Source organism: Paenibacillus sp. FSL P4-0338 (assembly GCF_038002365.1).
Taxonomy (GTDB): domain Bacteria; phylum Bacillota; class Bacilli; order Paenibacillales; family Paenibacillaceae; genus Paenibacillus_AQ.
This window is the reverse complement of record NZ_JBBOCG010000002.1, coordinates 2,071,614-2,129,284: the sequence shown is the minus strand read 5'-3', so window position 1 is coordinate 2,129,284 and position 57,671 is coordinate 2,071,614. Positions and strand designations below refer to the sequence as shown.

Annotated in this window: 45 protein-coding genes, 1 pseudogene and 1 riboswitch; of the genes and pseudogenes, 7 read left to right on the top strand and 39 right to left on the bottom strand. The window is 52.7% G+C overall.

All coding sequences use genetic code 11. From position 1 onward, the window contains the following. Positions 1 to 48 precede the first annotated feature (48 nt). Positions 49 to 822, top strand: coding sequence for a hypothetical protein (locus MKZ07_RS33220; RefSeq protein WP_051494017.1), 774 nt, complete (start codon positions 49 to 51; stop codon positions 820 to 822). A gap of 126 nt (positions 823 to 948) precedes the next feature. Here MKZ07_RS33220 and MKZ07_RS33215 read toward each other — a convergent pair whose 3' ends face one another. Further along, on the bottom strand, positions 949 to 2,844 hold the full coding sequence (locus MKZ07_RS33215; RefSeq protein ID WP_036700576.1) for a PrkA family serine protein kinase: 1,896 nt from the start codon (positions 2,842 to 2,844) through the stop codon (positions 949 to 951). Between the two features lie 170 nt (positions 2,845 to 3,014). On the opposite strand from MKZ07_RS33215, the pseudogene MKZ07_RS33210 reads away from it, so the two are divergent. Continuing rightward, positions 3,015 to 3,566: pseudogene (locus MKZ07_RS33210) on the top strand (DUF2161 family putative PD-(D/E)XK-type phosphodiesterase); the annotation flags it as partial. A gap of 44 nt (positions 3,567 to 3,610) precedes the next feature. After that, on the top strand, positions 3,611 to 3,904 hold the full coding sequence (locus tag MKZ07_RS33205) for a DUF2161 family putative PD-(D/E)XK-type phosphodiesterase (RefSeq protein WP_341029843.1): 294 nt from the start codon (positions 3,611 to 3,613) through the stop codon (positions 3,902 to 3,904). Positions 3,905 to 4,577: 673 nt separating this feature from the next. Here MKZ07_RS33205 and MKZ07_RS33200 read toward each other — a convergent pair. The 7 genes from MKZ07_RS33200 to MKZ07_RS33170 form a co-directional block, all read right to left on the bottom strand. Next, positions 4,578 to 6,479, bottom strand: a complete 1,902-nt coding sequence (locus MKZ07_RS33200; RefSeq protein WP_341029749.1) for a beta-glucoside-specific PTS transporter subunit IIABC — start codon at positions 6,477 to 6,479, stop codon at positions 4,578 to 4,580. A gap of 140 nt (positions 6,480 to 6,619) precedes the next feature. Further along, positions 6,620 to 7,471, bottom strand: a complete 852-nt coding sequence (gene licT, locus MKZ07_RS33195; protein WP_341029747.1) for a BglG family transcription antiterminator LicT — start codon at positions 7,469 to 7,471, stop codon at positions 6,620 to 6,622. A 247-nt stretch (positions 7,472 to 7,718) separates the two neighbouring features. Then, positions 7,719 to 9,176 carry a glycoside hydrolase family 1 protein gene (locus tag MKZ07_RS33190; RefSeq protein WP_341029745.1) on the bottom strand — a complete coding sequence of 486 codons (1,458 nt, stop codon included), beginning with the start codon at positions 9,174 to 9,176 and terminating at the stop codon, positions 7,719 to 7,721. Between the two features lie 225 nt (positions 9,177 to 9,401). Further along, positions 9,402 to 10,175 carry a hypothetical protein gene (locus MKZ07_RS33185; protein ID WP_341029741.1) on the bottom strand — a complete coding sequence of 258 codons (774 nt, stop codon included), beginning with the start codon at positions 10,173 to 10,175 and terminating at the stop codon, positions 9,402 to 9,404. A 31-nt stretch (positions 10,176 to 10,206) separates the two neighbouring features. Next, the gene (locus MKZ07_RS33180; protein WP_200869238.1) at positions 10,207 to 10,908 is read right to left on the bottom strand and encodes an ABC transporter ATP-binding protein; all 702 of its coding nucleotides are present in this window, start codon (positions 10,906 to 10,908) and stop codon (positions 10,207 to 10,209) included. Between the two features lie 242 nt (positions 10,909 to 11,150). Beyond that, the gene (locus MKZ07_RS33175) at positions 11,151 to 12,368 is read right to left on the bottom strand and encodes an aminotransferase-like domain-containing protein (protein WP_036697740.1); all 1,218 of its coding nucleotides are present in this window, start codon (positions 12,366 to 12,368) and stop codon (positions 11,151 to 11,153) included. 67 nt (positions 12,369 to 12,435) lie between these two features. Continuing rightward, entirely contained in the window at positions 12,436 to 13,092 is a 657-nt protein-coding gene (locus tag MKZ07_RS33170) for a response regulator transcription factor (RefSeq protein ID WP_036697743.1), read from the bottom strand. A gap of 283 nt (positions 13,093 to 13,375) precedes the next feature. Between MKZ07_RS33170 and MKZ07_RS33165 the strand changes: the two genes are divergently transcribed. Beyond that, complete coding sequence (locus MKZ07_RS33165) at positions 13,376 to 13,783, top strand: hypothetical protein (RefSeq protein WP_036697746.1); 408 nt, start codon at positions 13,376 to 13,378, stop codon at positions 13,781 to 13,783. Further along, positions 13,780 to 14,847, top strand: coding sequence for a phosphodiester glycosidase family protein (locus tag MKZ07_RS33160; protein WP_036697748.1), 1,068 nt, complete (start codon positions 13,780 to 13,782; stop codon positions 14,845 to 14,847). Before MKZ07_RS33165 ends, MKZ07_RS33160 begins: the two co-directional genes overlap by 4 nt. Positions 14,848 to 15,232: 385 nt before the next feature. Here MKZ07_RS33160 and MKZ07_RS33155 read toward each other — a convergent pair whose 3' ends face one another. From MKZ07_RS33155 to MKZ07_RS33050, 22 genes are all read right to left on the bottom strand, one after another. Next, entirely contained in the window at positions 15,233 to 15,487 is a 255-nt protein-coding gene (locus MKZ07_RS33155) for an AbrB/MazE/SpoVT family DNA-binding domain-containing protein (protein ID WP_036697751.1), read from the bottom strand. 158 nt (positions 15,488 to 15,645) lie between these two features. Then, on the bottom strand, positions 15,646 to 16,110 hold the full coding sequence (trmL, locus tag MKZ07_RS33150; RefSeq protein ID WP_036697752.1) for a tRNA (uridine(34)/cytosine(34)/5-carboxymethylaminomethyluridine(34)-2'-O)-methyltransferase TrmL: 465 nt from the start codon (positions 16,108 to 16,110) through the stop codon (positions 15,646 to 15,648). A 249-nt stretch (positions 16,111 to 16,359) separates the two neighbouring features. Further along, positions 16,360 to 17,451: a 3-phosphoserine/phosphohydroxythreonine transaminase gene (serC, locus tag MKZ07_RS33145; protein WP_036697795.1), complete on the bottom strand. Its 1,092-nt coding sequence runs from the start codon at positions 17,449 to 17,451 to the stop codon at positions 16,360 to 16,362. A gap of 106 nt (positions 17,452 to 17,557) precedes the next feature. Next, positions 17,558 to 18,442 (bottom strand): hypothetical protein, encoded by an 885-nt coding sequence (locus MKZ07_RS33140; RefSeq protein ID WP_036697754.1) that lies wholly within the window; start codon positions 18,440 to 18,442, stop codon positions 17,558 to 17,560. Positions 18,443 to 18,586: 144 nt separating this feature from the next. Beyond that, positions 18,587 to 21,334 carry a GH36-type glycosyl hydrolase domain-containing protein gene (locus tag MKZ07_RS33135; RefSeq protein WP_036697756.1) on the bottom strand — a complete coding sequence of 916 codons (2,748 nt, stop codon included), beginning with the start codon at positions 21,332 to 21,334 and terminating at the stop codon, positions 18,587 to 18,589. 607 nt (positions 21,335 to 21,941) lie between these two features. After that, positions 21,942 to 22,136 (bottom strand): hypothetical protein, encoded by a 195-nt coding sequence (locus tag MKZ07_RS33130; protein ID WP_036697757.1) that lies wholly within the window; start codon positions 22,134 to 22,136, stop codon positions 21,942 to 21,944. Between the two features lie 198 nt (positions 22,137 to 22,334). After that, entirely contained in the window at positions 22,335 to 23,759 is a 1,425-nt protein-coding gene (gene glnA / locus MKZ07_RS33125) for a type I glutamate--ammonia ligase (protein ID WP_036697759.1), read from the bottom strand. Next, a complete protein-coding gene (locus MKZ07_RS33120; protein ID WP_036697762.1) occupies positions 23,749 to 23,952 on the bottom strand; it encodes a hypothetical protein in 204 nt (67 codons plus the stop codon). Before MKZ07_RS33120 ends, glnA begins: the two co-directional genes overlap by 11 nt. A gap of 89 nt (positions 23,953 to 24,041) precedes the next feature. Continuing rightward, a complete protein-coding gene (gene aroF / locus MKZ07_RS33115; protein WP_036697765.1) occupies positions 24,042 to 25,088 on the bottom strand; it encodes a 3-deoxy-7-phosphoheptulonate synthase in 1,047 nt (348 codons plus the stop codon). 364 nt (positions 25,089 to 25,452) lie between these two features. Beyond that, positions 25,453 to 26,409 (bottom strand): 4-hydroxy-3-methylbut-2-enyl diphosphate reductase, encoded by a 957-nt coding sequence (locus MKZ07_RS33110; RefSeq protein WP_036697796.1) that lies wholly within the window; start codon positions 26,407 to 26,409, stop codon positions 25,453 to 25,455. 57 nt (positions 26,410 to 26,466) lie between these two features. After that, positions 26,467 to 27,915 (bottom strand): sensor histidine kinase, encoded by a 1,449-nt coding sequence (locus MKZ07_RS33105; protein ID WP_036697768.1) that lies wholly within the window; start codon positions 27,913 to 27,915, stop codon positions 26,467 to 26,469. A 1-nt stretch (position 27,916) separates the two neighbouring features. Then, on the bottom strand, positions 27,917 to 28,603 hold the full coding sequence (locus MKZ07_RS33100; protein ID WP_036697771.1) for a response regulator transcription factor: 687 nt from the start codon (positions 28,601 to 28,603) through the stop codon (positions 27,917 to 27,919). Positions 28,604 to 28,733: 130 nt separating this feature from the next. Next, positions 28,734 to 30,383, bottom strand: coding sequence for a S1C family serine protease (locus tag MKZ07_RS33095; protein WP_036697774.1), 1,650 nt, complete (start codon positions 30,381 to 30,383; stop codon positions 28,734 to 28,736). Between the two features lie 264 nt (positions 30,384 to 30,647). Further along, on the bottom strand, positions 30,648 to 31,859 hold the full coding sequence (locus MKZ07_RS33090) for an MFS transporter (protein WP_036697777.1): 1,212 nt from the start codon (positions 31,857 to 31,859) through the stop codon (positions 30,648 to 30,650). A gap of 151 nt (positions 31,860 to 32,010) precedes the next feature. Further along, positions 32,011 to 33,006, bottom strand: a complete 996-nt coding sequence (locus MKZ07_RS33085; protein ID WP_084649017.1) for an ROK family protein — start codon at positions 33,004 to 33,006, stop codon at positions 32,011 to 32,013. A 54-nt stretch (positions 33,007 to 33,060) separates the two neighbouring features. After that, positions 33,061 to 33,714 (bottom strand): response regulator, encoded by a 654-nt coding sequence (locus MKZ07_RS33080; protein WP_036697781.1) that lies wholly within the window; start codon positions 33,712 to 33,714, stop codon positions 33,061 to 33,063. Between the two features lie 63 nt (positions 33,715 to 33,777). Continuing rightward, positions 33,778 to 34,845: a sensor histidine kinase gene (locus tag MKZ07_RS33075; protein WP_036697784.1), complete on the bottom strand. Its 1,068-nt coding sequence runs from the start codon at positions 34,843 to 34,845 to the stop codon at positions 33,778 to 33,780. After that, positions 34,846 to 35,925: a cell wall-active antibiotics response protein LiaF gene (gene liaF / locus MKZ07_RS33070; RefSeq protein ID WP_036697787.1), complete on the bottom strand. Its 1,080-nt coding sequence runs from the start codon at positions 35,923 to 35,925 to the stop codon at positions 34,846 to 34,848. 318 nt (positions 35,926 to 36,243) lie between these two features. Continuing rightward, complete coding sequence (locus MKZ07_RS33065) at positions 36,244 to 36,390, bottom strand: hypothetical protein (protein ID WP_156949683.1); 147 nt, start codon at positions 36,388 to 36,390, stop codon at positions 36,244 to 36,246. A 133-nt stretch (positions 36,391 to 36,523) separates the two neighbouring features. Continuing rightward, a complete protein-coding gene (locus MKZ07_RS33060; protein ID WP_305954390.1) occupies positions 36,524 to 37,285 on the bottom strand; it encodes a 3D domain-containing protein in 762 nt (253 codons plus the stop codon). 116 nt (positions 37,286 to 37,401) lie between these two features. Continuing rightward, positions 37,402 to 39,339 carry a threonine--tRNA ligase gene (thrS, locus tag MKZ07_RS33055; protein ID WP_341029731.1) on the bottom strand — a complete coding sequence of 646 codons (1,938 nt, stop codon included), beginning with the start codon at positions 39,337 to 39,339 and terminating at the stop codon, positions 37,402 to 37,404. A 665-nt stretch (positions 39,340 to 40,004) separates the two neighbouring features. After that, a complete protein-coding gene (locus MKZ07_RS33050; RefSeq protein WP_341029728.1) occupies positions 40,005 to 44,375 on the bottom strand; it encodes a bifunctional 2',3'-cyclic-nucleotide 2'-phosphodiesterase/3'-nucleotidase in 4,371 nt (1,456 codons plus the stop codon). Positions 44,376 to 44,695: 320 nt separating this feature from the next. Between MKZ07_RS33050 and MKZ07_RS33045 the strand changes: the two genes are divergently transcribed. Beyond that, complete coding sequence (locus MKZ07_RS33045) at positions 44,696 to 45,397, top strand: HAD family hydrolase (protein ID WP_341029725.1); 702 nt, start codon at positions 44,696 to 44,698, stop codon at positions 45,395 to 45,397. 95 nt (positions 45,398 to 45,492) lie between these two features. Here the strand turns inward: MKZ07_RS33045 and mqnC are convergent, their stop codons facing one another. The 3 genes from mqnC to metA form a co-directional block, all read right to left on the bottom strand. Further along, positions 45,493 to 46,629, bottom strand: a complete 1,137-nt coding sequence (gene mqnC / locus MKZ07_RS33040) for a cyclic dehypoxanthinyl futalosine synthase (protein ID WP_036696795.1) — start codon at positions 46,627 to 46,629, stop codon at positions 45,493 to 45,495. Between the two features lie 230 nt (positions 46,630 to 46,859). Next, positions 46,860 to 48,026: an aminotransferase class I/II-fold pyridoxal phosphate-dependent enzyme gene (locus tag MKZ07_RS33035; RefSeq protein WP_036696793.1), complete on the bottom strand. Its 1,167-nt coding sequence runs from the start codon at positions 48,024 to 48,026 to the stop codon at positions 46,860 to 46,862. Between the two features lie 48 nt (positions 48,027 to 48,074). Further along, a complete protein-coding gene (gene metA / locus MKZ07_RS33030; RefSeq protein ID WP_036696791.1) occupies positions 48,075 to 48,992 on the bottom strand; it encodes a homoserine O-acetyltransferase MetA in 918 nt (305 codons plus the stop codon). 116 nt (positions 48,993 to 49,108) lie between these two features. Then, positions 49,109 to 49,240: riboswitch (SAM riboswitch) on the bottom strand. Positions 49,241 to 49,667: 427 nt separating this feature from the next. Between metA and corA the strand changes: the two genes are divergently transcribed. Beyond that, entirely contained in the window at positions 49,668 to 50,603 is a 936-nt protein-coding gene (gene corA, locus MKZ07_RS33025) for a magnesium/cobalt transporter CorA (protein WP_341029719.1), read from the top strand. Between the two features lie 171 nt (positions 50,604 to 50,774). On the opposite strand, the gene MKZ07_RS33020 is transcribed toward corA, so the two are convergent. The 6 genes from MKZ07_RS33020 to cobI form a co-directional block, all read right to left on the bottom strand. Further along, entirely contained in the window at positions 50,775 to 51,791 is a 1,017-nt protein-coding gene (locus tag MKZ07_RS33020) for an HRDC domain-containing protein (RefSeq protein WP_341029716.1), read from the bottom strand. Positions 51,792 to 52,056: 265 nt separating this feature from the next. Next, positions 52,057 to 52,938 (bottom strand): ROK family protein, encoded by an 882-nt coding sequence (locus MKZ07_RS33015; protein ID WP_051493736.1) that lies wholly within the window; start codon positions 52,936 to 52,938, stop codon positions 52,057 to 52,059. A 396-nt stretch (positions 52,939 to 53,334) separates the two neighbouring features. Then, complete coding sequence (locus MKZ07_RS33010) at positions 53,335 to 54,816, bottom strand: cobyrinate a,c-diamide synthase (RefSeq protein WP_372238083.1); 1,482 nt, start codon at positions 54,814 to 54,816, stop codon at positions 53,335 to 53,337. 46 nt (positions 54,817 to 54,862) lie between these two features. After that, the gene (locus MKZ07_RS33005; RefSeq protein WP_036696784.1) at positions 54,863 to 56,002 is read right to left on the bottom strand and encodes a cobalt-precorrin 5A hydrolase; all 1,140 of its coding nucleotides are present in this window, start codon (positions 56,000 to 56,002) and stop codon (positions 54,863 to 54,865) included. Continuing rightward, a complete protein-coding gene (gene cobM, locus MKZ07_RS33000; RefSeq protein WP_341029713.1) occupies positions 55,995 to 56,792 on the bottom strand; it encodes a precorrin-4 C(11)-methyltransferase in 798 nt (265 codons plus the stop codon). Before cobM ends, MKZ07_RS33005 begins: the two co-directional genes overlap by 8 nt. Continuing rightward, positions 56,789 to 57,664, bottom strand: coding sequence for a precorrin-2 C(20)-methyltransferase (cobI, locus tag MKZ07_RS32995; protein WP_341029711.1), 876 nt, complete (start codon positions 57,662 to 57,664; stop codon positions 56,789 to 56,791). The genes cobM and cobI overlap by 4 nt, the downstream gene beginning before the upstream one ends. Between the last annotated feature and the right edge of the window lie 7 nt (positions 57,665 to 57,671).

Here is a 57,671-nt window from a genome sequence, read left to right as displayed (position 1 = left end):
TTCGGTGAATAGGCTATTGTAATGAATTCAAGAATGGAGGTATCCCGCATGAATTACAAGAACGAAGATTCGACCCCTTCAGCTCATCCGTCAGGCTATCGGCATCTGCCGCAGCCCTATCCTTATTCGCATTACCACTACCTGGTACGTTCGGGGTCCGCTGAGGAGCCCGTTCCGAGAATTGCTAAGAACGCTGCAACTGCCGGGAATACGCAGACTGTCCGGACCTCCGAACCTCCGGCTGCTGCGAACAATCCGGTGGACGGCCATCCCGGGGCAAGTCAGACCGGCGGAAAGGGAATTCATGTCGATGCAGGAGGCGAGTTAGGGGGTAAACACGGCATCGGTATGAATGCCGGAGGACAACTGGCTTACAGCGGCGCAAGTATGCAGGCAGGCGGCCATATCGGCGGCCCCTCCTATGGCATTGAAGCGCAAGGCGATTCCTATGTCGGTAACGGGCAAGGCATCGGCGTGAATGCTGAAGCCCAGGCCTTCGGCAAATACGGGGTGGCCGCACAGGGCAAGGCCCAGCTTGGCGGCGGGCAGGGCGCAGATGTCCAGATGGGCGCGCAGGCCGGGGGCGAACACGGGCTTAATGCAGATGCAGGTGCTCATCTGGGCCTTAGTCAAGGCGCCGGTTTTGACTCCCATGTTCAGCTAGGCGGCAATAAGGGCATCGGAGCTGAGGCCAATGCTCAGTTCGGCGGCGGCGAAGGCGCAGGCATCGGCGTGGGCGGACAGCTCGGCAAATATAACGGCCAGTTAAGCTTCAAGATTGGCGGCAAGCAGCAGGAGCCTAAGGATTCTCAGGAGGAGTAGAGGCTTCCAAGCGAATAAGGAATCCTCTGATAGCTAGACAACATAAAGGGAATATCCTTAAGCCATCACGATGGCCTGGGATATTCCCTTTTTTTTGCAGAACCCGTATGTCAAAGTGGCGCTGTGTCAGCGGTTCAGCAGGCTTCCGACATATTTCAGCAGCTCATTGGCACAGATTGGGCAGTAGTTGTGCTCGTCGATCAGGCGGCGGCTGACCTCGTTGATCCGTTTAAGCTGGCTTTCATCCGGTGTTTTGGAGGAAGTGGTGATTTTGACAATATCCTTGAGATCCGTGAACAGCTTCTTCTCGATGGCTTCCCGCAGCCGGTCATGATTGTTGTACTCGAACTTCTTGCCCTTGCGGGAATAGGACGAGATGCGGATCAGAATCTCCTCGCGGAAGGCCTTCTTCGCATTCTCCGAAATGCCGATCTGCTCTTCAATGGAGCGCATCAGCCGCTCATCCGGCTCCATCTCTTCATCGGTAAGCGGGTCGCGGATTTTGGACCAGTTGCAGAAGGCTTCAATATTGTCGAGATAATTCTCGAACAGCGTTTTGGCGGATTCTTCAAAAGAGTAGACGAAGGCCTTTTGCACTTCGCTTTTGGCGAGAATATCATATTCCTTACGGGCAATGGAAATAAAATTCAGATAACGCTCGCGCTCCTCCTTCGTAATCGAAGGATGCTGATCCAGACCGTCCTTGATCGCCCGCAGCACATCCAGCGCGTTCATGCACTGCAAATCGCCTTTGATCAGGGCGCTGGAGATACGGTTGATGACATACCGCGGGTCGATGCCGGACATGCCCTCATCCAGGTATTCGGTCTGCATTTCCTTCAGATCTGCTTCCTTGTAGCCCTCGACCTCTTCGCCGTCGTACATCCGCAGCTTCTTGATCAGATCCATCCCCTGCTTCTTGCTCTCCTTAAGCCGCGTCAGGATCGAGAAAATCGCCGCCGCACGCAGCGCGTGAGGGGCAATATGCACATGCTTCATATCGCTCTGGCCGATTAGCTTGGCGTAGATCTTTTCCTCTTCAGAGACGCGCAGATTATAGGGAACCGGCATGACGATCATACGGGACTGGAGCGCTTCGTTCTTTTTATTAGAGATGAAGGATTTATATTCGGTCTCATTCGTGTGGGCAATAATCATCTCATCCGCCGAGATTAACGCGAAGCGCCCAGCCTTGAAATTCCCCTCCTGGGTCAGGGACAGCAGATTCCACAGGAACTTCTCATCGCATTTCAGCATCTCCTGGAACTCCATCAGGCCACGGTTGGCCTTGTTTAGCTCCCCGTCGAAGCGGTAGGCCCGCGGATCGGATTCCGAGCCGAATTCGGTAATGGTCGAGAAGTCGATACTGCCGGTCAGATCCGCGATATCCTGCGACTTCGGATCCGAAGGGCTGAATGTGCCAATCCCCACCCGCTCCTCTTCTGACAACAGCACCCGGGTAACTGCCACCTGTTCGATATCCCCGTGATACTCATTCTTCAGCCGCATCTGGCAGGACGGGCACAGATTGCCTTCAACCCGTACACCAAGCTCCCGCTCAATCTCCGGACGCAGCTCCAGCGGAATCAGGTGCAGCGGGTCCTCATGCATCGGGCAGCCCTCAATCGCATACACCGCACCCGCATCCGTACGCGAATATTGTTCCAGGCCGCGCTTCAGCAGCGTTACGAGCGTCGACTTCCCTCCACTGACCGGTCCCATCAGCAGCAAGATCCGTTTGCGCACATCCAGCCTTCGGGCTGCGGAATGGAAGTATTCCTCCACCAGCTTTTCCACCGCACGATCCAGTCCAAAGATCTCCTGTTCAAAAAACTTATACCGTTTACGTCCGTTGATGTCCTCGACGCCGTGTGACTTGATCATGTCGTATACGCGGGAATGAGCCGTTTTTGCGGGAGAGGGGTCTGCTCTTAGCAGTTCTATATAGTCCTTGAAAGTGCCGCTCCACGCCAAACGGTCGTTCTCAGCCCGATACGAAGCTATACGCTCAAAAATATCCATGGCTCGCTGCCTCCTCTTGCGCTCCTACTTGCTCCACCAAGCTTAGAAAGTGTATTACATACCTATGCGGCGAGCCCGGAATAGTTGACCTCTTTTTTGCTGTGCTATAATAGAGAATCATGAATTCTCTATTATAATTACGCTGCAATCCAGGGCAGGAGTGACAACCAATGGCGATCAAACAGGAAACGGAGCTGTATGCTCCTTTGAAGGGATTTTTTGAACGGCAGGGCTATGAGATCAAGGGCGAGGTGCGTACCTGCGATCTGGTCGGTATCCGGGAGGACGAGCCCCAGCCGCTCATTGTCGAGATGAAAAAATCGTTCAATCTCGCCCTGCTGCTGCAAGGCATTGAACGGCTGCGGCTTAGCCCTAACGTCTACCTCGCGGTAGAACGCGTCAGGGAGAAGAAGGGCGCGGTCAACCAGCGCTGGGGCGAGCTCACCGGGCTATGCCGCCGGCTCGGCCTGGGGCTGGTAACCGTCGTCTTCTACAAGACGAAGGCCCCGCTCGTCGAGGTGCTCGCGGAGCCGGGCGAGGCGCCGCCGCAGGCCCGCAGCGCCGTCCGCCGCCGCGAGCGCTTGCTCTACGAGTTCCGCGAGCGCAGCGGGGACTACAACACCGGCGGCAGCACGCGCGTCAAGCTCGTGACTGCCTACCGCGAGAAGGCGCTGCGCGTGGCCGCCGCGCTGCAGGCCCTGGAGGCCGAAGCCGCCGGAGCGGCCGGCCTCGGCGGGGGCGTGCAGCGCTCGGCGGCGCGCCGGGCATGGCCCTGGCCGCCGGGGAGACGGCGGCCGCGGGTACGGCAGCAGCGGCGGGTGATGCCGCTGCGGGTGCGGGCCCGGCGGCTGCGCACAGCCGGGCGGAGGGCGCGCGCGGCGTCACGCCCGCCGCGCTGCGGAAGCACAGCGGCGTGCCCGGCGCCGCTGCGATCCTGCAGAAGAACTACTATGCGTGGTTCTTCCGGGTGCAGCGCGGCCGCTACACACTCACGGCCGCCGGACAAGCGGCGCTGATCGAGTATGCAAAGGTCGCGGAGATCAGCGCGGGCAAGCTGTAGGCCCGCGCCCGGGCTTGACCGTCCGCAGCTCCATCTGCTGGACACGGGCCGCCACGGCTGCTTATCTGTCCGCTCGCTGCTCACCAGCCGGACGCGGATCGCCGGGCTACCCATCTGTCCGCTCACTGCTCCACCAGCCGGAGCCAGTAAGCCGCACCCGCCTTTACATAGGCATGCCCGCAATCATAAGGCGTTCACGCTCCACCACCCTGCCAATAGTTGGAAAATTAACACATAATTTGTTGAGTTTTTCCCGGCGCAAAAGATTAGTTGGATAAACGACACTTACTTCCCACCATTTTGGCTCAACTAGCATAATTCAGCTAAATAGATGTAATTATTCCAACTATAGTCCCAACTCTCAGGAATGCAGTCAAATTAGATGCTCTTTTTCCACCTATCTCCACAGAACAAGGTTACCTGGACAGGCGCCAACACAATATATTCTGTTTTCTGCACACATTCGGCCAAAAAAAGGAGTTGTCCCCACGCAGACCTGCTGCGGGCGACAACTCCTTAGTACCTTCTCGATCTACTTACCAGACCTATACTCTAGAACATCCTACTTGCTTATACTCCAGCTCTTCGCTTATTCACTCCAAGCCCCCAGCTCTTCACTCATTCACTCCAAGCCCCAGCCATTTGCTAATTCGCACCTGGCCCCTAGCTCATCCTAAGCAAGCACCGTATACAGCAGCTCCTTCTCCTTAACCGAGGTAGCGCCAGCAGACTGGATGGACTGATACTGCTGGATGTTCGTAATAATAACCGGCGTGATCGTGCTGTAGCCAGCCTTCTCGATCTCCACCAGATCGAATTCCATCAGCAGATCGCCGACAGCCACCCGGGTTCCGGCAGTTACCTTCGGCGAGAAATGCAGGCCCTTCAGCTTCACTGTGTCGATGCCGATATGGATCAGCATCTCTGCTCCGCTGTCGCTGACCAGACCAATCGCATGTCCGCTCTTCGAGAGCGAGAACACCGTTCCCTGAACCGGCGAGACTACGCGGCCTTCGGACGGCTGAATCGCATATCCCTTACCCATAATCTCTTCCGAGAAGGCCGGATCGCTCACTTCGCTCAGCGGCTTCACCGCTCCGGCAATCGGACTAAATACCTCTTGATTCACCATCTTAGGCTCAGCAGCAGCGCCGTTTACAGTAGTGTTAGCAGCAGATACATTTACAGACTCAGCAGGAGTCACCGCAGGCGCAGCAGCAGCTTCCTGCTCATCCTCGAAGCCGATAATATAAGTGACAACCGCAGCAACTACCGCCCCGATGGCGAAGCCGATGACCGAATAGACAAAGGTCGCACCGAGAACCATTGGAATGCCGGAGAGTCCGGCGAGTCCGCCGATGACATAGGCTTTTACCTTGAACAAGCTGAGGAACGCACCACCGGCAGCTCCGCCGATCAGGGCAGCGATGAACGGTTTCTTAAGCCGCATATTCACTCCGTACATGGCCGGTTCTGTAATTCCCATGAAGGCCGTAATACTTGTAGACAGGGAGAGGGACTTCAGCTTGCTGTTCTTCGTTCTTAGAGAGACACCAAGCGCACTGCCCGCCTGGGCGAAGTTTGCTACCATCATAATCGGAATCATATAGTCATAACCAAGCTGCGCAATAGATGCGATCATAATTGGAATCAGGGCATAGTGCATCCCGGTAATGATCAACAGGGACATGGTTCCGCCCAGCAGCAGGCCTGCGAACAGTCCCGTATTCTCGAACAGCCAGCTGATGCCTCCAGTCAGGCCATCCCCGATAATAACACCCAGCGGGCCTACGGCAATCAGGGTAAGCGGTACAATGACCAGCAGGGTAACCGTCGGAACGACAATCAGCTTCAGCGAAGCATGGGTTACTTTATCAACGGCTTTTTCCACATAGGAGGCCAGCCATACTGCAATCACAATCGGAATGACAGACGAAGCGTAGGTTGCAGCTACCACCGGCAGTGAAGCGAAGGTAACAGGCTCCCCTGACCCCAGCAGCGTGGTGACGGTCGGATGCAGAATGGCCGCCCCGATCGCAGCAGCGATGTACATATTGCTTCCCAGCTTACGGGCAGCGCTGATGGCCAGAACAATCGGCAGGAAGTAGAAGGCGCCGTCCCCGATCGCCGAGAGTATGATATACGTGGAGTTCTCCGTCCCCATCCAACCCGCCGCTACCAGCAGGGCGACAATCCCCTTGATCATCCCCGCACCGGTAATGGCCGGCAGGATCGGTGTGAAGATCCCCGAGATGAAGTCGAACAGCTTGCTCAGCGGATTCTGCTTCTTTTTCTCCACCTTGTCACCGGAAGCCTTCTTCTCAGGAGAAACGGACATATTGCCAATCAGGTCATTGTAGACCACCGGCACATCATTGCCGATAATGACCTGGAATTGCCCGCCGTTAATCATCACGCCCATAACCCCGTCCGTCTTCTGCAGGGCCGCTTTGTCCGCACGGTTGTTGTCATTCAGGTTGAAGCGCAGACGGGTCATACAATGGGTAACCTGATCGATATTCTCTTCTCCGCCGACAAGCTTCAATATTTCTTTGGACAGCTCTTTTGTATTCATAAGATGTTGCTCCTTAGCTATAGTATGTTTTCCGCAAAAAAAAACCTAAACGCCGATCAGCGGGGAAAGGCAGTCTTCTGCCTCCAGCACTGTCCGGGTTTAGGTTTTGCCTCTGTACCGAGTAGCAATCCTGCACCACATTATTCTGTTATTTCCTCATTGCGGATAATCCGTTCAATATGAATGGTCAGATACAATATTTCTTCCTTGGACAAGACCCTTTTGTATATCTTGCGGGTATAGTCCGCTATCTTCACCGCAACCGCATGGGCAGCAGGGTACTGCTTCATGACCAGATCATGCAGTGCATGATCCTGGTCCTGCTCTTCCATCGGAGTGCCTTGGACCACCCGTTGCGCAAAGAACTTCAGATGGGTCAGGAAGCGGTAATACCCGAGGGATTCTTCATCCAGCTCAATGAGGAAGCTCCGCCGGACAATATTCAAGATGTCCTTCACGATATTCGTGATGCTTACCGTCTCCCGCATCTCACCGTTCATCTGCGCATTCACCAGATGCATCGCGATGAAAGCGCACTCGTCCTCCGGCAGGAGAACACCCAGCCGTTCCTCGATAATTTGCAGCGCCTTGAGTCCAATGGAGAACTCCTTGCGGTACATCCGCTTGATTTCCCACAGCAGCGCATTCTTGATTTGAAGCCCCTGACGGTGACGGTCGATGGCGAAATGGATATGGTCCGTTAGTGAGATATAGATGCTGTCATGCAGCTTCTCCCCGAGCACCGTCTCGGCATAACGGATCACTTCATCGGTGCATTCCACATATTCCAGCGGGATCTCCGAGAGAAGCGACATCAGCTTCTGTGAACCTTCTTTATTCTCCAGGGCGAATACTTTCTCAACCTGGGCATCCTCAACGTCATCCCCGGGCTGCTTTTTGAAGGCGATTCCGCGGCCCATGACGACCCGTTCCTTCCCGCTGGCATCGAGTACGGTGACCACATTGTTGTTGAGCACCTTAGCAATTTTCATTCCATCACCTTACACCGTCAGAGTAATAAAATCCCCCCACCACGCGGGGATACAACATTATTGTGTGAAAAAAGGCAAAACCAAAACGGCATCAAAAGAGTGCCCGTTTCTGGTTTTGCCTGAATGAACAGTAACAATCCAGTTATTCTACCTGTAGCAGCATCTTAGCATATCATTGTAAATATGACAACACTTTTATGAAAACGGTTTATTAAGGCCTGTGCTTCTTAAGCTTGCCCCATTTCAACTACAATATTTCACCGTTCGACGAAATGACCTGCTTGTACCACTCAAACGAATCCTTCTTGCTGCGGTTCAGCGTGCCGCTTCCCGTGTCATCCAGGTCTACATAAATGAAGCCGTAGCGCTTGGACATCTCCGAAGTCGACATGCTCACCAGGTCAATCGGGCCCCAGGCCGTATAGCCCAGCAGCTCCACGCCATCCTTTACCGCTTCCTTCATCTCCTTGACGTGTTCCCGCAAATAATCAATCCGGTAGTGGTCATGAATCGATCCGTCTTCCTCCACCTTGTCATAGGCGCCCAGTCCGTTCTCCACAATGAACAGCGGCTTCTGGTAACGGTCGTACAGGTTGTTCAGCGTAATGCGCAGCCCTACAGGATCAATCTGCCAGCCCCAGTCGGAAGCCTTCAGATACGGGTTCTTGATACCGCCCAGCAGATTCCCTTCCGTGGCCTCACCCTCCGGGCCTGCGGACACAGTGAGCGTCATATAATAGCTGAACGAAATGAAATCTACTGTATTCGCAGCAAGCAGCTCATCATCTCCCGGCTCACGGACAATCTCAATCTGATTCTCAGCAAAATAACGGTTCATATAACGCGGGTACTTGCCGCGCGCATGCACATCCGTGAAGAACAGATTCAGCTGGTCTTCCTGCTGTCTCTTACGCACATCCGCCGGATTGCAGGTATGCGCGTAGCTCTCCATACGGGCCAGCATACAGCCGATCTGCGAGCCCGGAATAATCTCATGTCCCAGCTTGGTAACCAGAGCGCTTGCTACAAACTGATGGTGCAGACCTTGAAAGACCGCTTGCAGCTTGTTCTCCACGCGGTCTGTAAGAATACCGCCGCCGGTATACGGGCTGAACAGCATGACATTGATCTCGTTAAAGGTCAGCCAGTACTTTACTTTATTCCGGTAACGGGTAAATACAGTCTCAGCATACTTCACATAGAATCCGATGACTTCACGGCTGGCCCAGCCGTTATACTTCTGTGTAAGACCGAGCGGTGTCTCATAGTGCGAAAGGGTAACCAGCGGCTCAATGCCGTATTTCAGCAGTTCATCGAATACATCGTCGTAGAATTGCAGACCCTGCTCATTAGGCTCGGCATCATCACCGTTCGGGAAGATCCGGGCCCAGTTAATCGACAGCCGGAACACCTTGAAGCCCATTTCGGCGAATAGTGCAATGTCCTCCTTGTAGCGGTGATAGAAGTCAACGCCTTCACGTTTCGGGAACCAGTCATCCGTCTCTCCGGCAAGAATCCGGGCGATCCGCTCCGAGGAGATCTCCATGGAATGATCCCCCTTGCGCTTATCCTTAGGCACGAAGGCGATCATATCTGCCGTAGACAGCCCTTTGCCGCCCTGATCAAAAGCCCCCTCCAGCTGATTGGCAGCGGTTGCGCCGCCCCATAAGAAATGCTCAGGAAATCCGTTAAGTACTGTAGCCATAGTCCTTACCCCTTTTCATTATGATGTTCCTGCATGGCCTATATAACAGAAAAACCTAAACCTATGGCAAGATCATCGAGCCCGGCGAACGGGTTCAAATCAGTCACCATCAGTTTAGGTTTTGCCTGGCACGGCCAGTAACAATCCGGTAAACGATGTGTTTATGGAAGATTTAATTGACTCCAGCCTAACATAGCATCCGGTAAATTTCAAATGAAAATGCGATCATTTTCCGTGAAGCTCATATTTGCGCCCGTTCAAGAGCGCACTGCCCGCAGCTCCGGCCAGCAGCGCCACCAGCAGGTTCATGCCAACCGACAGCCAGTTAATGGTCTCGTTAATGTTGGACGGCTGCTCCCGCCCCGCCGGGCTAACCGTAAGCAGATTCGCGTATTGCTTGAAGCTGGCCGCGGCTGAGGAACCGATACTGAAATGCTGGCTCCCCCGGATCACCAGAGCGAACTGGATGCCGGTAACAAGGACGATGAGGGCAGCAATGCAGAGGTAGCTCAGCGCAGGCTTACGGAATCTTTTGGCAGCTGCCAGGGCCAGACCAATCAGCGCCAGGCCTGCCGGAAGGCTGCACAGCTTGGAGAGTATGAAGTAGGAGATGCCCAGCGCGGGACTTGTGGAGTGTGCGATCCGCAGCTGGTACAGTCCTTCGGGATTCAAGAAGACATCCAGCAAAGTGGTAGACCAGACTGCGGTAAGACCCAGCATGAAGACAGCAGACTTCACACCGAAGAGCGCAGAGGTTCGCAGCGGCAGCAGATGGTTAACCGGCATCGTCCCCGTGAAGAACTCCTTGTAATAGTCCATGTAGATATAGACCGGCAGCAGAATGCCTATCACCATATTTACCAGCAGAAAGACGAAGGCCATATCCTGTCCCCGGTCAAACAGAAAATACAAATTAGCCAGACCGCTCAAGGCGGTGAAGATAGCAAATACAGCGAAATGCTTCCGGCATTCCAGCTTGAATTGATGCCATTGAACCATGATGTTCTCCCCTTTTCTTATCTTTAACAGATTAAATCAGACGTTTGAATAACTCCTCAATCGGCACACCATGTTCCCGCCGCAGCTCCTCCACGCTCCCCTGCAGCAGCACCTTGCCGTCATTCACGAACACCACATCCGTGAACAGGCTCTCGACATCGTGGATCAGATGCGTACTAATCAGAATCGAGCTGTCCGGGTCGAAGTTATCCAGAATAATCCTTATAATCTTATCCCGTGTGGAAGGGTCCACCGCCGCCAGCGGCTCGTCCAGGACGAACAGCCGGGCCTTGCGCGCGAACACCAGCGAGATACTCACCCGCTCCTGCATCCCTTTGGACAGAGACTTCACTTTATCCTGCAGATTCAGTCCCAGCTCTGCAATCATGCTATACGCCTTCTCCCGCTGAAAGTCGGCAAACGAGTGATCAAAAAAAGCAATGCTCTCTTCAATCGACATCCATGGATACAGGAATTCACGGTCCGGCAGATAAGACACCATTTTTTTGGTTTCCAGGCCGGGGCGTATGCCGCTGACCGTAAGGCTGCCTTTATAATCCCGTAGCAGAGTGACTATCAGCTTCATCAGCGTCGTCTTTCCCGCCCCGTTAGGCCCGAGCAGCCCTACGATTCTACCTGTGGGAATCGTCAGACTGAGTTGGTCTAGCGCGGTCTTCTTCCCATAGCGTTTCGTTACATTCCTGCACTCCAGTACATTCTCCATCGCTTGCATTTCCACATGCATCCCCTTTGATAGGCATTGGTCTCTATTGTGTTTCTTTTCACAATTGATTAGACGCATGTTCTTCATAGACCCCTGCACGCCAAATAACCCCACAAAGTGGAGTTTTAGCTTCGATGATGATTCAGGTAATTTACAGGGGCCCCAAAAAGCCAAAGAAAACCGCCTGCCGTCAAGGCCAAGCGGTCACTTTTCCTACAAGACACCCTATCATTCATGCTCTTGATGGTTTCCTAGCTGCGGGCCGTAAACTCAGTCACCGCTTCACTCATCAGGTTCATCCCTAGCAGCAGCTCATCCCGGCCGGGATGGCTGAAGTTGAGCCGGATGCGGTCTGAGCCGCCACTTACACTACAGAGCGGACCAGGCAGGAAGGCTACGCCCTTGGATAGCGAAGCACGCAGCAAAGCCATCGCGTCCAGCCCTTCGGGCAGCGATACCCAGAGGAACATGCCGCCGGCCGGCATGTCGTAGACACTGTTCTTCCAGGCCGGACGCTTCAGCAGCTCCGCCATCAGCTTCAGGCGGGTATTGTATTCGCGGTTCAACAGCGTGATATGCTCCCGCAGATCAAAGGCCGATACACTGAGCAGATGATGCAGCAGCCGCTGGTTCAGCGAGCTGGACTGCCAGTCCGCCATCTGCTTGGCGGCAGCCATCATGCCGATCAGCTCGCGGCTTCCTGCCGCCCAGCCCGTCCGCAGCGCCGGCGCGACAGTCTTGCTGAAGGAGCCGATGTACAGCACATGCCCGCCTTCGCTGACATTCTCCAGTGCGTATAGAGTAGGATATTTCTTGGAGGGATGGCCCTCACTCCGCTGGAAGTGCAGATCGCCGTAGGAATCATCCTCTACGATCAGCACATTATGTGAGATGCACAGCTCCAGAATCTCTTGCCGCCGGGCAAGGCTCCAGAGCACTCCGCTGGGATTGGTGAAGCTTGGCGCAGCGAACAGCATCTTGGGCCTATAGCTGCGGATCGTTCGGCGCAGATGATCCGGCAGCAGGCCATCCCCATCCCCCTGGACCGGAATAATGACGGCTCCCTGCATCCGCAGCGCCTGCAGAATACCGGGAGACGTCGGATTCTCAACCAGCACATGATCCCCGGGATCGATATACACCCTGGACAACAGATCGATGGCCTGCTGACTGCCCGTTGTCAGCAGCACTCCGCCTTCGGCTACCGCCACTCCTTTGCTGCGGAGCCAATCTCCAGTCAGCCATTCGCGGAGCGGGCCATACCCCTCAGGCTCCCCGTACTGCAGCGCACTTGCATCTGTGGAGATAACAGTAGATGCCGCCTCAGACAGCAATGACAGCGGAAATAATTCTTCTGCCGGGAGCTCCTCTGCCAGTGAGATCAGCGTGCCCCGGCGTGTCTCCTTACGGATACTCAGCAGCGGTGAAGATAACAATGTATGTGCGCGCGAAGAAAACTCATACTTCATACGCTTCCCCCCTTTATCTGGTTTAAGAATATTCCAGTTCTGACGCCATTATGTCGTAATACAGGGATTATGCGTAGATTTGCTTGTTCTGTCTTGAGAAAAGCGCGAACTTCTCAATCGCCTGCGCTCTTGTCGATACTTCCAGCTTCACATAAATCTTGCGCAGGTAGTTATCGATTGAACGGCGGCTGACTTCAATTTCAAGTGCGATTTTGTCGTATGTAATTCCTTGCACAATGCGTTCCATGATGAACATCTCAGTCTGTGTCAGCTGCAAGACACCTTCCAGCCCTCTGGAGGAGGCTACCGGACGGAAGCCCTTTTCGATCCACTCCAGCGGAATGGAGAGGAACCCTTCGCGGATGCCGCGGATCATCTGCAGAAGCTGACCCGGAGTGGCTCCCTTCGACAATACCCCGCTCGCTCCCAGTTCAATCAGGGGCAGGAATATTTCCTTATCGTTCTCCTCCGTCATGATAATAATGTGGGAGCACGGTGAGCTTTTTTTCATTTCCGGCAGCACCTCCTCTACGGTTCCATCATGCATCTGATAATCACTCAGTACCAGATCAGGCCGGGATTCCTCCATGCCCGCGAGACATTCCTCCCAGGTAGCGTACATTCCGTCTACCGTCAGTCCCTCCTCATCTTCCAGTATTAATTTTGTTCCCAGCATACTTGTGGGATGACATCCCACGATGACCACCTGCCAGACCTTCGTCATTAATGCCCAGACCTCCTGCTATCTATATAATTTTCCAGAATGGAAAGCGCTGTAAGCGTTTCCTGTCAACACGCAAGCAAGGATCTATGCTGTCCTAAGTCTATTCTTCCTTCTTTTACCTTGAATACGTCCATCAGATATTCCAATCTATAGAAATTGTATCGCAGTAGTTTAACAGGATGCAATTACTTTTTGTCGTTTCTGCGCGGCTCTTTCACTTTTGCGAAAAACCTGAAAGTCTGATAGAATGAGAACTTGAAAAAATATGGCTTGAGGTGATGAAATGCAACCGCTAGCGGAATCGACCCGGGTACACTCTCGCCGGAGTGCAGAGAGAAGCGGCTCGTCCGTCAAATGGTTTCTACTGTTCTGGATTCTGATGATCGCGCTCGGCATATATGCCGTATACAGCTACACCAATCATCTGAAAGACCAGGTGCTGAGCGAGCTTGGATCTCAAAGCCAGCAGCAGCTTACCGTTTTGAAGACCGACTACGAGTCCAAGATTGCCGTCCTGTCAGAACAAGTGAAGGAGCTTCAGAGCACCGTGCAGACATTCAACGAGCTGCTGACCTTCACCAAGGATAATGCCAGCAACAAGACGGACAACAGCAACAAGCTGTACACGCAATTAAGCGAGGTCAAGAAACAGCTTGATACGCTCAAGAAAGAGATGGATCTGCTGAAATGATGACTCCTGTCAAAAGAGTGAACCGGTTCTTCATGCTCCTGACTGCTCCATTGTTCGGACTGCTGCTCTGTCTGTGGCTGTACCAGCCCCCGCTTGAGCTTAAACTGAATACCGCCCCCTTCGCAGCTGACCCCGGACCCGTGAATGAAACCGCCCAATTGAAGCAGGACCTGGCTGTGGCCAAGAGCTATGCCGCTTACACCATAGACTCTATCGGCACCAGCGCACAGCTCTACAAGCAGACCACCAATGCTATGAACGCATTGGTCAGCACAGCAGCAGCCCAGACCTCCCGTCCCGAGCGGATCTACAACAGCCGGATTAGTTCCCGGCTCGGCATTCCCGCCGATGTGATCAGCAGCGACCGGATTACCATCGAATTATACCGGCTGAACCCCGGCAACTATACAGCGTACGCAATGAAGATTAAGCTGAAGGATTCCTCAGCCATGAAGATGAGCCTGGCCGGTGACGGCACAGGCGCTTCGGAGACCACCATGCAGGCCGTGAACCGTTACGGCGCCTCGGCCGGTATTAACGCCGGCGGGTTCGCTGATCAGAACGGCAAGCGTTATCCGCTCTCGACTACCATCGTAGGCGGACAATATCTGTACGGGTTCGAGCCCAGCTACAAGGATCTCAGCTTCGTCGGCCTGAACAAGTCCGGCCAGCTGATCGGCGGCAAGTTCACCAGCCGTGACCAGCTCGATCAGTTGGAGCCGGTATTCGGGGCAACCTTCGTCCCCGTGCTTCTGAAGAATCAGAGCAAGACCGCCATTCCACTGAAGTGGCAGCTGGCCCCGAAGCGGGCACCGCGCACCGTCATCGGCAACTATAAGGACAATCAGCTGCTGATTCTGGTCGCTGACGGATATAACGAGAACGGCAACTCGGGAGCTACGCTGGCTGAGCTGCAGGATAAGCTGTACAATCTCGGCGTCATCGATGCTTATAACCTGGATGGCGGCGGCTCATCGTCCATGATTTTTCGCGGCAAGGTCATCAACAAGCCTTCAGACGGCAATCTGCGCCGCGTCCCGACCAACTTCCTGTTCTTCAAGTAACCCCAAGTATAACCGTCAATGCTAAATATCACATTTTCATTTATTTTTACAGGTTAAAAGGGTATACTCAGGGTAACGAAGATCGTCAATAATGGAGGTGCCTGTATGTCGTTCTCCCTGACTTTTTGGATCGTGACCCTGGTATTCGTAATGTTTCTGGCCGGTATTCTTACTTCTTCCTACAACGACGACAAGACTAAGGGGCTGTAACCCGCCCTCCGCAAACAATCTGCCGGACGTATACCACAAAAAGGAGCACCGCACTGATGTGCGGCGCTCTTTTTGTGTTCTTCACTATTCACTGAAGCCGAGTCCAACCAGCATCCATGTTATAAGACGCCGCGTAAGCGTTTTACCCTATGTAGATAATTGATGCGCTCTACGCTTACGCGTGTTTTGGCAGTTGGGTCATCTCAGTAAGGCAGCTTGAACAAATGTAACGGTCTTTATATTCGCTTACGCCTTCCATAGATCCGCAGAAGACACACTTCGGACGGTAACGCTCCAGAATAATATGGTCGCCCTGAACGAGAATTTCTACAGGATCACCTTCATTCATTTGATACCTTTTACGCAGAGACTTAGGCAGAACAATTCTACCCAGCTGATCTACTTTACGTACAACGCCAGCAGGTTTCATATCTAACTTACACTCTCCTGTTCAACTTATGATTAGTAGTGCCATTCCATTTCTGACTTCCAAGTTCACGTACCCTATTACTTTCTTCGGCACTAATCAACTATTTCGTTACTAAAATGTCGAATCCTGCTGAAAAAAATAAAAAATGATGTCAACTTTTAGAAAAGTTGTGGGAAATCCAGTTGCCGGAGCGCTTCATAGACCACAATTGCTGCTGAATTGGACAAATTAAGCGATCTGACCGCCTCACTCATCGGCATCCGCATCGCCGTTTCCTGACCAGCCTCTAGGATCTCAGCCGGCAAGCCCTTGGTTTCTTTCCCGAACACGAAGAAATCTCCATCCCGGAAGGCGAAATCACTATAGCGCTTCTTGGCCTTGGTGGTCGCGTAGAAGAACCGCCCTTCCTGATACTTCTCCAATACTTCACTGAAGGAATTATGATATTCAATATTCACCGCATGCCAATAATCGAGTCCGGCACGCTTCAGCGTAGCATCATCTGTGCGGAAACCCAGCGGGTGTACGAGGTGGAGATGAGTACCTGTCGCCGCACAAGTACGGGCGATATTGCCGGTATTCGCCGGAATTTCCGGTTCCACCAGCACAATGTGTAATGCCATAAGTCGAATGCTTCCTCTCTGTAGGGTCTTAAGGACTGCGGCGGAGTATGTACCCGCAGCGCCTTCCTTGTCCCTGTGATGTATTCTTGCTGCTTGCAGGTACAGGCCGGGCTCAGGTGATTCTGGCTATGGGCAAAATAACCCCACAAAGTGGGGCTTTAGCGTAGGGTGATGACTCAGGTACTTTGCGGGGACCCCAAAACATATAAACCTTCCGCTGCCAGGCGGAAGGTCAGGAACGTTCTTAGATTACCCTTGGGTTTGCTGGAAATGCTTCATGAAATCAGCCAGCGCCTTCACGCTCTCATGTGGGACGGCGTTGTAGATCGAAGCCCGTAAGCCGCCTACGCTGCGGTGTCCCTTGAGGCCGACAAAGCCTTCCGCTTCGGAAGCTTTGATGAACTGCTTCTCCAGCTCCTCCGATTGCATCCGGAACGTTACATTCATGATGGAACGGCTGCCTTCTTCCGCAACTCCGCGGTAAAAGCCGCCGCTGCCGTCGATATAATCATACAGGAGACCTGCTTTGTCACGGTTCTTGGCTTCAGTGCCGGCAAGCCCGCCCTGTTCCTCAATCCATTTTAACACTTCGTTAACCATATATACAGAGAAGGATGGCGGCGTATTGTAGAGAGAGTTGTTCTTGTAATGAGTATCATACCGCAGAATCGTTGGAATATTCGCCGGAGAACTGGAAATCAGCTCTTCCTTGGCTATCACTACGGTGACGCCCGACGGTCCGAGATTCTTCTGTGCACCGGCATAGATCAGGCCGAATTGGTTCACATCGAAGTCGCGGCTCAGAATATCACTGGACATATCAGCAACCAGCGGAATGTTACCGGCATCAGGATATTGTGCATACTGCGTGCCTTCAATCGTCTCATTCGAGGTGATGTGCAGGTAAGCCGCATTGTCCGCAGCCTTGATGCTGCTTAGCTCGGGAATAGCCAGGAATTTCTTGTCTGCCGAGGATGCGGCTACATGCCCGCCGCCTGTCAGCTTGGCTTCCTTCAGGGCTTTGTCCGCCCAGCTTCCTGTCATGACATAGCTGCCAACCTGGCCTTCAGCGATAAGGTTCAGCGGAACCATGGCGAACTGTGTGCTTGCTCCGCCCTGGATGAACAATACCTTGTAGCCCTGCGGATTGCCGAGGAGCGAAAGCAGGCGTTCCTGAGCTTCATTATGCACGGATTCGTATATCGCCCCACGGTGCGACATCTCCATAATGGACATTCCGCTCTCCCGGAATTCAACGAACTCCGCCTGTGCACGTTCCAATACTGCCAGCGGCAATGCTGCCGGACCGGCATTAAAATTGTATGCTCTCTTGCTCAAAATAACTCCCACCCTTTCTCTCCTATGAATATGGATATCGCTATGATAGCAGATAACGATAAACACCAGCAAGTATAATTATTCACATATGAGGTAAGCTAGACCGCATTCAGGAGACCGAAAACAGGTAGCAGCGGCTCCACACCTTGCTGTGACGCGGTAAAATAGTGATGTCAGCAAAAACCTCAGGTGAAATTACATGCTTGTCTCCCCACAGCGCAATCCGCTCAGCAGCGAAATCTCCGCTCTCTCTGATGCAGGCACCAGTAGGCTTATGGATCAGCTCCCAGTAATAACCTGCCTCCGCCTGCTCCCAGCCTTCGAGTCTGCAATAGAATTGGCGGTTCGTTTCCCCGGCCCAAGTCAGGCTATTCCCGTCTATGCTGAGCAAATTCTCCGTATACGCCGATTCCGCGTCCACGATCTTCGGCGTTCCCGGCAGCCTAAGCTCATAATCCGTCCCTACGGGTGCCCCATCAATACCGACAAAATTATGAATATACTCTTCAATCCGCAGCACTTCAGTCCCTGTATTCTCTACCCTGTAGGAAATGTCCAGCCGGTTCCCTTCCAGCTTCAGCGTCTTGACCAACCGCATACTGTAGCCCCGGCATTCCAGCGGCTGCACAGTGTATGTAACCGATTGTCCGCTCCACTCCTCACTAATCGGGAATGGCTTAAGCGGATACTCTCCAATGAATGAATAGGGCTCATCGCTCTGCTTCTGCAGTAGTCCGATACCGAATTTGGGGAACCATTCCCCTGCAGCAGCATCCTCATAGCCAATTGCCCGGGAAATGCCAAATTCATTGCAGAGGCCTATGCCTCCCGTACCCTGCCCGGGCACCAGACTTTCCGGAACGCAAAAGGTATGTCCGCCCTGCTCCAGCTTCACTCCTGTAATAAATCCCGTCCAGTCAAAACGGGTCCCCCCGTAAGCTCCCACATCAGCGATCTCTACTGTCAGTACTCCGTTGGATAGTATACGTGTCATTGATCTCTTTCCTTTCTGTCCTGGTTGGACACAGCACATCCTATCATAGCATTTCCAGGTCCATTCTATACGGTATATTTGGATATTGAAAAGCCTGCTCTGCGCGGACCGTCAGAGCAGGCGATAGATTTCAGCAGCTCCGGCTTAGGCCAGTTCTACCTCCAGCAGATGAATTTCTCCTTCAGCCAGTTCTGTCAGCAGGCTGCGTGGAATCACAGCGCCCTCTGAGCCGCGCTGAAGCGTTACCTCAGCCCCGTTCAAGCGGACTGCGTGTATTTGATACTCTCCGTACTCCGTGCTTCCAGAAGCCGTATAGACGACTTTCAGCTCACGTCCGGCAAAGATAGTTTTGATCGAGGCGCTCTTATTGCCGTCAAACTGTTCTTTCACCAGCTTCGGCTGCAGCAACAGGTCACCGAGCTTGCCTTTGACGCCAAATACTTCAGTCACCATCGTCAGGAGCAGCCAGCTTGCCGAGCCTGTCAGATACGTGTACATTCCTCTGCCCTGCTCGTTGATATATTCCGGAATTCCGGGATACATCCGGCTGACCTCGAAGTTCGCACTCAGGTTATACAGCGAATTCAGCACCTTACGGCCTTCTTTGACGTATCCGCGCTTATATAGCGCATTGCCGTACATAACGGTCATGTGGCTGAACATCGCTCCGTTCTCCTTGTGTCCGAAGGCGAAGCCGAACGCCCGGCCCAGATTCTGCTGAATGCCGCCGAAGTTGCTGTTCAGACGGTAGCCGATTTTCTCATCGTACAGATTGCGCTCTACCGCAGAGATGATTGCTGGAATCTGCTCTGGAGCAGCCGCGTGGCCGAGGAGCGGGAAGACCTGTCCAGTAAGCGTCATCCGTGTGCTATCAGCCCATTCCCCTTCTACACGTTCACCGTCATTATTATAATAACCGTTGAACCAGCCGTCGCCATATCCGCTCTCTACCCATTCATTGCGGCGCAGGTGATCGAAGATCCATTCCGCCTTACGGGCGAGATCTGCTGCAACCTCTTCAAGCTTCAGCACAGCTCTTACTCCGCTCACCTTATTCGGCGCAGCAGCATAGAAGCGGCTGAGCAGCTCATGCTTGGCCGTCACCGATTCATAATCGACAGCTTGGCCGAGCGAGTCAAGCAGCAGCACCATCTCTTCGGCCAGCTCCAGCGTATCTCCGCCCGTCCGTTCTTTCAGGGTAATCAGCAGCTTGGACAGATCCAGCAGGTTGCTGGCATAGAAGGCTGTGAAAGTAACACTTTCGCCCCGCTGTGCAGCCATATCGAGGCCATCGTTCCAGTCTGCTCCTTCCAGCAGGATATTGTTATGCTCACCCACATTGAAGAAAGGAACCAGATTCTGCAGCAGGATATGCTCCAGAATAGTACCTGTATATTCTTCGCCCGCAGTTGTCCGCAGACTGCTTCCTGCCCCCGGCTCCCAGGAGGCATCGCGGTCTTTACAGCGGTTCATGAAGGTATCACGGAAGTAGGTCTGCTCCTGCAGCAGGAAGTCCAGATCCCCGCTCTGATCCAGGTATAGCATGGTAGTCAGGAACGGCCACGCGCCATGATCCATCCAGACCCGTGGAATATTGTTACGGTCGGCAATGAATTCGCCCGGCTGCTGCCCGATGATCGTCGCATTGCTGCCGTCAATTCGAACTCCGGCATAGTTGTTCAGCAGCAGGCTGCGCACATCCGCAGGTTCCATGATCAATAGAGCCAGGCAATCCTGCCAGAGATCGCGCCAGCCGCGTCCCCCTCTGCCATAATCGTGGTAAGGCAGGAACGAGTTGCCGTATAGTCTGCGCAGCACCGGCTGCAGCGTCACCCATTTCATCCATTCGTCAGCAGCATGATCTCCGGTATGGAATTCTACCGTATTGACTTTATCCGCCCAGAAGCGCTTATTCTCTTCAAGCAATGCGTCAAAAGCCGCAGCCGAGCCATATTTGGCCATCAGCGCCTGCACATCAATTCTATCATTGTCAATCGCCATGACTACGACATAAGAATGGCTCTGACCCGGCTCCAGAGTAATCGCGGCGAACCGCAGTCCCCCCAGCGCCTCATAACCTTCCCAAGGCACTCCTCCGTCTTCGCCAATCGGCGGCGCCAGATTGTTCACGACCGCTTCCGGCCAATCCAGACTTCCGCCCTCGCCGATGAATTCCTCCTGGACAGGGAATAATCCGGTTGGCAGCGCTCCACCCTCTCCAGCCCCGAATACCCCGTACGAAGTATGATTCACCCGATGGCCGCGTTCGTCGAAGGACAGGGCAGGCTGCACCTCTACGCCATAAGCCGAAGTATAAATCCGGTTCAGCAGCGAAGTCACATGCCGGTGATCGCGCAGATCGTCCGCAGAGCGCGCATATAGCGGAATAGCTGCAGTAGGTGTCAGCGTAAGCACCTCTGTACCGCTGTTCGTAAGTACCACCTTCATCAGCTCAACCTTGTCGCTGCCGCAGGGTACGAAGCTTGTGATCTCCGCTCTCAGCCCCAGCTCCTTACTCTCCCGCGTCACCCGATGCCACAGAAGTCCTGCCTCCAGCAAGGATTCATCTGCCGCTTCGCTATAGAATGACGCATTCTGCCGTGCAGAATTGCCCGCAGCCGACCAGGCGCCTTTGCCTTCAATGTATACCCAGAAATTGCGCGAGGCGCGGGAATTATGCAGATCCTCCACCGAGATCGGCGGTGTCAGAAAGGTATTATGGCCCGAGGTGGCCTGACCATGCAGCTTAGGACTGACCGAAGACATCATGCCCCCTTCATTAACTAGCGGAAAATATAAAAAGCTGCTACGGTCCGGCTGTTCCAGCCGAAAATCCCCGTTATTCCCGGTAAAGCTCCAGCCTGTTCTTGACACCTTTGATTGATCCTTCAATACATTCATCCTCCCTGTTCCCTGACAGCAGATCTCTTCTTGTTTGTGTAAGGCTACATAATCGCATAACTGCATAACTGCATAACTGCATAATCGCAAAATCCGAAACCGTTTTCCGAAATCGGTTTCGATTTCATTATCACACCGTCATTTCCCTTTGTAAAGCGTTTTTTTATGACCTTTAAGCAGAGTATGATGTGTAAATCTAATACTCCAAAGCTCAAATCGCCTTATAAATATGTTACTTAATTACAATAATACTATTTAAGTAACGAAACTTTACGAAAACACAATATAAAGCTATTTGTAACAAGTGCAAATGAGCTTCCACCTTTACTCAACTAGCAAATATTCACTGAATTCAGGTGCACCAATGCCCCACATTCAGCTCATTTGCCCAATATTGCCGAATTCAGGTGCACTTGTGCTCTTCATTTAGCTCGTTTGCCCACTTTTTCCAGATTCAGGTGCACTTGTGCTCTTCATTTAGCTCGTTTTCCCACCATTCGCCGAATTCAGGTGCACTAATGCTCTTCATTTAGCCCATTTTCCCACCATTCGCCGAATTCAGGTGCACTAATGCTCTTCATCATTACTCCCAATCAGTTTAATCAGTAGCAGCACCAACAGAGGGAATTATCCCTTTTATTTTAGCTTCCAACCAACTTTTCGCTGAATCTGAGGGATTTATCCCTTTCATTTCACCCATTTGCCAACTTTCAGCTAAATCAAAGGGATTTATCCCTTTTTTCTCAACTTCTAGCCAACTCCCACCTAAATTAGAGGGATTTATCCCTTTCACCTTTCTCCTTTCTCCTTTCACCTTCCACCTTTCACTTTTCACTTTTCACTTTTCACTTTTCACTTTTCACTTTTCACTATTCACTTTTCACTTTTCACCTCACCCTCCAGCACGAAATTGCCACACGCAAAAAGCCCCCAGAATCAATGATTCCAGGGGCCCTTCTAACCTACTATATTCACATTAGACTAGCTTATCTTATACGTCGAAGTACAGGGAGTATTCATGCGGATGAACGCGGATAGCAACAGCTTGAGCTTCGGAACGCTTCAGGGCGATATAGTTATCGATGAAGTCCTTGGTGAATACGCCGCCCTCAGTCAGGAATTCGAAGTCAGCCTCCAGTGCATCCAGTGCTTCGTCCAGGGAACCTGGAACGCTGCGGATCTTCTCTTTGTCTGCATCAGACAATTCGTAGATGTTCTTGTCCAGCGGACCATAACCCATTTCTTCAGGGTTGATCTTCTTCTTAATTCCGTCCAGACCAGCCATCAGCATAGCGGAGAAGGCCAGGTAAGGGTTAGCAGTGGAGTCCGGTGTACGGAATTCGATGCGACAGCCCTTAGGTGTCACAGCAGCAACCGGGATACGGACAGCAGCGGAACGGTTACCCTTGGAGTAGACCAGGTTGACTGGTGCTTCATAGCCAGGAACCAGACGTTTGAACGAGTTGGTGCTTGGATTCGTCAGCGCGATCAATGCAGGAGCATGATACAGGATACCGCCGATGTAGTGCAGCGCCATTTCACTCAGGTTGGCATATGCGCCTTTTTCGTAGAACAATGGAGCATCGCCGTTGAAAATCGATTGGTGAACGTGCATTCCGCTACCGTTATCACCGAACAGCGGTTTTGGCATGAAGGTGGCTACCTTGCCGTATTGACGTGCAGTGTTCTGCACAATGTATTTGTAAGTGAGGAGATTATCAGCTGTTTTCTTCAGGGTGTCGAAACGGAAGTTGATTTCCGCTTGGCCTGCTGTTGCTACTTCATGGTGATGACGCTCGATTTCGAGGCCGGCTTCACCCAGCAAACGGCACATTTCACTGCGGATATCCTGCTGGGAATCCACTGGAGCTACAGGCACGTATCCGCCCTTCACGCCAACCTTGAAGGCCATGTTGCCGCCTTCTTCCTTGCGGCCAGTGTTCCATGCTGCTTCCTCGGAATCCACGTAGAAGGAGGAAGTATTCATTCCGCTCTCGTAACGTACATCGTCGAAGATGAAGAATTCGGATTCAGGTGCGAAGAATGCTGCTGTACCTACACCGCTGGACTGCAGGAATTCTTCAGCCTTCACTGCGATACCGCGCGGGTCGCGCTCATAACGTTCGCCATCAGGTGTGAAGATGTCGCACATAATGTTCAGCGTAGGATGAGCAGTGAACGGGTCAATGTAAGTGGTGCTTGGATCAGGCATCATTACCATATCCGACTCTTCAATCCCCCGGAAGCCGGTAATGGAAGAACCATCGAATGCTACTCCATTTACAAAGGTTTCTTCTTCAACTGCGGATGCTGGCAAAGAGATGTGGTGAGCACGTCCACCCAAATCTACAAACCGGAAATCCACCCACTCGATATTGTTTTCCTTGATCGTCTGCAATACTTTTTCAACCGACATGCTTAATTCCTCCCCAGATTCCGAACATTAGGCCGCTCATCGTATCAAATGTTCTTGTTTTTATTTTTTTGCTGTCGTCATTATAAATCGCATACCTAACATCGTCAATGCTTATGTCAGGTATTTCTTGCGACAATGTAAGATATTCTGACGCTTTGGTGAAAATACCAATTTCATCCGGATTCCATGTCACCTTTGTCCCCTATGCAGCAAAAACAGCCCTCATCCTCCAGCCTGAAGCGGGAGAAGAGAGCTGTTCAATAGTCATTTATACGTTGAAAATCATACTACAGGCGAAGCCTCCAGAGACGGAGAGAACTTGCGGCCCACCAGCGGTGCCAGCTTCTCCAAATCCCGCAGCAGGCTGTCGAATTGCTCAGGGAACAGAGACTGCACGCCATCACCGGTCATGGAGTTATCAGGGTCGGTATGCATCTCGATAATCAGACCGTTGGCGCCGGCAGCAACAGAGGCCTTGGCCATAGGGGCTACCAGTTCACGGCGTCCGGTACCGTGGCTCGGGTCAGAAATTACTGGCAGATGGCTGAGGTTCTGCAGCACAGGAATGGCCGACAGATCCAACGTGTTGCGCGTGTAGGTCTCGAAGGTACGGATGCCGCGCTCGCACAGCATGACATCCCGGTTGCCCCCGGCGAGAATGTATTCCGCTGCATTCAGCAGCTCATCATAGGTCGCACTGAACCCGCGCTTCAGCAGCACAGGACGGCCGCAGGTCCCCAGCTTGCGCAGCAGGTCAAAGTTCTGCATGTTGCGCGTACCCACCTGCAGAATATCCGCGTGCTCGGCACAGATATCTACGTATTCCGGCGTCATGACCTCAGTAATGGTCAGCAGGCCGTGACGTTTGCCGGCTTCCGCCATCATCGTCAGCCCTTCCACGCCAACCCCCTGGAAGCTGTAAGGTCCGGTACGCGGCTTGAAGGCACCTCCGCGCAGCACTTGTCCGCCTGAAGCCTTCACCAGCCGGGCGATCTCATCGATCTGCTCCGGAGATTCCACGGCACACGGACCGCCCATAATAACCATGTTCTCTCCGCCGATCTTCACTCCGCGGATATCGATAACCGTATCCTCCGGATGGAAGTCGCGGCTTGCCAGCTTATAGGATTTGGTAATCTTAACTACATTCTCTACGCCCTTCATCTGGCGCAGATGCTCGGCAAGCTTCGGAGTGACGCCCCCGACCAGTCCGATTACGGTATGGTCAGCCCCTACAGAGAGGTGGACCTGCAAGCCTTCCTTCTCAATCACGGCAATAATCTCATTCACCTGTTCCTGAGGTGTTTGGTTTGATGTAATAACGATCATATGATAGCTCCCCTTTTGAACCCGTATTAGTGTTGTTGGATAGACCGGCACACTGCTGATGATTCCCTAATTCCCCAATTCACTATCTCGCTACGACGCGTGTATGCTTTTAAGCACTAAAGTGATTTTATCGCATATTCCCCTTTCAGTCAACCATTATTCCCCCGTTCCGTGTGAACTCTATGTGGCAAAACAAGTGGAAACGGCATTGCGGTCCTTTTAAAGGACGGTACCTTTTCGGCGAGAAAGATAAGGATAATTTTAGCGCGAAGCATATACATTCTTATCTTTCAAAAAAAGCAGCACAGCCCTTTCAGGCCGTACTGCCGGTTAATCGCTATGAGTTCATCGTGATTCAGAGCTGTCAGCTGGTGCTTGCTGTCTTATTCTTCACCGGAGGCAGAAGCTTCGCCATATTGACCGTGCGCTTGATCTCCCAGGTCTCCGGCTTCGCTTCATCATACTGCTCCAGATAATTAATAACTTCCTTGGTGATCGGTGTCGGCGTAGAAGCGCCGGAAGTCACACCTACCTTGGTGATTCCCTTCAGCCACTCCGTATTCAGCTCGGAGACGTCAGCAATCCGGTGAGCCGGGACGCCGGCAATCTCCTCTGATACCTGCGCCAAGCGGTTTGAGTTATTGCTCCGAGGATCACCCACCACAATAACCAGCTCACACTGGCCCGCCTGCTCAGCAACAGCTTCCTGCCTCACCTGCGTAGCCATGCAGATCTCATTATGAACCTCAGCGCCGGGGAAAGTCTCCAGTAGCTTACGCATAATATGCTTAATATCCCACTGGCTCATTGTGGTCTGGTTGGTAATGACAATACGTGAGGAAGGGATAGATAGGCCGGCAATTTCCTCTTCCTTCTCGATCAGATGGACATGCTCCGGCGCAATTCCCACCGCACCTTCAGGCTCCGGGTGGCCTTTCTTGCCGATATAAATAATCTCACAGCCCTCTTCTACCTTTTCCTTGATGAGGTCATGCGTCTTGGTCACATCCGGGCATGTGGCATCCACCGTGGTCAGCCCTTTGGCACGTGCCATCTTACGGACCTCGGGAGATACCCCGTGCGCTGTGAAGATGACTGTTCCCTTATCTACTTTATCTAGAATATCCAGACGGTTATGCCCGTCCAACGTAATGATTCCGTCATCCTCGAAGGAGTTCGTGACATGGCTGTTGTGCACAATCATGCCCAGTATATAAATCGGCCGGGGCAAATCCAGATTCTGCGCAGCTTGCCGTGCCATCACCATAGCATCGACGACGCCATAGCAATAACCCCGGGGAGAGATTTTGATGACTTCCATGAATTCACCGCTTTCTGCTGTCAATGACTGCTGTAATAGGAGCCCCTCAATTATACCCTATTCCAGAGGCGGGGCAAAGAGCAGCGGCAGCCAGATCACAAAGGTAGTCCCTTCCCCCTGACGGGTAACCACCTCAACAGAGCCTCCATGCTCCTCAATAATCCATTTGGCAATGGACAATCCGAGCCCGATACCTTCCGTAATTCCTCTGGATTCATCTGCTCGGTAGAAGCGGTCGAAGATATGCGGCACCTCATCTTTGTCCATCCCGATTCCCGTATCGGCAATGCGGATTCCCACTTGATTCTGATACAGCAATGCATCCAGCGTAACCTCACCGGCCGGGGTATATTTGAACGCATTGTCAATGAAAATAAACATCATCTGCTGCAGATAATCCTTATTGCCCAGGATATACTTACCGTTCAGATGGCCCATCTCACCGACAGACCACTCTGCTTCACGCGTCAGGAAGGACGCGCGGCGGGCCACTTCAGTCATCATCGGCTCCAGCGCTACCGGCTCGATCTCGAAGGTCCGGCCGGTATCCGCCCGGGCTAGGGAGAGCATATCCGCTACCAGACGGCTCATGCGTGCCGCTTCATCAGCGATATCCTTCACCGATTCAATCGAGAGCTGGCGGACATCCGCCTCGGACATCCGGCTGTCATCCGGCTTCATCTCCCAGACCTTTTGCAGCAGATCAATATTCCCGCGGATGGTTGTAAGCGGTGTCCGCAGCTCATGCGAAGCATCAGAGACGAAGCGGCGCTGCGTGGCATAGGCCTCCTCCAGTCCCGTATAAAAACCCTCCATCCGCCCGAGCATACTATTCACCGTCTCGATCAGCCGCCCGATCTCATCCTGCGGACCGTCATATACGATCCGCGAGCTGAGGTCCGTTCCCGTCTGAATCCCGTTCGCAGCTTCAATGACCTTGCCAATCGGACTCATCGCCTTGCGGGCCAGGAAGAGGCCGAAGGTGAAGGCTGCGAGCAGGGTAGCGAAGGAGCCGGCCAGCAAAATATTCTTCAGCCGGTTCAGCAGGGTGACCTGCTCACCCGTATATACGGCAACCTGGAGGACAGCAGGGAAACTGCTGTTATTGAGATTGATGTCGAAGCCCTTCTGATAGATCAGAAAAGGATTGCCGCCATAGCTGGCTTGCAGGAACCCCTCCTCTCCGGGGAGATCCTCCTTGGCGGGTACCTTGAACTTCAAGCTGATCTCGGTCATGTTCGGACTGGGGATCAGTCTGTCCAGATCATAGATGTACATCTGGGCGAACAGACTTTGGCCCGCAGGTCCGCCTAGCACCGGCTGCAGCGAGCCGTCAGAGGTCAGCCCCTGCTTCAGTTCAACCTGATGGGACTGGTTCAGGAGCCGGCTTTTCAAATCGCCATACGTATTAATATAGACAAAGCCGTAGATTACGGCCGACAAGACCAGCAGCATAACGGCAAGAATCCCTGAATACCAGGCAGTAAGCCGCAAACGTATGGACATATTAGTCACCTCTTAGGATGTAACCGGCTCCCCGGATCGTCTGAATCAGTCGCTTGCCGCCATGCTCCTCCGTCTTCTGGCGCAGCATTGCAATATATACCTCCAGGACATTCGATTCCCCGCTGTAATCATAGCCCCAGATCTTATCCATAATGAGATCGCGGGAGAGCACCCGCTTCGGATTCTGCATGAACAGATGCAGCAGCTCGAATTCCTTCGCTGTCAGCTCCAGACGCCGTCCGGCGCGGGTCACTTCCCGGGAATCCACGTCCAGCGTAATATCCTCATAGGTGACCGCCTGATCCGTGCTTCCGCCCTGCTCGCTTTTGCGCCGGAGCAGCGCCCGGACTCTGGCCAGCAGCTCCTCCAGTGCAAACGGCTTCACCAGATAATCATCTGCCCCGAGGTCCAGCCCCTTCACCCGGTGCTCGATTTCATCCTTGGCGGTCAGCATCAGCACAGGAACACTGCTTCCGCCCTCCCGCAGACGGCGGCATACTTCGAACCCGTCCACCTGGGGCATCATAACGTCCAGAATGACCACATCTGGATCACTATTCAGAACGGCACGCAGCCCGTCTGCACCGTTGGACGCGGTCTTGACATCATACCCTTCAAAAGCCAACCCGCGTCGGAGCATAGAGGTTATTTTCTCATCATCATCAATTATCAGTATATTCGGTCGCATCCGGCAGCCCCCATTGTCTCATTTGTATATCTCTATTGTATCAGATGCACCAGTCTCTCCGCATCCGTTCACGAACAGCACAGAGCGGAAGGGTTGCCCCTTCCGCTCTGCCGCTCACCGCCTAGTGTGCTTATTGCTTCTGAGTCTGTGCAGTCTCGAAATCATTCTTATTGCCGATCGTTACCGGCAGATCCAGCTTCTTACCGTCACGGACCACATTCAGAGTCGCCTTATCGCCTACCTTAAGCGTCTGGATGTAAGTGATCAGATCCTGGCTGGTAGCGTAGCTCTTTCCGTCAATTCCTGTAATGATATCGTAAGGACGCAGATCCGCTGTATAAGCAGGAGATTTGAAGACAATTTCAGCCACTACAGAGCCTTCTTTAATTGTTGTCCCCATTTGCTTGGCAACTTCATCGGTAATCGTCATAAGCGTGGCCCCAATGAAAGGTACCGGTTCCTTAGGAATTTCCTGATTGGCTTCAAGCTTATCTACAACGCCTTTAATGGTATTTACCGGAATCGCAAAGCCGATACCCTGAGCGTCTCTGCTTACTGCAACGTTCATACCGATAACCTGGCCGTTCATGTTGAGCAGCGGTCCGCCCGAGTTCCCCGGATTGATCGAGGCGTCGGTTTGCAGCAGATTTTTGTAGGTTTTTGTACCACTGCCGTCTTCTTCGGCAATATCAATACTGCGGCCTCTGGCACTGAGCACCCCGGTTGTCACTGTATGGTCGAAGCCCTGCGGGTTACCGATCGCCACAACCTCAGAGCCTACCTTGATGTTGTCAGAATCGCCAAGCGCCACAGACGGGAAGTCCGATCCTTCAATCTTCAGTACGGCGAGATCGAGATCCTTGCTGGAGCCCAGCAGCTTCGCTTCGTAAGTCTTAGTATTGCCGTCCACCGTAACCTGAATCACATCGGCATTATCAACAACGTGCTGGTTAGTCAAAATGTATCCGGCAGAATCATAGATGAAGCCAGTCCCGATTCCGTAAGGAACCAGCTGCGGGGAATCCGAGTTGTTCGATGGAGTCTGTGATTCCGAATTATTCGAACCGGAACCTCCTCCGCCGAATTGATCACCGAAGAAGAACTGTGAGAACGGATCGCTCATATTCGGGCTGCTGCTTCTATTCCGTGAGTTGTTTGATTTCACCAGCGTCTCAATTTTGACGACTGCCGGCCCTACCCCTTCAACTACGCCGGACACATCTCCTGAGCCGGTGACCAGCGCCGCTGCGGAGGTGGAAGGTGTAATATTAGCATTGCCGTTAGCCGTCTTCCCCGCCGGATTCAATGCAACCGTGGTTGCCTCCTGGCCTCCTGTGAACCAATTCCCCCGGTCTGCCATGAACATGGAGCCTGATAAGACCACCATTCCGGCGAGAAAAGATACCAGTACCGCCTTCACCGGCTTCTTCGGCTTGCGGTTGTACTGCCAGCCGTTGCCCCCCTCCGGAGGATTGCCGCCCCGTCCGCCGTTCCCGTCATTCCCTGTGGTGCGGAGCGAGGTGTTATACGGTAAGGACTTCACCGGCTGTGGCGGTGTAACCTCAACCCGCTCAGGTTCGCGGCGGTTATAGTGCTGCGGGTCATTGCCGTTCATCTCATCATTGTTCAGGGATTTGAAAGGTCCGTAAGAATAATAGTAGGAGCCGCCTTCTGCGGATGAATTAGTGCTGTTATCAGTATCAGTATGATTATTGTCCCATTCACGATCTGGTCCCGGTTCATGATCACGATTGAAATTGTTGTTTTTGTTATCGTCCATGTTTACTTTCCTCCCGCGCCTTGCCGTGTCAGGCAAAGTGTTATTTGTTTTGATGTCCTTATTTTGTACTGTAAACCTTAAGGTCACATTAAAAACAATTTAAGCGGAGATAAAAAGATAACAAGACGATAATGGATCGTTGATTAATCAAACAGATCTTCTACAGTACGGATAGGCTTCACTTCCATTCGTTCTTTGAATGCTGCCATATGAAAGTAGGCGGCCAGCCAGATGATTGCGCAGATAAGAATATAAGCCATCAGTTTATTCCCTCCCTAACATGGATTGGCCCAGCAGCCGGTTCACCCGCTCTGCACTGCAGAACATGAAGATCAGTAGCGTAAGTACAGCAAAGGGGAATACGGCAATGCTGGTGCCCACGGATAAAAGTCCAAATAACGGCGGAATTAACGTTGTCCCCGTATAGGCTACCGCCATCTGATACCCGATTAAGCGGGCTGAATTCTCCTTGCCGAACCGGGCAGGCGTCTCATGCAGGAGACCCGGATAAACCGGTGCGAGGCCCAGACCAATCAATATCAGTCCTGCAAGTGAAAGGGCCGGATGGAACGGGATTACAAGAATAGCTCCGCCTATAAGGGTCACCAATTGACCGTAACGGATAAGAAGGCGGTTATGGACTTTTAACGTGATGAAGCCGGTTATCAGCCTGCCAATTGTAATACCCGCGTAGTATACGGAGATCCATACCGCTGCTGTATCTGGTGAAACTCCCCTTGCGCCTACCAGATAACTGGCGCCCCATAGTCCAACCATTGCTTCTATTCCGCAGTACAACAAGAACGTCAACAGAGTAGGCTTAACGCCCCGCAATCGGATAGTGTTCGCCTGCGACTTACGGTTCACTGCAACTTCATCTGGAAGATTGCCGCTAAGCGCTGCGGAAGGCTGAGGCTCCCGCATGGCAGCAACCTTTTTCCATAGCGGAAGCGTCACTAACAGAATCATCGCGAATCCGAACTGAATGATGGCAACCACCGCATATCCTCCTCTCCAGGACTGGGCGTGTACGAGATTGACTGCCATAATCATGGGTCCCAAGGTCGCGCCCACGCCCCAAAAGCAGTGCAGCCAGCTCATATGATGAGCCTTGTAATGTTCAGCCACATAATGATTCAGTGCCGCGTCTACTGCACCTGCCCCAAGACCTAGCGGAACGGCCATTATAATGAACCACAACACGGATGGCGATACGGAGAATCCGAACAATGAGGCGGCGGTTAAGAGGCAACTGACAAAGGTAATTCGTCCTGTCCCCAGGCGCTTCACTATGGTATTGCTGAACAGACTGGACACGATGGTCCCTCCGGCAATAATCATGGAGATGATTCCCGCCGACCCCAGCGATGAACCCATCTCCGGCCGGATCACGGGCCACGCAGAGCCAAGTAAAGAATCGGGAAGTCCCAGACTAATAAAAGCCAGATAAATAATAATCAAAAAATACGTAGACAAAGATATTCCCCCTAAAACGCTTAATAAATAAACTTTATAAAGTATATATACTAAGTATGTGCTCTCTCTTATTTTTTGTCAAGAAGCGGATACACTTATCCAAAAAAACAACAAAAACCCCTGTTGTTAACAAGGGCTGTTAGTACTAGGTCTATGTAGGCTCCGGCTCTAACTCCTTCAGGGTCAGTCTGCGCAGACCGTTCTCGAAATCTTCCTGAAAGGTGTGCTGTAAGACGACCTCCGGATAGACAGGCATGGGATGCTGAAGCTGATAGGCCGTCCAGGCCGCTGTCCAGACTTCATCTTCCACTCTGTCCTGATAAATGACAATTCTATCCGGGGCCAGCACAGCATTCACCGTCTGCAAGATCCTGCAGGTTGCAGTTATGAATGTATCTCGGGGTATCTCCAGGCTCCACTCAGGCATATCGGGAAGGAACTTAACCTCGCCTGACATCCCCTGATTTCCTCTCAGGATGCTGCCGTTCAGGTAGATCCCCATACCCGGCGGGTAACCGTTCGGAAAGTAGAGCCCCAGTAAATATTGCTCTTCACCTTCCCTATGCTTCATGCAATATCCGCTGATCGCTGCATTCACATCATTCTCCACCAGAATAGGCAGCCCAAACCGGGTCTCAATCTCTTCTATTAACCGTGAGCCCGTCAGTTCCCGGAGACTGCTGACCTTAATTTCACCATTGACCGCCTGTCCCGGAATACCTATGCCAATGACCTTGATGGCAGGATACTGGCTCAGTGCATGTTCAATGATTGTGTAGAAAAAATCTCTCTCAAAAACCGGGATGATATGATCATCCTTCATCAGAATATCGTCCTTCAAATTGATAACTGTGGCGGAGACCAGGACCTTTCCCGCTTTTTCTGTCACGTACATCACCAATGCGAGGCTGAAATTGTAATTAAAGCGATAGGTCTGTGCGGGTCTGCCCCCGTTAGAAGGCACCACCATGTCTTCAAACAATTCCCCTAACTCGGACAGTTCCTTAACTAATGAGTTCACAGTTACTACGCTCAGCTTGGTCAGTGCAGCTAGCTGGGGTTTTGTAGCCGTCTCCATTCGTTTCATCACCTGACGCACATTATTCAGGTTAATTTCCTTCATCAGATTGGCGTTTGCTATTCGGATAGCCTCCTTATCGGTTCACTATATAAATGTTGTCTACCAAACTCCCTGCAGCTGCTAACCCTGCGCCCAGCCTTTGCGGTGGGCGAAGATCGCCAGCTGGGTGCGGTCATCCAGCTCGCATTTCATCAGCAGGTTGCTGACATGAGTCTTCACGGTCTTGATGCTGATATGCAGCTCCTCGCCAATATCCTTATTCGTCTTGCCCTCGGCGATCAGCAGCAGCACTTCCTTCTCACGTTCGGTTAAGCCGGAGGAGTCGCCCTGGACCGTGCGCTGGCGGATGCCGCGGGTCAGTGCCTGCGACACATCGCCGGTCATCACAGGCATGCCGCGATAGGCGCCTTGCAGCGCATAGATCAGTTCTTCTGCGGAGACGGTCTTAAGCACATAGCTGACAGCTCCGGCTTCAATCGCATCGACCACCAGATCGTCCTCCAGGAAGCTGGTAAGGATGACAATCTTGAGCCCGGGGAATTCGGCCAGGACCGCGCGGGTGGTCTCAGCCCCGTTCATTACCGGCATCATCAGATCCATCAGCACCAGATCCGGCAGCGCCTCCTGTCCCAGTTCACGGAGCATCGCCAGCGCTTCATGCCCGTTGGCTGCTTCCCCTATCACTTCAAACATCGGGTCCAGCATCAAATAGGTTTTGAGGCCCATCCTCACCATATCGTGATCATCTACAAGCAGTACTTTTATGAGACTCATCCTGTACTCCCCCTAACATTGTATAAGCATTATACAGCCCCAGCTTCATCACCGCTAAGCCCCTCAAGCCTCTTCAGAATCGGCCTCAGACCCGTCAGCAGCCGTCTCCGCGCGGCCTTGGACAAACTTTGGAATATGTACGCGGATCGTTGTTCCCGCTCCCCTGCGGCTGATAATCTCGACCTGACCGCCGAGCTTCTCGGCACGCTCACGCATGGTCGTGAGCCCGTAGGAGCCTTGCTTGTGCTGCACATGCTCGAAGCCCTGCCCGTCATCGCTGATGCTCAGCACCACCTGGCGCGGCACCTCCCGCAGGGACAGACTGACCACCCGTGCACCGGCATGCTTCACAATATTTGCCATCGACTCCTGAATAATCAGGAACAGCTGATGCTCGATCGCTTCGGACAGCTCACCCTGAAGCTCGAGCTCCTTCACCCCTTTGAGCCCGTTCTGACGGCAATAATCCGGGAACCACTTCTCCAATGCCTCGAACAGATTGCGCCCCTCCAGCTCCACCGGACGCAGCTGTGCGATGAGCGCCCTCATCTGCTTCTGCGCCATCTGGGACATGCTGATCAGCTGATCCATCACCACCCTGCCGTGCTCGGCGCTGCGTTCAAGCACTTTAGGCAGCGAAGAGGCGGACATGTGAATAGCGAACAGCTGCTGGCTCACCGTATCATGCAGATCCCGGGCCATACGCCTGCGCTCTTCCAGTACCGCACTCTCCGCTGCCTTTTCCTTCTCAATAACTTCCTGTTCCCCGAGCTGCTGGAGCCGCTTCATCTTCTTCTCGACCGTATCCATCATGATGTTGAACTCATGGTAGACCCGTGCAAAAGACTGGTCCTCGCTCTCCGGCATCCGTACCGACATATTCCCCTTAGCCACCTGCAGCATATTCAAATCCAGATGATCGATCCGCCGCTGAATCCGCTGACCGGCGATGTAGCCGATGATGACTGTGAACAATACAATGCCCAGACACAGGTAGATCCACATCCGGGTATCCACCACCTGAATATAGCCCAGGCATGTCCCGGCATACATCAGTCCCGCCGTAACCCCGCCGCTAAGCAGGAAATACACCAGCAGCATCCACTTGGTATTACTGAAGATCATCCCCATTTAACCCACCGTTTTGACTTTAACGTCACCGATGAAGCAGCTGACGTTGATACGGACTTTCTTGCCCGATTCCTTGTAATACGGTGTCTTGCACTGCACATTGCTCATGAACCCGCTGCGCGACTGCTCAAGCACCTGCATATCACCGATGAACGAGCTGCCGGTCACAGCCACACCCAGATCCATATCATCTGGAATATATACTTTAATGTCGCCGACAAAAGCAGAGATATTAATCTTCGTCTCGCCGTAAGGAATCTGCGCATTGGTCAGATCCAGCACCGTATCCCCGATGAACTGCGAAATATTGGTCCGCTTCAATTGAAAATGCTCCTTGCCCATATGCACATCACCGATAAAAGCCGAGCGGTTCGTCGCATCCTTATCATTCCCGGAATCCTGGAACTCCTCATGCCATTCGCCGTGACGGCGGGCTTGCCGTTCCTGACGCTCCTGGCGTCTGCGCTCCTGGCGCTCCTGCTTCTCCTGCCAGCGGGTATCTGCCGAAGCATGCAGCGGGTTACCGTCTGCGTCTTCCTCATTCTTATGCAGATAATCATTCCAGTTCCGGTCCTCGCTGCCAGCCGGCTTGCCGAATTTCTGCTCGAACTGCTGATCGAGCGTAGACTCCAGCGGAGCAGGCGGCGCTGTATCCAGCGGACTCTTACCGGGTCCAGGCGGGTAGTAGCCTGGTGGTGAGGGCGGTGCCGGAGGTATTGGCGGAGTGCTCGGCCGCGGTCTGAAGATGACGGATAGTCCGCCGCCGATCAGCATGACCGGAATCAGCATTTTGAAGAAATCGCTTGCCGAGTAGTAGAACCAGTCTAAATTCCGTCCCAGGAAAAACACACCGATCGCCAGATAGATAAATCCGCCGAGTGTTGCCGAAAATCTTGATCGCTGCTCATCCGGAGCCAAAAGCCGTTGTACGCCCATCACGATCAGAATAACGGGCCAATAGGTGGAGATCAGTGAACTCAGACTGAAATCCGTGTAGCCCATCTGCCGGAGTAGGAACATTCCCCCCAGACCGATGAGGAGCAGGCCTCCGAGTACCTGGCTGGTGAACCTTCGTTTCATAATGTCATCCTCCTTGTCGTAAATACAACTCTTCCTCTTGAACACTTATAGCCTTAGTCTACAGGAAGAATGCGGTGGAGAACAGCGGCGTAAGAAGGAACTGTATCTCAGTCTCCAGACCGAGAGGACTGGAATATTAAGTTAAATTATAACCATATAAAATAACCCCATAAAGTGGGGCTTTAGCGTAGGTGATGACTCAGATACTTTACGGGGACCCCAAAACATATAAATTCTATTAAAAAAAGCTGCCCTCCAGCCCGTAAACGGACATGGCAGGACAGCTTGTTGCTTCAGGAGCTTACCGGGAACCCAGCATTACTGCTGCGGTTTCTGAGCCGGTTTGGTCATGGAGTTGCTGCTTTGCTTAGTCGCACCGTCATTTTCAACAGCGAACTCTGCATTGTATTTTTCATTTGGTGTTTTGAAATTTTCCTGTACCTTTGGTTTCTTGGAATTAGCCACGAGAATCACCTCCCTATTGTATCGGAAGAAGCAAGTATTTGCCCCAGTCGATATTATGGGAAGCAGCCCGCTTTATTATACATGCTCAAGTGAAAATAAATTCAAACTCCGGATTGTCCGGTGTACGCATCCCTTAAATAGCTTCTTCCAGCAAATATTGCGGAACTGCATTATAGGTCTGGATAGCATGACCCAAGCTCTTCAGCATACTTTCCGTGCATTTACCGTCTCCGCGCTTGATCAGTTGAATCACCACCGACTTCTTGCCCCATTCCTTGTAGACCTGCTTGGTGGTGCTGAAGTAGAGATCGATCTTGCGCCCTTTGATTGCCGATCCGGTATCGGCCACAATTCCATATCCGTAACCCGGTATATATAAAATACTTCCCAGCGGCAGCACCTTCGGGTCCGCTGCAATCGTGGATACCGCATTCTTGTCCCGCCGTACCTTAACTCCTGAATACGTAATCCCGTACTCCGGATGCTTCGCGGTCTTGCCGGTGGATTCGTATCCGGCTGTATAGCCGGTCGCCATAACTTTCAGCGAGGTGATAATCTGCTCTGGAGCCGGAGCGGCTACCGGTACCGAACCGGGTGCTTTGACAGGATTCTTAGGCTTAGCTGCCTGTACCTCTGGCTTCTTAACAGCTTTGTCTGCGGCATCCGGCTGTACGGCTCTTGAAGAGCCTCCAAGACGGGATGCTGAGCCTGTCTGCTGACGATCAACGGGTGACTGCTTCTGTATGCTGCTTCCATGCTGCCCTGCAGTGTCTTCCATCCCTCTCGCCTGAGCCGACTTGCGCACGTAATCCGGGAAGATCCCGGCAGCGGTCAGCATAAGGACGATCGTGACGAAAAGACACCAAAACCTCTGGTATAAGCCCATTTTGTTCATTAGTTAAACCCTCCCCATAGTACGAGGGTTTCCCGATTCACAAAACTTTATACATGACACCGCACCAAAGCAGTCTCATGAGGCTTATAACAGAGGTTCAGCAAGCAGGCTGAATTTTAGATTACACGTCCGGCAATTTCCTGTGCAAGCGAATCAATAGCTTCCTGCAGCGAACGGGCGCCAATGTCGCCTTCGCCGCGTTTGCGGATTGATACGCTACCGGCATTCATCTCGTTCTCGCCGACTACGAACATGTACGGCAGCTTCTCGAGCTGAGCTTCACGGATCTTGTAGCCCATCTTCTCATTGCGTAAATCCACTTCCGCACGGATGCCGCTGCGCAGCAGCTTCGCTTCCACTTCCTTCGCATATTCGTCAAAGGCCGAAGATACCGGAATAATCTTCACCTGCTGCGGGGACAGCCAGAGCGGCAGTGAACCGGCAAAGTTCTCCAGCAGGAAGGCTACAAACCGTTCCATCGTTCCCAGAATCCCGCGGTGCAGGACAACCGGACGGTGCTTCTGGCCGTCGTCGCCGACATATTCCAGCTCAAAGCGCTCCGGCAGCAGGAAGTCAATCTGTACGGTCGAGAGTGTCTCTTCTTTGCCGAGTACAGTCTTAATCTGCACATCGAGCTTCGGACCATAGAAGGCCGCTTCGCCTTCGGCTTCGTAGAACGGCAGACCGGCTTCTTCGACTACCTCACGCAGCATACGCTGTGCAGTCTCCCACATCTCATCGTTGGCATAATATTTCTCAGTATCCTTAGGATCACGATAAGAGAGGCGGAACCGGTAATCTTCAATCCCGAAGTCACTGTATACCTGCTTAATCAATTCCAGCACACGGATGAACTCGCTCTTGATCTGGTCCAGACGGCAGAAGATATGTGAGTCATTCAGCGTCATGGAACGCACGCGGTGCAGACCTGTCAAGGCTCCCGACATTTCATAACGGTGCTGAATTCCAAGCTCGGCAATGCGGATCGGCAGATCGCGGTAGCTGTGCATCGAGCTCTTGTAGATCATCATGTGGTGCGGGCAGTTCATCGGGCGCAGCACGAACTCTTCATTATCGATAGTCATCTTAGGGAACATATCTTCCTGATAGTGCTCCCAGTGCCCGGAAGTCTTGTACAGCTCTACGTTCCCCAGTACCGGAGTGTAGACATGCTGGTATCCGAGACTTGCTTCCAGATCGACAATATAACGCTCCAGAATACTGCGCAGCTTCGCGCCCTTAGGCAGCCAGATCGGCAGGCCTTGTCCAACTAACTGATTGAAGGTGAAAATCTCCAGCTCCTTGCCCAGCTTCCGGTGGTCGCGCTTCTTCGCTTCCTCCAGCAGGCGCAGATGCTCATCCAGCTGTGCCTTCTTGATCCAGGCTGTGCCGTACACACGCTGCAGCATCTTATTCTTGCTGTCTCCGCGCCAGTAAGCCCCGGCCACATTCATCAGCTTGAATACCTTGATCTTGGCTGTAGACGGCAAATGCGGGCCACGGCAAAGGTCGAAGAATTCGCCCTGCTCATAGATGGTGATGACACTGTCTTCCGGCAGAGCTTCAATCAGCTCCAGCTTGTAAGGATCACCCAGTTCGCCGAAGCGCTCCAGTGCTTCCCCCCGGCTGACCTCATGGCGGACAATCGGCAGATTCTCCGAGACAATACGGTCCATTTCCTTCTCGATCTTCAGCAGATCCTCGGGATTGAGCGGATGCTCCAGATCCATATCATAATAGAAGCCGTCTTCGATCACAGGACCGACTCCAAGCTTCACTTCCTTGGTGCCGAACAGACGTCTTACCGCCTGCGCCATCAAGTGAGCTGTGCTGTGACGCATCACTTCGAGACCTTCCGGCGAATCAAGAGTTACGATCTCTACCAGGTCGCCTTCCTGAAGCTGTGTTGACAGGTCTACGACAATCCCGTTGAGCTTGCCTGCTGCGGCGTTCTTGCGCAGTCCGCTGCTGATAGAGGCGGCTACATCATCAATGCTGCTGCCGTCCGCATATTCCCGGACCGATCCGTCCGGAAGCTTAATATTTACTGACATGATTACTTCCTCCTAAGGTTTGTTGGGCTATACTTCCTTGAACTCTTCATACACATTCACTTCGCAAGCCTACGCCTACAAGTGGTTATCACTCATAGCCTCTGCACACAAAAAACACCCGTCCCGCAAAGGGACGAGTGATTGCACCCGTGATTCCACCCAAATTCGATCCATCCTGGCAGCTGGCGCTTATGCTTCACTGCAGAATATGATCCTTCGTTAGCATGGGGATAACGGCCATGAACCGGCGGTTCTTACTATCCATTAAGGTTCCGGAGTACCGAAGCCGTCAGGAGTTCATAACCGCAGCTACAAAGGGGTAAACCAGAAGCCGGCACCGGAGGAAGTTGCAGCCTGAGGCTTCCTCTCTCTGAAACGGTCCAAAGCAAGTGGTTCATATCTTCGTCAACGCTGATAACATGAATTAAGGCAATTATAAATCTCAGCTTATCTTCCGTCAAGCGTAAAACAGCTGCCCTTCCTTAGGCAAGTGGAAACGTCTCCACCGTCCTTTTATAGACGGTACCGTTTCAGCGAGAAATAGCAGGATAAGTTATCGTGTGAAACCTATAACTTCTTATATTTCCAGAAAAGAGCCCGTGCTATTTCAGCAGGGGCTCTCTCTGATTGATTATCATTTCATGATTACATGATGAAACTTTAACCTATGAAGCTTTATTCTCCAGCATACGGAAGATAATCACCGCAGCCTGGGCACGGTTGGCCATACTCTTCGGTGCGAACTGCTTGGCATCCACACCGTTGACGATACCAATCTGAGTCAGTTGAGCTACCGCCTGCTGGGCGTATGGCGCAATCTTGGCCTTATCGTTAAATTTATTCAACGTTGCAGCATCAACCGGCTGCAGCTGACCCTTAAGGGCATTCGCAATCATAATCGCCATTTCCTCGCGGGTAATCTCACGGCCCGGCTCGAATTTACCGTTGCCGGAGCCTTTTACAAGACCTGCATTCACAGCCGCAGCAATCGTATCGGAGTACCAGACTCCCTGCTTCACATCACTGAATTTCGCAGGTGAAGCCGAATTGCCAAGTTCAAGTGAACGAACCAGCATGGTTACGAATTCTGCTCGGGTTACACTCTTCATTGGCGCAAAGTTCGTGCCGTCCATCCCTTTGATAATGCCTTTGGCTGCCAATGCATTAATGGCATCTGCGGCCCAGGCTACCTTACCCAGATCCTTGAAGGCTACTGCAGGGACAGCTGGGCTTGGCGTAGGAGCTGCCGTTGCCGCAGGTGTAGCTGCCGGACTTGGAGTGGCCGAAGGCGAAGCCGTTGGCTTCGGTGTTGCAGTTGTAACCGGTCCAGTGTTACCAGGGTTAGGATTAACCGTCCCAGGATCTTTCTCCACATTGATGATCCGGCCTTCAATGGCAGCAGTGATCGCACCACCGTTGAATGTTTTGACGATATATTCATAGAATACATCCAGGTCGATCGGTCCAGCCAGCGAGGAGCTTGCCTCAGTTAATACCTTGTAATTGTCGCCGCCCGCAGCCATGAAGTTATTGACTACAGCGGTGTAGCTCTTCGCCATTTCAATAGGTGTTCCGTCAGCCTTAGTCAGGTTAGCCACACGTTCTGCAACCGGCAGATACATGTTAGCTGTATATTTCAGACCTGAGATTTGCAGGGTTTTCGTGTCTGCAGTGCCGTCAGGCTTAACTGCCCATTGCTGCTGAAGCAGGGTCTTGATCTGCTGGCCGGTCAGGGTCAGCTTCACCAGCGTGTTGCCGAACGGCTGGATCTTCGCCAGATCCCCGAACGCTACATTGCCTTTCGGAAGATCAGCACGGATGCCGCCCGGGTTCATGAAGGCGAAATCTGCAGGATCTTTCTCGCCTTCTTTGAAGATAGCATGACGCATCGCATCTGCAATCAGGTTACCCAATGCTGATTCCTTAGTGTAGGCATCTGTACGGGTTATTGTACCGTCTGTAGTTCCTACAGGCTTGGTTAATTCAGGGTGCTGATTCAGATAGTAGTCCACCAACGCCTTGGTTTCGGCATCCGGTGTGATTTTACTCTGAACCGTGTTCGTTACAGTAGCCGTTTTACTCTTCACTGTACCAGTAACTCCGTCAATCACCAGCTTGATATCTTCAAAAGCCGTTCCGTAAGAGTAAGCCTGAACGATCAGCTTACCGTTCACCGTATCATTGGCATAACCATGATTGTCTCCGGCTACGATAACATCAACCGGGGAATTGGCAGGAAGTGCCTTAGCCAAATCTACAGCTTCGCCGGTGGATACATTCTTTTGGGTAACCGGATCAGTCTTGGTTGTTGCCGGGTCATGGGCAAGCACCACGATCGTCTTAACACCCTGAGCATTCAGCTCGGCCGCATATTTCTCAATCGCCGCGACTTCTTCCCCGGCACTCAGGAATTTCACACCGGCTGTACCGGCTGGCGATACTTTGCTTGGCGTTGCTTTGGTCACCACTCCGATGAAGCCGATCTTCACGCCGCCAACTTCTTTTACAACATAAGGGGTGATAATAGGTTTACCAGTAGTGCTGTCCACTGCGTTGGCATTGATATAATCGAAATCTGCGCCATTATGGACGACTTTCTCGTTCTTAGGGTCCTTACCGCCATAGATTTGAGCCTTCATAGCCTCGACACCTTGGTCAAACTCATGGTTCCCCAGGGTACCGATGTCGAACTTCATGAGATTCATCCATTCCATCGTAGGCTTGTCGCGTTCCAGTGAAGATACCGGAGCGGATGCACCCACAGAGTCGCCGTTGTGGAACAGCAGCGAATTCTCATATTTGGCACGGGCTTCCTTCAAATAAGCTGCAAGCGTAGCCGCCGTGCCTACTGCTTCCCCGTTCACCACCGAGGTAGTGTCCAGTTGGCCGTGGAAGTCATTAATGCCCAGCAGATGGACTTCAACATCTCCCGTTGGGGTTGGAGCGGATTTTTTCAAGTCAAGGTTGTAGATCTCAAATTTATTGACATCTTGAGTTCCCGTAGCAGTAATGTTTGCAGGAGCGACTGCTGCTGCTTTGGGTGAAGACGGGAATGTTACAGTGACGTTTCCTTCAATTGGTGCAATCGACCAGTTGTTGTCTGCGGTAGGATCAACGGTCCCCGCTTCCTTGATGTAATCCATCAGCACCTGGCGGTTCTCCATCTGGGAATCAATGATCATGTTAGCGCCTTTGACACCCGGGAAGTTCCCCCCGCCGCTGGCACGGTAGTTGTTGGTAACGACTACGAACTTATCCTCTAGGTTCAACGGCTGGTCGTTATAAGTAATGGATGTTACCCGGCTGTAGGACTTATCGACAAGCGTTCCATCAGGCTTATATTTAGCGGGACGGGTAACATCGATTGTATATTTGATGCCGTCAATCACATCGAAATTGAATACAGCGAATGCTGAATTTAAAAGCGGCTGGGGTGTGGAGATGGATGGCTTGATGCGGTTGAACGCTCCTGCACTCATCTCTACCCAATTCTTTACAGTTTCACCGTTAACAACAATCGCCTTGAGTGTGTTGTCATACAGATACAGATCGCTTGCACTGGCAATCGTAAGGTTACCTTTCTTGATGTCTGTATATTCATCCGGGCCGTTACGTCCAGCCTTGAACGGTGCGCCGACGCTCAGGATCGGAAGATTTCTGTAGGCGGCCAGGTTATCGTTCGTATGAATCAAGTTAGATACATACTGCTGCTGGGCATAGGTTACGATCTGGACTGTCGGATCATCCTGCACCATTGCAAAATAGCTGTTCATCGGAGCAGTTGTTTTGCCTAACGGCTGATTCACGTAATCAATCGTAGCTTGATGTGCCGTTCCTGCAAGATCTTCAATAGCGGTGTCAATGGCTGCGCCAGCAATAGAGCGCGTAGAAGCCTTGGAAGCTGTTTTGTCTACTTTCCAGCCATTCGTACCATCGGGTACGATTTTCAAATCGATAAGACCTAGGTAACCCCCGCCATAGCCCGCTTGTACTGCCGGAGTCCCATTGATATGACCATTGACGTTATCTACCTTAGCTACATCATTATTGTAAGGTTTCTTGGTGGACGGATCTTTGAAGGAAGCATCCAGCGCGCTGTCAACGCCGTTCGTCGGGAATACCTTGTGGGTATGCGAGAAGGTAATCGCATCAATACCCTCAACCTTGCTCAGCAGGTTAATGACATTCTCTGCTCCGGTTCCTTCTGCGGCAGCAGCATCGAACCCGGAATGAGTCATGGCGACGATAACATCCGCACCATCCTTCTGCATTTCAGGAACAAACTTCTTCGCCGTTTCCACAATATCTTCAGCAATAACGTTTTTCTCAAGGTTTACCTTGTCCCACTCCATAATCTGCGGAGTAACCAGACCCAGGAGGCCGACTTTAATGGTAACGGTGTTTCCTTTGCTATCCTTTACCACTTTATCAATGATTTGATAAGGTTCAAATGTATTTTTACCGTCTAACTTATTATAAATATTTGCATTGATATAAGGGAATTTCGCACCCGTAGACTCTTTATAAGTTGCACTGCTCACATTGCCTTTAACGGTCCGGTCCAGATAATCCAAACCATAATTGAATTCATGATTGCCGAAGGTTGCTGCATCATAACCCATGAGATTCATAGCTGCGATTATCGGATGAATCTGGTCTTCGCTAGTCTTGAAGTCAGACACTTGGGCCATATACGTTCCGAGTGGTGTTCCTTGAATTAAATCGCCATTGTCCAGCAAAAGGTTGTATTTCCCCTCTGCGTCATTGCGTGCAGCCTTTACTAAGGTTGAAGTACGGTCCAGACCTACAGTCGCGGAGGCGGCACCCTTGAAATAGTCCCATCCATATACGTTCGTATGAACATCCGTGGTGCTCATCAAGCGTAAATTAATGGTTCCCGGATTAATCACCGGAGAAGCCTCAGCCTTTCCTGCCGCCAGCACAGGAACATTGAATACTCCGCCCAGCATCTGTGCTGCCAGAACTGTGGTAGCCAATAAAGAAGCTATCGGCTTGTTCCATCTTCTCTCTCCCATAAATCTAATTGCCTCCCTGTAATTGCTATATTGTTCTACTACTGCCCGAAAGATTGTATCATAGCCCTACCTATGAATCTATCAAATTGCATTAACTCTTATAAGTTGTTGTGTAAAATCTCACATTAATTCAGCGATTTTTGTAAAAAATAACGATATCATTTTACAATTAAGTGAAGAATTAAGTGAAGAAAACGATAAAAAGCCAATTCAATTAGATTCCGCCTGTTGGACAAGTTAAATAGGAAATAAAAACAGATTTATTACTCTTTTATTAATAGATTTTTACAATATTATAGGATTCATAGGGGGGAGTTGACATGATTATACAAAAACCTGTACATGGTATATTTCTCGACCTTGGCTGGACGATTTTCCGCCCTGCAACAGGTGACTGGAGGATAACATTAAAAGCGTTGGAATACATAAATCCACAGATTCTAGGTTCCATACCACAAGAACAATTGAATACAGCAATTTCAAAAGCAAATGAGCACCTCAAAAATGAAGTTTACAAAACTGAAGATGAGGAGCTTGAAAGGTATACAAATTACTATAAAACACTGGCTGAATGGTTACCTGAAATGCACCTTACCAACGAACAAGCTGAAATCATTGCCTATGATAGAGTGTATAATGATGCTAATTATGTGTTTTTTGATCATACCAAACAAACCATTGAAAGCCTGAGCGAAAAGTATAAGATTGGAGTTATTTCAGATACCGACCCGTCGGTCAAAAGAGTTCTTAAAAATGCCGGTATGTATAATTTTTTTGATAATATGACACTTAGTTTTGAACTTGGAGAAAACAAACCTAATCCCGGCATGTTCAGCCATGCACTTGATGCGATGCATTTGCCGGCAACTGAAACAGTATTTATCGATGATTATGAACAGAACTTAGATTGCGCATCAGCACTGGGGATACAATCAGTATTAGTCCTATCAAGACCGAATTCTCAAGCAAGCACAAAATATCTAAACATCAAAAAGCTAGCCGATTTATTATTGTATTTATAAAAATGGAACAAGCATTGCAGTTGAGCAACAAAAATAACGGAGTAAAAACTACATTTGTAGTTTAACTCCGTTATTTTTGTTTTCTTTATTTCATTCTAGTTCTGCATAATAAAATCATTGTCAATCTTCGCATTCGCATCCTCGAACGTACGCAGAATGTCATAACGCGTGTTGCGCTGCGCCGGAATCTTGCCGGCTTCGCGGATGAGCTGGGTGATCGACTCGATGTTGACCTTGTAGGTCGCACCCGCCGAGGAGACTACGTTCTCCTCGATCATTGTGCTTCCGAAGTCATTGCATCCGTATTGCAGGGAGAGCTTGCCTACTTCAGGCCCCATCGTTACCCAGGAGGATTGGAAGTTCTTGATATTGTCCAGCACCAGACGGCTGATGGCTACGGTCTTGAGGTACTCCTCCGGGGTCTGGCGGTCCAGCTTCAGGTTCGTATTATCCGGCTGGAAGGTCCAGGAGATGAACGCCAGGAAGCCTTCAGAATCATATTTATTCGCAATGCATTCGTCCTGGGCTTCACGGACACGCAGCAGATGCAGCGCCCGTTCTTCCATACTCTCGCCCAGACCGATCACCATCGTGGCCGTTGTATTCATGCCGATCCGGTGTGCGGTCTGCATGACGTCCATCCACTCGCGCCAGGAGCCCTTGAGGCGGCTGATCTTGCGGCGGGTACGGTCATCGAGAATCTCAGCACCGCCGCCGGGCAGGGAATCGAGGCCTGCGGCATGAATCTCACGCATGACCTGTTCCAGCGGCAGGCCGGAGACCTCAACCATTTTCATAATTTCCGCAGGTGAGAAGGAATGCATTGTAATCTCCGGGAACCGCTGCTTGATGCCGCGCAGAATATCTGTATAGTAGCTGAACGGCAGATTCGGATTCGTACCGCCCTGCATCAGAATTTCGGTTCCGTTCACGCTCATGGTCTCCGCAATCTTCTGATAGATTGTCTCATCGGGAAGCACATAGCCTTCCTCCGAACCGGGTCTGCGGTAAAAAGCGCAGAATCGGCAATATACATCACATACATTGGTGTAGTTAATGTTACGGCCAATGACGAATGTTGTCACTGGCTCCGGGTGCCAGCGCTTCATAATAATATCTGCGGCAGCGCCCATTTTCTCAATTTCATTGCTCTCGAACAACGTGACCGTATCTTCCAACTGAAGACGTTCACCCTTCAGTGCCTTATCCAGTATAAGATCGACTGCACTCACTGTTGACGGCCTCCTCTTCATCTATGAAGTCTATGAGATAAATACAATTTGAAATAAAAATAGTCCGTTCTCCCATCGTATCACAATCGGCTGTTCTTGAAAAATGTTTCGCTGCGCAGAACCGGTAATTGACCTTGTCCCAGGCAAAATTAAACAGCAGCGCCCGAAGGCACTGCTGCTTGTACGTTCTGCGAATCCCGCATGCCGGTCCAGGTCCGGGGCGCATCGCCTTATTCCAGCTCGCTCCGGGCGGCCTCCAGGGCCTGTCCGAGATCCGCAATCAGATCATCTACATGCTCTATGCCGACAGAGAAGCGCAGCAGTCGGTCATCCACGCCTACAGCATCGCGGATTTCAGCCGGAATATCGGCATGAGTCTGTATCGCCGGATAGGTCATCAGCGATTCGACACCGCCCAGACTCTCGGCGAAGGCGATTAGCTTGATATGGCGGAGCAGCGGCTCCACATAGCTGGCCTCTTTTACCTTGAAGGAGAAGATCCCGGTGTTGCCGGAGGACTGGCGGTTCTGAATGGCATAGCCCGGATGGTCCGGCAGACCCGGATGGAAGACCTCGGCAATAGCCGGATGCTTCTGCAGATAACGGGCGATGGCCAGGGCATTGCTCTCATGCCGCTCCATGCGCAGCGCCAGGGTCTTCATACCTTTCATCAGCTGATAGCTGTCATTCGGCGCGAGAACCGCTCCCAGAGAGTTATGCAGGACGGCCATTTCAGCAGACAATTCTGCGCCCTTGGTCACAATCAGCCCAGCCAGCACATCGTTATGCCCGCCCAGATACTTAGTCGCACTGTGAACCACGATATCTGCTCCAAGCTCCAGCGGGCGCTGGAAGAACGGAGTCAGCAGCGTATTATCTACAATCGTGAGCAGCCCGTGACGGCGGGCCCAGGTACATACGGCTTCGACATCCGTAATCATCATCAGCGGATTGGTCGGCGTCTCAATGAATACGGCTTTTGTCCCCGGCTGGCGGGCTGCTTCCAGTCCATCCAGATCGTTCGTATCTACATAGGAGGCACTGATGCCGTATTTGGAGAGAATCCGTTCCAGCAACCGGTAGGTTCCGCCGTACAGGTCGAGCGACACAATGAGATGGTCCCCTTGTCCAAACAAGGTGAACACCGTAGTCAGCGCAGCCATACCGGAAGCGCAGGCGAAGCCGGCATCCCCGGATTCCAGGGCCGCTGCCGCTTCTTCGAGGACAGAGCGGGTAGGATTTTTGGTGCGGATGTAGTCAAAGCCTGTGCTCTGCCCAAGTCTAGGGTGACGGAAAGCCGTCGCATGATAAATCGGGTAATTAATGGCCCCGGTGGCGGGGTCCTCCATCGAACCAATCTGTGCCAGTCTGCTCTCAATTCTCAGTTTCTCATCCATCTCCATTGCCTCCTGATTAATTACTTCTATTAAGAATAAGTTAACCTCTTAGATAAATGCCCCGATATCGTAAGGAGTCTCCTGGTATACATAGTAATTGAGCCAATTAGCGAATAATAAGTTGGCATGGGCGCGCCAGACTGCCGGCGGAGTACGCGTCGGATCATCCTTGGGATAATAGTGCTTCGGCAAGGCAACCTCCAGCCCTTTTGCGATATCCCGGTCATACTCCCATTTCAGCGAGAAGGGATCATATTCCGAATGTCCGGTAACAAAAATCTGCTTCCCGTCATGCGTAGCCACCAGGTACACCCCGGCTTCCTCGGATTCTGCCAGAATCTGCAGCTCCGGGTTCCGCTCAATATCTTCACGGGAGACATCGGTATGGCGGGAATGCGGAACATGGAACACTTCATCGAAGCCGCGCAGCAGCTTGACATTATTATGGCTCATCGTATGCGGAAACACTCCGAAGCATTTGTCCGGCAGACTCACCTTGCGCACACCAAAGTGATGATACAGTCCTGCCTGTGCCGCCCAACAGATGTGCATGGTCGAGGTTACATTCTGTTTGCTCCACTCAAAAATCACTTTCAGCTCTTCCCAGTAGTTGACATCCTCGAATTCAAGTTGTTCTACGGGAGCGCCCGTTACAATCAAGCCGTCGAACCGGCGGTGGCTGATCTCATCAAAGGTTTTGTAAAAGCTCTTCAAATGCTCAGCCGAAGTATTCTTCGACGTATGGGAGCTGGGATGCAGCAGAACAACATCCACCTGAAGCGGGGAATTCCCGATAAGGCGCAGCAGCTGGGTCTCAGTAGTTTCTTTGGTAGGCATCAGATTCAGGATGGCGATCCGCAGGGGACGGATATCCTGATGGAAAGCCTGGCTTTCATCCATTACAAAAATATTCTCACCGGATAACACTTCTTTGGCCGGCAGGCTGTCGGGAATTTTGATAGGCATTGCTGTTCACTCCTTAACTGAAATGGGGTTCCACTTGGTGGTTCAACCTGAGGCAGGGTAGCGAAAAAAGACCTTTCCCGGGCGAGAAAGGTCATATCATGCAGTCATATGCGCCTCTCTCATCTGCCAGAGAACTTCCGCCGGACGAATAACGCCCTGCAAAGCTTCCGCAAGAATTAGCACCGTGCGCTCACACGCCGGTTGCCGGGTTTCATCGGGCTAGTCCCTCCACCTGCTCTTGATAAGATTTAGCTGTATTCAGTTGAATAACCTTAAGCATCCGAAAGATGCTTTTTCTTAAATTTCACTTTAAATCATGAACCTCCTTTTCGTCAAGTCCATACAATGCTGAAGGGGCCTTATGACAGAAAACAATTTCTCTTGTAAGACCCATATCCCGGCGTTATACTAGACAAGTGTTTCAACCAAAATAAACGGCGAAAAGAAGAGGTGAGAGAACAATGGAAGGCGACCCGGGCTCGCGAATATGCGTGCAGAATGAACAACCACACAGGATTAACATCAGCTTGCCGGCGGCGGGAGCCCTTTTTCTTCATGCTCTCGGACCGTCTTTTGGCCTTCATCCATGATTGTACCACCGGCCAAGCTGATTTTTTCCGTGTGCTGAAATTAGCATACCCCTGGAGAAGACCAGGGACATAAGGAGTGAATCAGATGAAAATCCGGCTGGTGAATGCAGGGGTTTTTACGCCTGTTGACAACATTGAAGAAACATTAACGCCCCCTGCTGAGGGGTTCTACTGGATTGATGCCGATGTGGAGGACCTTGTAGAGCTTCAGCCTATATACGGACTGCATGATCTGGCTGTGGAAGACTGTCTTAGTGAAGAGGATCAGCGTCCGAAGCTGGAGATTTATGAGAGTCATTATTTCATCGTGGTGAACAGCATCCGGTTCGATGATGAGGAAATTTTCCTCCGTGCGCTTAACGTATTCCTTGGCAGACATTATATTATTACCGTTACGAAGCAGAAGATCCATGAGCTTCGTGTCCTGAAGCCCGTACTGTGGGAGCAGGAGGTCAGTACGCCTGACCGCTTCCTGTATCTGCTGATCGACCTCGTTGTCGACAACTTCTTCTCGGTCGGTGACCGGATTGAAGCGCGGATCGAGAAGCTGGAGGAAGACATCCTCATGCATACCAAGAAATCGCATCTGAGCGAGATCATTGGTCTGCGCAGTGAGATTCTCTGGCTGAAGAAGATGCTCGGCCCGCAGAAGGAAGTTATCAACACGCTCAACAAAAAGGATCTTCGCCTGATCGACGATCAGCTGCAGAAGTATTTCAGCGATATCTATGAGAATGCGGTCAAGATCTCTGAAACCTTCGAAACGTACCGCGATCTCATGGGTAACTTGCGTGAAGCTTATCAGTCCAGTATTGCGAACCGCGCTAATGAAATCATGCGTGTATTTACGGCAATTACCACTATATTCATGCCGCTGACCGTGATTACCGGGATCTACGGCATGAACTTTGACAATATCCCGGAGATCCACACCGAGTACGGCTACTATGGCGTCATTGCCGTCATGGTGACGCTAGGCTGCGGAATGCTCATTATCTTCCGTAAGAAGGAGTGGCTATGAAGCAGAGCGGACGAATACGAAGGACGAAGGCACCGTATACCCGGTTATTCCGGGACCCGGGGAGCCTTCGTCTTTTTGGTATGTCACCAGTATGTAATGCGTCTGCGCCGATGAAAAATCCCGGTCATCAGGACCGCAGATTGGGGCCGCTTCAGGCCGCCGGTCACCCCCTTACAAAGGGGCAGCCATTCCAAGCGCGGCCGGATGCTCCCGCCGGAAGCGGATGCGGATCAGCCGCAGGCGTTCGTAATACAGATCGAGTCCGTCAGCAGGAACGAAAGGTTCACCGTAAGCTTTGTAAAGAACAGGCTTCAGGAAGTTGTCGCCGATCAGTTCATAGGCTGTCCAAATATTGTTCTGTTCTTCGGGGCTCACTCCGCTCAGCTCCAGGGCAATAAGCTTCTCGGCCGAGTATCCGTCCTTCTCCAGCTCCTCTACTACTTCAAGCACTTCACGGCGGGAAACTCCGCTAAGCACTCTGAGCTGCTCCATTCCTTGCCCCTCTTCGATCCCCTGTAACAGAACACGCCGCAGTCTCAGCCGCTCCAGCTCCTTCTTGTACTTAAGCTCCTTCTGCTTATATTGCCAGGATACGAAGCTCTCTTCGTCTATTGTATGATTCACCCAGCTTAGCGGAAAATCATGCTCACGCTCAGCCGCTGCGGTGATACTGAGCCAGTCCGCTCCATACTGTGTGGCTTTGCCTTCACCTACACCTGGAAGCTGTAGCAGCTCCTCCTCCGTGCGGGGAAGAAATGCGCTGATCATGCGCAGCAGACGGTTGCTGGCCAGGATATAAGGCGCTTTCCGTTCGCCGGAGGCCTTCACTCTGCGCCAGGAGCACAGCTCCTCGAAGATCGCTTCATTCCCGTAATGCTCACTGTAATACTGCAGCTTAAGCTGCTCCTGGCTGCGGCTGCTGAGATTATCCTCGTCATGAAATACACCGTCAATCAGCGGGCGGTAGCCATCCCCCATCTTCACGGCAAGCTCGTGCCGGTATACACACAGCATCTCATTCCATGATCCGCCTTCATACCACAGGCTATCGCCCGTCTCCTGTTCGCCGGAGAAATCACGCCAGCCAAGACGCCACTGCCCCTCTTCCTCTCCAATCCACAGCTGGGCAAAAGTCTCCCCATCCACTCCTGATCTTCTGCACAAACGGTTCATAAATACGATCTGCATATGAATCCCTACTTTCGTCGTCTTACAGTACGCATGAGCGCTGGCAAGCGGAAACGGCTCTGCCGTCCTATAAAGGACGGTACCGTTTCAGCGAGAAATAGAAGGATAATGTATAGCGTGAAACCTATACATTCTTATATTTGAACGCAAAAAAGCACCTCTCCCACGAAATTCGTGAAAGAGGTGCTTCCTCTTAAATGCTATACTGTTAAAACCTAGGATACCATATATTACGTAACAGTCAATGCCTTTTTGTCAGGAGATCCTACTTGCGGTCCAAAGCCAGCTTGGCCAGACCCAGTGCACCCGACAGACCGGCGTTATCTCCAAGCTGCGGAGGCACAATATAACTGCCAATCTCTTCATTGAGCGCTGGATGCTGCACATATCCGCCGAGCAGCTCCCGCAGCTTGGCATGAATCAGCGGGAAGAGCTGGCTCTGCTTCATCACACCGCCGCCCATTACGATCTTCTGCGGCGAGAGGATCAGCACATAGTTCATAAGAGCATGAGCCAGATAGTGGGCCTCCATCGCCCAGGCCGGATGATCTGCAGACAGCTCGCCCGCCGGCTTACCCCAGCGCTTGCCGATGGCCGGACCTGCTGCCAGACCCTCCAGGCAATCGCCGTGATAAGGGCAGAAGCCTTCGTAGTGGTCCTCGGGATGACGACGAACCAGAATATGTCCCATCTCGGGATGGGACAGCCCGTGAACGAGCTTCCCGCCCACCACAGCACCGGCACCGATCCCGGTACCTACAGTGATATACAGGCAGCTATCCAGACCTTGCGCTGCCCCCCAGGTGTATTCGCCCAGCGCTGCGCCGTTCACATCTGTATCGAAGCCGATCGGAACCTGGAATTGCTCCTCCACGGCTCCCACCAGATTATAACCGCCCCAGTGCGGCTTGGGTGTGGTTGTAATATATCCATAGGTGGGGCTGCCAATAACGGGATCAATCGGTCCAAACGAGCCGATCCCGATAGCCTCCACAGCTTTTCCGCTGAAATAATCCATTACCTGGCTCATAGTCTCCTGAGGAGTGGCAGTCGGAAAGCTCACCCGGTCGATAATTGTCCCGTCCTCATTCCCGATACCGCATACAAACTTTGTTCCTCCTGCTTCAATCGCTCCCAACAATTTCACTGCAGCGTTCCCCCTTCTCCTGATGCATCCATATGCTGTTGCTTCTATTAACTTTCAATGGTTTCCTGCGCTGGAACTGATCGGTTGACCAGCCCGAGCGCGGTAATAAAGCGTTCTCTTGTCCTATTATACGTGGCTATTATACGTATGACAAGCGGTTGACATATAGTAGACAGAAGTGATTTGCTGATGAGACTTAGGCTGGTTTGAACGGAACGGGGGATAGTTGGATTTTCTACACTTGCTAATGAACGAATGACCGGTACTAGAACAACAGTTGGAAAAACAACACTTACTGTTGCCCATTTTAGCCCAAGCAGCTAAAAGTAACATGAATAGATGTTGTTTTTCCACTTATCTCCACACATTCTGTTAGAATCAATAATTTAAGATACGTTATTCCACTTGTTGATTGCAGGAATCGGAATCATGCTGCTGTACAGCTTGTTTGCGGTCACGATATGCCCGGCAGGCTGCTACAAGCCGGGCTGCTGCCGGGAGATGGGAGGCCAAGTGGATATGCGCATAAGCAGCCATAATGCTGCCGCTGATGTAGCCTTCCGGCTGGCTCCCCCCTCTGCCCTTACTCTCATAGGCATAGGTTCGGGCTTCCCCGTCAGGATAGCTCATGACGGAGTAATGAAATTCATGGCCGCGCAGGCGCTCGCCCTGCTTCAGCAGCAGACAGTCGTGAAGTGCCGTAACTTCACGATAGCCGAGTGCCGCCCGGCGTTCCTGCATCACAGTGTGTGCCGGAACGATTCCGGCCATCTCATGCACCCTGCCGTTGCGGTCGGTCAGACTGCGGGCCAGCACCATGTAGCCGCCGCACTCCGCATAGAGCGGCATTCCAGCGTCTGCGGCAGACCTCAGTCCGCCAAGGAACAGCTGGTTCGCGGCAATCACAGCCGCGAATTCTTCCGGGAAGCCGCCGCCGATATAGAGGCCGCCCGCTTCCGGCGGAATGCCTTCACCGCTGAGCGGGCTGAAGTAAATCAGCTTAGCACCTTCACGTGCGAGCAGCTCCAGATTATCTGCGTAGTAGAAGTTGAACGCCGCGTCCCGGGCTACGGCAATGACCGGGGCAGGCTCCGCCGGGCCTGCCTGTGTCTTATGTATCATCGGCACAGCAGGATTACACTGATCATCCGCAGCCGCAAGTATCTTCTGCACAGCAGGAGCTGTAGCAGCAATCTCCAGCAGCTGCTCCAGATCCGTGCCTTGCTCCAGCATATCGGCGGCACGGTCGAACAAAGGCGCAAGCTCCCCGCGTTCCACAGCGGGCAGCAAGCCCAGATGCCGCTCCGGGATGTCCAGCCCGCTATCGCGGGGGAGCCAGCCGATCACGGGAATCCCGCAGGCTGCTTCAATGGCCGCCTTAACTAACCGGTAATGACCCTCGCTGCCGCAGCGGTTCACCAGAACGGCGGCAATCCGCACCTGCGGCTCCAGCTGACGGAAGCCCAGCACTATCGCCGCAGCACTGCGGCCCATGCTGCGGACATCGACCACCAGGAGTACAGGGCTGGCGGTCAGAATGGCGATCTCCGCCGTTGATCCGGTCAGCGCCGTATCCTCCTTGCCGTCATACAGACCCATGACCCCCTCAATGACGGACAAGTCGGCCTCTGCCGAAGCCTGCAGGAAATACTCCTGCAGATAATCGCTTGAAGTCATCCATGAGTCCAAATTGCGTGAGGGGCGGCCTGTGACCGCAGTGTGATAGGCGGGATCGATGTAGTCAGGGCCACATTTGAAGCCCTGGACCTTGAGGCCCCGCCGGGCAAAAGCGCGCATCAGCCCCAGCGTGACCGTTGTTTTGCCCGAGCCGCTGCCTGTGCCTGCAATGACCAGGCGGGGACGGGCCTGCAGCTCCAGGCTGGCTAATCCCGGCTCTTTTTCATATCCTGCTAAATTCCTCGGCTCATTCACCGCAGCTCCCCTCCTTCTCTCTAGGATAGAAGACCCGGGCTACGGCGATAGTCACATTGCCGCTCTTAAGCTTAGGCTGCAGGAGCGAATGCGCGCCTGAAGACAGCAGGGCCGCAGGTTCACAGACACCGTATGCCCCCGTGGCCCTGAATACCACCTCAGACGGATGGTCCAGCTCAACTGTATTTAGCTGCTCCGGGGTGTACAGAACCAGCTCCCAGCTGTATTTGGCGCACAAGGCCAGTAGCCCGGGTTCATCCCCCTTGATCCCGGCCGTCGCCACATTCCGCACACTATGGAGCGACAGATGAAGCTCATTCAGAGTGTGCAGGACCACGGCTTCCAGCTCTTCCGCAGACGTCCCGCGGTTGCAGCCGAGTCCAAGCACCAGACTGCGCGGGCGATACACTACAATGGACTCGGCCAGTGCAGTGTCTGCTCGTGCATCCTCCTCCAGTTCCTCTGCCAGCCGGTCGCTTACCACAATCGCTGCGCTGAAGCTGCGTCCGCTATGCCTAAGCTCAGCCCTGCTTGCGAACATAGAGACATGCTCCGGCACCTCAGCACCCGGCGGCAGCCAGTCACGTTCCCCGCTCTCCTGCACAAAAGCCACCGGCTCCCCGTTAACGAGCGCAGCACTAACCCCCTTCATGGGGGTGAAACTGTCCGCGCGCCAGCGATACTCTTGACCCAGCAGGTCAACAGCGAAGGTGCCCTGTACATCCGAAGCTGTGGTGATCACCGGATGGCTGCCCAGCAGCTCCGCAATCTCCAGAGTAAGCCTGTTCGCTCCGCCGAGATGGCCGGAGAGCATACTGATGACATGCTCCCCGCGCTCATCGATGACGATGACGGCAGGATCGGTTCTTTTATCCCGCAGCAGCGGAGCCGTCAGCCGGACAGCCGCCCCCAGCGAGAAGAACAGAATGACCGCCTCATAGCTCCCGAAGAGCTTGGGAAGCAACCCTCTAACCGGTCCATCAAAAACAGTAACCTCACCGCTCCGCGCCTCCAGCCAGCCGCTATACTTGGCATAGACAAAAACCTCAGTCCCGCCAAGCCGCCCGCCAAGCTTCACAGCCAGCTCTATCCCGCTGCGCGTAATGGCAACAGCCGCATACCGCTTACTCACCGGAGCCGATTCCTTCCCGGCAGCCGTGGGTGAAGGTCTTGTCATACAGCTTAGAGCGGTGCTGATCGCGGTCCGTCAGCCCGGGGTCCAGCGCCCAGCCGGCCAGGATCATGGCATGCATGGTGATACCGGCATCACGCAGGTCCCCCTCCAGCTTCTCAACCGTTGTACGCAAAATCTGCTGATCCGGCCAAGTGGCCCGCTTCACGACCGCCACCGGGGTCTCCGGGCTCCAGCCTGCGGCCAGGAATTCACTGCTCACATGACCGGCCAGTGATGCACTTAGAAACAGCGCCACCGTGCAGTGATGCTCCGCCAGCTTGCGCAACTGCTCGCGCTCCGGCACGGGTGTGCGCCCTTCCGCACGGGTCAGAATGACCGTCTGCGTCAGCTCCGGCACGGTCAGCTCTGCGCCAACCGCGGCCGCAGAGGCAAAGACCGAGCTGACGCCCGGCACAATCTCGTAAGCGACGCCGCAGAGCTTCAGCAGCGACATCTGCTCCAAGATTGCACCGTACATGGCGGGGTCGCCGGTATGTACGCGGGCTACGCTTTTACCCGACTGCACGGCAAGCGTCATCAGCTCCACCTGTTGCTCCAGATCCATGCCCGAGCTCTGAAGCACCTGAGCACCCGGTTTAGCGCTGCGGATCAGCTCATCGCTGACCAGCGAATCCGCATACAGCACCAGATCTGCCGAGCGCAGAATCCGGCTGCCTTTGACCGTAATCAGCTCCGGGTCCCCTGGTCCGGCACCTACAATGTATACCTTCGGCACAAGCTCCGTCATTTGCTCACCACCATCAGACTCAGGTATTCCACTTCCTTGCCCCGCAGATCCCGCGCATCGCGCCAGACGGTCTCATAGGGGGAGGTAACCTTGGTTACCACCGAGGCACGGCCGGACAAGCCCAGCTCATCCAGCACATCCAGCACCAGATCCAGCACTTTGGCCACCTTAAGGAACACCACCGTATCATGATGCAGCAGCGCTTCCCGAAGCGCCTCCCTGTCGTCCGTAGCCGGGATGATCCCCACCCGCTGATTGCCGTCTGCCAGGGGCTGCTCCAGCGCAGCCGCCGCGCCCAGGACGGAGGAAATCCCCGGAACCGAGACGACCGGCACGCCGGGATGCAGCTCCTGCATCAGCCGGGCCAGATGAATGAAGGTGCTGTAGAGATTAGGATCGCCTTCGGTCACAAAAGCCACATCCCGCCCCTGTCTCAGCTCTCCCCAGCACAGCTCTACCGTACGGGTCCAGCCGCCAGCCAGCAGCTCCGGGTCCTTCGTCATCGGAAAGACCAGTCCGAGCATGATTTTGTCCTGCGGGTCTACATGCAGCTCGATGATTTCATAGGCGTAGGATTTGCCGCCCTTCTTGGTAGCCGGGTAGGCAATCACCGGACATTCCCGCAGCAGACGGCAAGCCTTAAGCGTGATCAGCTCCGGGTCGCCGGGACCGACGCCTACACCGTATAATGTTCCGAGCGCCCGGGGAGTCAGTCTTTCCTCCAGCTTCGGCTCTTCACTATCCAGCGGGTCAAATAACGCACTGGCCGCCTGCATCGCTGCTTCTGTCAAGAGCGTACCGGCTGTTTCTCCTGATGATATTTCCTGTCCGTCCGCAGCCTGCCCACGCGGCTCAGTTACATCGGTCTTCATTGCAAGT

Bases quoted from the DNA above. Each gene is read 5' to 3' on its own strand.
- MKZ07_RS33220 (WP_051494017.1), top strand. From the start codon at position 49: ATGAATTACAAGAACGAAGATTCGACCCCTTCAGCTCATCCGTCAGGC.
- MKZ07_RS33215 (WP_036700576.1), bottom strand. From the start codon at position 2,844: ATGGATATTTTTGAGCGTATAGCTTCGTATCGGGCTGAGAACGACCGT.
- MKZ07_RS33205 (WP_341029843.1), top strand. From the start codon at position 3,611: ATGGCCCTGGCCGCCGGGGAGACGGCGGCCGCGGGTACGGCAGCAGCG.
- MKZ07_RS33200 (WP_341029749.1), bottom strand. From the start codon at position 6,479: ATGAATACAAAAGAGCTGTCCAAAGAAATATTGAAGCTTGTCGGCGGA.
- licT (WP_341029747.1), bottom strand. From the start codon at position 7,471: ATGAAAATTGCTAAGGTGCTCAACAACAATGTGGTCACCGTACTCGAT.
- MKZ07_RS33190 (WP_341029745.1), bottom strand. From the start codon at position 9,176: ATGGCTACAGTACTTAACGGATTTCCTGAGCATTTCTTATGGGGCGGC.
- MKZ07_RS33185 (WP_341029741.1), bottom strand. From the start codon at position 10,175: ATGGTTCAATGGCATCAATTCAAGCTGGAATGCCGGAAGCATTTCGCT.
- MKZ07_RS33180 (WP_200869238.1), bottom strand. From the start codon at position 10,908: ATGCAAGCGATGGAGAATGTACTGGAGTGCAGGAATGTAACGAAACGC.
- MKZ07_RS33175 (WP_036697740.1), bottom strand. From the start codon at position 12,368: ATGAAGTATGAGTTTTCTTCGCGCGCACATACATTGTTATCTTCACCG.
- MKZ07_RS33170 (WP_036697743.1), bottom strand. From the start codon at position 13,092: ATGACGAAGGTCTGGCAGGTGGTCATCGTGGGATGTCATCCCACAAGT.
- MKZ07_RS33165 (WP_036697746.1), top strand. From the start codon at position 13,376: ATGCAACCGCTAGCGGAATCGACCCGGGTACACTCTCGCCGGAGTGCA.
- MKZ07_RS33160 (WP_036697748.1), top strand. From the start codon at position 13,780: ATGATGACTCCTGTCAAAAGAGTGAACCGGTTCTTCATGCTCCTGACT.
- MKZ07_RS33155 (WP_036697751.1), bottom strand. From the start codon at position 15,487: ATGAAACCTGCTGGCGTTGTACGTAAAGTAGATCAGCTGGGTAGAATT.
- trmL (WP_036697752.1), bottom strand. From the start codon at position 16,110: ATGGCATTACACATTGTGCTGGTGGAACCGGAAATTCCGGCGAATACC.
- MKZ07_RS33140 (WP_036697754.1), bottom strand. From the start codon at position 18,442: ATGACACGTATACTATCCAACGGAGTACTGACAGTAGAGATCGCTGAT.
- glnA (WP_036697759.1), bottom strand. From the start codon at position 23,759: ATGTCGGTTGAAAAAGTATTGCAGACGATCAAGGAAAACAATATCGAG.
- aroF (WP_036697765.1), bottom strand. From the start codon at position 25,088: ATGATCGTTATTACATCAAACCAAACACCTCAGGAACAGGTGAATGAG.
- MKZ07_RS33110 (WP_036697796.1), bottom strand. From the start codon at position 26,409: ATGGAAGTCATCAAAATCTCTCCCCGGGGTTATTGCTATGGCGTCGTC.
- MKZ07_RS33105 (WP_036697768.1), bottom strand. From the start codon at position 27,915: ATGTCCATACGTTTGCGGCTTACTGCCTGGTATTCAGGGATTCTTGCC.
- MKZ07_RS33100 (WP_036697771.1), bottom strand. From the start codon at position 28,603: ATGCGACCGAATATACTGATAATTGATGATGATGAGAAAATAACCTCT.
- MKZ07_RS33095 (WP_036697774.1), bottom strand. From the start codon at position 30,383: ATGGACGATAACAAAAACAACAATTTCAATCGTGATCATGAACCGGGA.
- MKZ07_RS33080 (WP_036697781.1), bottom strand. From the start codon at position 33,714: ATGAGTCTCATAAAAGTACTGCTTGTAGATGATCACGATATGGTGAGG.
- MKZ07_RS33075 (WP_036697784.1), bottom strand. From the start codon at position 34,845: ATGGGGATGATCTTCAGTAATACCAAGTGGATGCTGCTGGTGTATTTC.
- liaF (WP_036697787.1), bottom strand. From the start codon at position 35,925: ATGAAACGAAGGTTCACCAGCCAGGTACTCGGAGGCCTGCTCCTCATC.
- MKZ07_RS33060 (WP_305954390.1), bottom strand. From the start codon at position 37,285: ATGAACAAAATGGGCTTATACCAGAGGTTTTGGTGTCTTTTCGTCACG.
- thrS (WP_341029731.1), bottom strand. From the start codon at position 39,339: ATGTCAGTAAATATTAAGCTTCCGGACGGATCGGTCCGGGAATATGCG.
- MKZ07_RS33050 (WP_341029728.1), bottom strand. From the start codon at position 44,375: ATGGGAGAGAGAAGATGGAACAAGCCGATAGCTTCTTTATTGGCTACC.
- MKZ07_RS33045 (WP_341029725.1), top strand. From the start codon at position 44,696: ATGATTATACAAAAACCTGTACATGGTATATTTCTCGACCTTGGCTGG.
- MKZ07_RS33035 (WP_036696793.1), bottom strand. From the start codon at position 48,026: ATGGATGAGAAACTGAGAATTGAGAGCAGACTGGCACAGATTGGTTCG.
- metA (WP_036696791.1), bottom strand. From the start codon at position 48,992: ATGCCTATCAAAATTCCCGACAGCCTGCCGGCCAAAGAAGTGTTATCC.
- corA (WP_341029719.1), top strand. From the start codon at position 49,668: ATGAAAATCCGGCTGGTGAATGCAGGGGTTTTTACGCCTGTTGACAAC.
- MKZ07_RS33020 (WP_341029716.1), bottom strand. From the start codon at position 51,791: ATGCAGATCGTATTTATGAACCGTTTGTGCAGAAGATCAGGAGTGGAT.
- cobM (WP_341029713.1), bottom strand. From the start codon at position 56,792: ATGACGGAGCTTGTGCCGAAGGTATACATTGTAGGTGCCGGACCAGGG.
- cobI (WP_341029711.1), bottom strand. From the start codon at position 57,664: ATGAAGACCGATGTAACTGAGCCGCGTGGGCAGGCTGCGGACGGACAG.